Genomic DNA, 49,478 nt, shown 5'->3' on the forward strand with positions numbered 1-49,478 from the left:
TTCCTTCGACGCGCTGCAAATGCGCTTGCATCCGGCCGAGAGCCGAATCCGCAAACTGAGCGTGGAAACCCCTGCCCGGTTCATCGTGTTCGACATTCTGGTCGCGCGGGGCGGCAAGATCTTGCTCGACCATCCGCTGACAGAGCGACGCGCTGTCCTCCAAGACTTCATAGCCGGGGCGGCGCGCGCCGCATTGCGGCTGTCGCCCTGCACCACCGATGCAACAGTCGCCGCGCGTTGGCTGCAAGAAACCAGCCACGGCTCGACTGACGGCGTTGTCGCAAAACCGCGCGCTGAGCCCTACCGACCGGGCGAACGCGCAATGGTCAAGGTGAAACGGCTGCGCACGGCCGACTGCGTGGTCGGCGGGTTCCGCTATCTGACCAACAGCAGCGAGGTCGGCTCACTTCTGCTCGGCCTTTACAATGACCAAGGCGAGCTCGACCATGTCGGCTTCACATCGACGATCGCCAGGGACGACCGGGCCGGGCTCACCAGAAAGCTCGAAAAGCTGCGCGGCGGTCCTGGCTTTACCGGGAAAGCGCCGGGCGGCCCGAGCCGCTGGAGTACGGAGCGCAGCGGCGAGTGGGAGGCGCTGCGGCCGGAACTTGTGGTCGAGGTCCGGTTCGACCATGTCACCGGCAATCGGTTCCGGCATGGAACCAAGCTGTTGCGGTGGCGGCCGGACAAGGCCCCGCGGCAGTGCACGTTCGAACAGATCGATTGATGGAGGCAGAGATGAGCATGCTTTTTCGAGCGGCGAAAATCGCCGAGGAAGCGCACAAGGCGCAGACCGACAAGACCGGGCGGCCGTATATCGAACATTGCAGGCGCGTTGCGGATGCGGTCGAAACGCTCGATCAGAAGATCATCGCGTACCTACACGATGTCCTGGAAAAGGGCGAAGGCTGGACACCGCACCACCTGGAGGAGGCAGGCTTTAGTCCTGCGATTGTTTCGGCCGTCGACGCATTGACGAAACGGGATGGCGAGGACGACGCCGCTTTCGTGCGCAGGGCCGCGTCGAACAGATTGGCATTGCCGGTCAAACGGGCGGACCTCAACGACAATCTATGGCAGGTCCGCCAAACGGGCGGCTCGACCGCCAAATACGAGGAAGGTCTGCGCATTCTCTCCGAAGAATTCGCCACGCGACCCGGCGTTTGAAAGCAAACAGCCCGACCTTCTCGCGTTCTCGTCGAAGACTAACAGCCGTTGCGTCTCTTTGTGATTTGAGCCGGAACAACCCGCACAGTCGCAGGTTAACGAAGGACTTCACCCGCCAGGTGAAGGCCTCAACACAATCCATGGGAGACCAATCATGGCGACTGCCAAGAGAGCGACGAAAGCGGAAACGAAAGGGCTTGAGACACTGTTCCTCGATGGCCTCAAGGACATCTACTACGCCGAAAAGAAAATACTGAAAGCGCTGCCGAAAATGGCCAAGGGCGCCGAGGCCGAAGAGGTGGCGGCCGCGTTCGAAAAGCACCGGACGGAAACCGAGGGCCAGGTCGATCGTCTCGAGCAGATATTCGACCTCCTCGACAAGCCGGCGCGGGGCAAGACATGCCCGGCCATTGACGGCATTCTCGAGGAGGGGGCGGAGATCCTCGAGGATTATGGCGGCGCTCCGGCGCTTGACGCCGGCCTCGTGGGCGCCGCACAGGCCGTGGAGCACTATGAGATCGCCCGCTATGGCACGCTGATCGCCTGGGCCGAGCAGCTCGGCAAGAAGGATATCGTCCAGCTCCTCAACCAGACGTTGGAAGAGGAGGTGGCGACCGACGAAGCCTTGACCGAACTTGGCGAGGGCGGCGTCAATGAGCGTGCGTTGCAGCAAGCCGCGTGATGCCTGATTTTGCCCCGGCGCAAGGCGCCGGGGCAAGCACCGAAAGGCGCAGGATTGGAGGATGAAGATGGCCCCTCGCGACAAACGAGCCGAAACGGACCAGACCGACGCTCCGTCAATCGCGCAACAGGACTGGGATGCCATTAAAGGCGCAAAGATTCTTCCCGACAGCGTGTCGGACGATGATGACGAGCCGTCCGACATCGAGAAGGACGGCGAGTTGCCGGAGGAAGATGACGACAACGCCTACCAGAACAGCGATGAAGCCTTGCCGGATGACGACGAGGAACGCGCGATCGGACGTGACCAGGAAGGGCGGTTCGACGAGGAATGAAGGGCAAGGCCGGCCAGAGCTGTTTGTCTGGCCGCGCCGCCATTTCCGCTGCGGACGGCATTCGCAGCGAGCGGGGCGAGTTCAGCCCGCCACTCCCGGATAATTTTCGGCCTTGAGCAGCTTGGCCAGATGGGCCGCGTTCGACGCGGCCATCTCGATCATCTCGACGACGGCCTCCGGCGTCCCCGGCAGGTCGACATAGTTGATGTCGCCCATCGCCTCACCAACCCAATAGATGCCGCCATTGGCGGGGACCGTGAAACCGACATCGTTCAGCGCCTGGAAACAAGCAGCATGGCAAGCATGTGCGCCATCCTCGTTGCCGACGATCGCAACCAGCGCCACCTTGCCGGCTGCCGGCATCCGGCTTCTGTTGTCGGTCTCGGACAGAAATGCGTCCATGCGTTCGAGAACGCGCTTGGCGACGCTCGACGGCTGGCCGAGCCAAATCGGCAGGCCAAGAATGAAGATATCGGCGTCGATGATCTTCTTGCGTAGTTTTGGCCAGTCGTCATCCTTGCCCATGTCCGACAGCACACCCGGCTTGATGTCATGATCGAGCGCGCGGACGATCTCGCCCTCCACGCCGTGCGGTACCATCGCCGCCAGCAAATCCCCCAGTAACCGGTCGGTCGATGATTTCTCGGTGTCGCCGGAGTTTTTCAAAGTGCAGTTGAGAGCAAAGGCGGTAAGTGACATCGGGCAAATCCCTGCGTTTCCAGCCCCAACGCACGGGATGGCGTGAAGTTGCCGCCGATATGGTCCCGGCTCATACTCGCGCCTATTGCCCGACCAAAGTCAGCCCGAACAGAATTACCAGCCACAGCCCGACAGCCGCGACGACGAGCCTCGGAAGACCTTTGCTTGTCAAATGCATGAACAGCAGCGCGATCACCGCTGTCTTGGCGGCTGCTATCGCGAGGTTGATAGCAGAATTGAACCCACCGAGATCGAGAAAGGACGAACCGACGGTCAGTCCCAGCAGGGTCAGAAGTCCGCCATAAGCAAAGGAAAGTTTTCGAAGTTCGCCCATCGTTCCGTCATCCCCGGTTGATCAGATAGAGGATCGGAAACAGGAAGACCCAGACGATGTCGACGAAATGCCAGTAAAGACCGACGGCTTGGATCCGGCGAGCCCTGCCGGCTGGATTGGCATGAGACCACAACGCAAGCACCCCGGCGATAGCGAGAATGCCCGCAATCAGATGCAGGGCATGCAGGAAGGTCATCGCGAAATAGAGGCCGAAGAAGAATTCTGCGTGAACGGGGTCCGGTCCGGTATAGCTGAACGGCGCGCCGAGAACGGGCGCCAGCCCCTCGCTGAACTCCTTGCTGTATTCGACCGCCTTGACGGCCAGGAAACCAAGTCCGAGCAGAGAGGTCGCCGCCAGCGCCCAGATTGCCGCGCGCCAGCGACCGCCCGCCGAATACATATGCGCCAGCGCCATGGTGAAGCTACTGGTGATCAATATGGCTGTGTTCAACGTGCCAAGCGGCAATGACAGGCGTTTGGACGCCGCAGCGAAGGCGGCGCCATAGTTCATATGCGCGATGAGAAAAACCAGGAAAATGGCACCGAAGAGCATCGCCTCGGAGCCGATGAACACCCACATGGCCAAGGTGTCGGCTGCCTCCTCGCAAGATGCATTGTCGAAGGCGATGCTCTGCGTCTGGCTACTCACTGGCCCACCTCCAGATGCGGGCTGAAGCGTTCATGCTCCAGCCCCTTCATGTCGTAGGCATAAGCCGGCCGCGTCACCACCGGCATCGTCTCGAAATTGTGCGGCGGTGGCGGCGAACTCGTCTGCCACTCCAAGCCGGTCGCCTGCCATGGATTGTCCGGGGCCCGCGCGCCGCGGAACAGCGACCAGTTGAGGTAGAACAGAGGCAAGAGATAGCCGATAGCCAGCACCACGGCGCCCGCCGACGACAGCACGTGCCAGAATTGGAACTCCGGCGGGTAGGTGTGATAGCGCCGCGGCATGCCGAGGAAACCCAGCATGTATTGCGGGAAGAAAGTGAGGTTGAAGCCGAGAAACGTCACTGTCGCCGTGATGCGCCCCCAGGTCTCGGAATACATGCGGCCAGTGAGCTTCGGCCACCAGAAATGCAGGCCGGCCATATAGGCGGTCACCATGCCGCCGACCATGATGTAGTGGAAATGGGCGACGACGAAGTAGGTGTCGTGCACGTGCACATCGATGGCGAGAGCCGCCAGAAACAGGCCGGCCAGGCCGCCGAAAGTGAACAGCGCCAGGAAAAACAGCGCATAGAGCATCGAGGTCTCGAAGCTGATCTCACCCTTGCGCAATGTCAGGCTCCAGTTGAAAACCTTGATCGCGGAAGGGATGGCGACGCAGAAGGACAGGAACGAAAACACCACGCCGGCATAGGCCGATTGCCCGCTGACGAACATATGATGGCCCCAGACCAGGAAGCCGAAGACGGCAATCGCCATCGAGGACAGGGCGACCGCCTTGTAGCCGAACAGCGGCCGGCGGCTGAAGCAGGGCAACACTTCCGACACGACACCCATGCCGGGCAGGATCATGATGTAGACCGCCGGATGCGAGTAGAACCAGAACAGGTGCTGAAACAGCAGCGGATCGCCACCAAGTCTGGGGTTGAAGATGCCGATGCCGAAGACGCGCTCCAGAACGATCAGGATCAGCGACGCGGCAAGGACCGGCGTCGCCAGCACCATCACCAGGGCCGTCGCATACATCGTCCAGACGAAGATCGGCAGCCGGAACCAGGTGAGGCCCGGCGCGCGCAGCGTGTGCACGGTGACGATGAAATTGATGCCGGTCATGATCGTCGAAAACCCGACGATGAAGACGCCAAGGGCGGCGGACGAGACGAACCCGTTGGCATAGAGCGTCGACAGCGGCGTGTAGAAGGTCCAGCCAGTGTCGACGCCGCCGGCAACGACGGAGAAAAGGGCGAAGAAGCTGCCAAAAATGAACACATACCAGCTGGCAAGGTTGAGGCGCGGGAAGGCAAGATCGCGCGCGCCGATCATCAGCGGCAGCAGGAAATTGCCGAGCGTCGCTGGGATCGACGGCACCAGGAAGAACCAGACCATGATGATGCCGTGCAGCGAAAACAACCTGTTGTAGACATCATCGGAGACGAGATCGCCGGCCGGCGTCGCAAGTTCGATGCGGATCAGGACGGCGAAGGCGCCGCCAAGGAAGAAGAAAGCGGTCAGCGAAACGAGGTAGAGCCAGGCCACCCGCTTGTGGTCCGTCGTCAGCAACCAGGCGCGCGGGCCACTGCCTTCGCCCAGATAGCTTGCGGCCGCTGCGGAAACGCTCATCGTACTGCCTCGTTTTTTACCGGCTCCCGAGGTGAAAGCGACTTGAGATAGGCGAGCAGCATCTGCAGTTCCCCTTCGTCGACCAACCCGTCGAAACTCGGCATCACCGGTTCATAGCCGGCGGCGATCTCCTTGTTGGGGACAAGGATGGAATCGCGCAGATAGCGTTCGTCGGCGATCACCGTCTGCTGGTTGGCCAACGCCACGGGCCGGCCGAAAATACCCGCTAGCGAAGGCGCCCTGACCTTGCTCGAATTGCCGTGGCAGCCCGAACAGCCAAGCGCCCGGAACAGCTTTTCGCCGCTCGCTGCCAGCGTTTCCCCCTCGCCTTGGTTCTCCAGCCAGGAGGCATACTGCTCCGGCGCCATCGCGGTCACCCAGCCGCCCATCTCGGAGTGCTGCGTGCCGCAATATTGGGCGCAGAACAGATGGTAACGGCCTGGTTCCGTGGCGATGAACCAGACATGGGTGGTGCGCCCCGGCACGGCGTCCTGCTTGACCCTGAAGGCGGGAACAAAAAACGAGTGGATGACATCCTGCGATGCCAGGGACACCACCACGGCTCTGCCGACCGGCACGTGCAATTCGTTGATCTCGCGCTGGCCGCCAGGATGGCGAAACTCCCACATCCATTGCTTGCCGAGACCGGCGATCTCGATGGCATTCGGCGGCGGATGGTCGCGGCGGACAAACAGGACGGCGCCCCAGCCGAAAAAGATGAAGGCGATGACCAGGCTGGCGACGGTCCAGGTCAATTCCAGTGGCAGGCTGCGCGCTCGCTCCCCGGTACGATCGGCAGGCGAACCGACGCGGTATTTGACGGCATAGCCGACCACGAGAAAGGTGAGCGAGAGACCAAGCGCGATGGCAAAGGCGAGCAACGTATAGAACAGCACATCGACGCTGCCTGCGGCGGACGACGCTTGCTGCGGAAAAAACGGGATGCCGAAGCTCATGCGCGCCTCCCGCGCATCAGCAGCAGGATCGTCATTGCGAGCCCAAGAACCGTCGCGATGCCCGCCACCTTCAGGGCAGCCCAGATCGCCGGCGTGTATTGACCTTTCGACGTGTCGAAGCCGGCACAAAGCAAAAAGACATGGTCGGCGATCGAGCCAAGCTTGCCCGCGGACGCCTCGACCAGTGCCAGTTCGAGATCGCGCGGCGTGAAGGTCAGCGCCGGCAGCACCTGCGCTATGCGGCCCGCCGGCGTCAACGCAATGATGGCGATCGGATGGACGAACTGGTCGATGCCGGCGCGTTTGTCGAAGGCAATGCCGGCTTGCGCGGCAAGAGCCGCGCCGGCGCCGTCAGCACTGGTGAGGAACCGCCACGAAGACAGTCCATCGCCAGCTACAGGCGCGATCGCGGCCTGCACATCGGCGGCGTCGCCGGTTGTTTCGGCAGCATCGATGGAGACGAACAGCGCTCGGTAGCTTGCCGGACTGAGCGATATCTTCTTCAGGTCCGAGGCAACCGCTTGTTGGGTGACGCCGCAAAGATTGGGGCATTTGTCATAGCCGAAGATAAGCAGCGCGGGGCGCCCGCCGAGCGTTTCGCCGAGCGTTCGCTGTTTCCCGGCCACATCGCGAAGCGTCCGGCCAAGATCGAGTTGCGCGCCGATTTGCGGATCGAAGCTCGGGCGCTCGGCCGCGGTGGCCGGCATGGCGATGAGCAGACCCAGCGCGACGAGCCAACCCTTCATGGAACCGCCCCGCCATTGTGCGATGCCGATCCACGGCAGCGATCCGCCTGCGGCGTGCGCGGCACGCCCTCTGCAAGCAATGGGCAATTGCCGCCGCCGGTCGTTGCCGCCTGCTGACCCCAATCGGGCAGGCCATGGCTGACGAGCGCCGACATCGCCTCGTCGATCGGAATGCGGGCAATGCCCGCGGCGCGATCGACCCAGCCAAGTTCCTGCAATTCCCGATCCTCTTGCGCTCGGAAACCGGCGAGGTCGCTTTCCGGCGCCGGCTGCAACGCCGGACTTGCCTGATTGGACAATGTCGCAGCGCCAGGCGACGGCCAAAATGGCGATGTGTCGAAGACGAGCCTGATGGCGATTGCAGCTACGGCCAAAAACAACAGCAGCCCGGCACCAAAGCCGAGCAGCGCGCGCGGCCAGACATCGCGGTTTTCGGGGTGGCGGGCGACCTTAGCCATGTGCAGGCCTCCGCCGCCAGAGAGCGATCACGTCGGGTCGCTTAGCCAAGAAGAACAACAGCGCCAGCCAGAGTCCGCCGGCACCCGCCATCGCTGCCAGATCGCACCAAAGCTCCTGCGCACCGCCATTGAAAAGCGCCGGCCGGATCCGCCAGAAAATATCGATGAAGTGGCCGGCAAGCACGATGCCGGCGAGCCCGAGCAGACCTGCATGGCTGCGCTTTACATCCCGGCTAAGGAAAGCGGCCAGCGGCAGGGCGAACTGACCCGCGATCAGAAGCCAGAGCAGATACTGCCAGCCATGGCTGCTGCGGATGATATACCAGTGGATCTCCTCCGGCAGGTCGCCGCCCCAGATCACCAGCCACTGCATGAAGGCGAGATAGGCCCACATCAGCATGAAACCGAACGCCATGTTGGCGACGTCTTCGCTCAACGCCACGTCCTCCTCGCCGCCAGGCAGGATCTCGATGGCGCGCTTTGCCGCGAGCATGATCATGGCAAGGGCGAAGGCGCCCACGACTTCCGAGGCTGCTTCCAGGAATGCATAGATGGTCGAGGTGAACTCCGGCTCGAGCGACAGCATCCAGTCGATGGCGAAGACCGTAACCGCCACACCGTGGACAATCAGCCCGGCGGCGCAACCTTTGCCCGCATCCCGACGATCGCTGCTTTCGTCCTCCGCTGTCCAGCCGAGTACAAGCCACGCCAACGAAAGCCAGATCGCGGCACAGACCACGAAACGCAGCAGGAAAAACGGGACGTTCAGATAGGCCAGTTTCTCGCGCACCGTTTCGGGCAGCGCTGCCCCATCGGTGCTTGCCCAGGGAAAGACGAGGTCGAGCCGGAACAGCACCGGCAGGAGAAAAAGCAGGCCCAGCGGCAGTGTCACCACCAGCGTGCGCAGCGGCTGGCGGACCGCCTCGCCCCATCGCCCGCCGGTCAGCCCGTGCACCATCAATATGGTCAGCGCGCCAAGCGGCAAGCCGATCAGGAAAAGCGCCGTGGTGAGCCAGGCGGCCAGCATCGCCCGGACATCGACGGCACCTCCTGCCACGCAGGACAGCAATCCTGCTGCCGCGGCGACCAGCGCGAACCCTGTGCAACGATCGACGGCAAACCGCATCATCGCGCCGCCTCCGCCTCGAGCCGGGCGCGCAGGCCTTCGGCAAGCCCGGCAACGGGCGCGTCCCGCGAATACTGCAAGGCCCTGACATAGGCGACGATCGCCCAGCGATCGGCAGGCGCCACACGCGCGGCATAAGAATACATCGCGCCATAGCCGTCCGTGATGACATCGTAGATATGTCTGTCTGACGCCTTGCGCAGGACGTCCTGGTGATAGGAAGGTGGCGCCGGAAAACCGCGCTGGACGATCATGCCGTGGCCGTCGCCGGTGCGGCCATGGCAAGGCGAACAGAAGATGTCGAAACGGTGCCGGCCGCGTTGCAGCAGCGCCATCGTGATCGGATAGGGGAAAGTATCGGGCACCGGCGAGAGATCGGCGTCGCGCGCGACCGTCCCCTTGGCCGGCATTCGCGCCGACATGCCGTCGGCGAATTGGTCACTTTTCGCGAGCGGATTGTAGCGCGGCTGGTTTTCCATATCCTGGCGGCAGCCGGCGATGAACATGGTAGCCAGAAGCAGGGCGAACCGCGCCTTCACGCTTCCACCTCCTCGACGCTTTGCGCGCCCAGCCGCGTCAGTTGGCCTTTGGTCACCCGCTTGCGGAATTTCGGGTCGGCGGCCTCGATGAAGAGGTAGAACTTGCCGCCGCGCGCATAGCTGAAGCTGCCGGCGTTGAACACTGGATGGTAATATCGCGGCAGCCGGTTGGCGCTCAGCATGCCGACAAAACCGGCCAGGGCCGCTCCCAGTATCGCAGCCTCGAAGGCGATGACGGTGAAGGCCGGCCAGGAATGCAACGGCCGGCCGCCGACATTGACGGGATAGTCGATCTCGACCGAGTAGAGGATCAGTGCGTAGACCAAAACCGCGCCCAGAATGCCGCCGCCAAGAACGACCCAGGGCAGGCGCGATTTCGGCATGCCGAGTATTTCGGCCAGCCCGCGCACCGGGAAGGGCGAGAAGGCATCCATGCGCCGGTAGCCACGCGCGCGCATCGTGCGTGCCGCTTCGATCAGCGCTTCGGGATCGGCGAACACCGCGATGATGCCGTGCAGGCTCATGTCGCCTGTCCCTTTTCCTCGGCCAGTTCCTCGACCTCGAAGATGGTGATGGCAGGAAGAATGCGGATGAACAGGAAGACGAGCGCGAAGAAGGTGCCGACCGAACCGAACAGGATGCCGAAATCGAGCCAAGTCAACGACTGCTCGCCCCATGACGATGGCAGGTAGTCACGGCTCGGCCCGGTGACGACGATGATGTAGCGCTCGAGCCACATACCGATGTTAATGACCAGCGCGATCGCGAACAGCAGCGGCATGTTGAGGCGCACGCGCCGGAACCAGAGCAATTGCAGCGCGCCGCAATTGCAGGCCAGCATCACCCAGAACAGCGGCGCATAGGGGCCGAAGGCGCGCTGCCACATCATCGCGCGCTCGTAAGGCTCGCCCGAATACCAGGCGAAGAAGGCTTCCGACGCGTAGCCGTAGATGACGATCATGCCCGCGGCGATCATCAGCTTGCCGGCATTGTCCATGTGCTTGAGCGTGATAAGGTCCTCGACCGAAAAAGCCCAGCGCAGCGGAATGGCGATGGTGAGCACCATGGCGAAACCGGACAGCAAGGCGCCGGCGACGAAATAGGGCGGGAAGATCGTGGAGTGATAGCCGGGCGTGATGGCGAAGGTGAAATCAAGCGCGACGATCGAATGCACCGAAACGACCAGGGGCGTGGCCAATGCCGCCATCAGGAAATAGACCGTCTGATAGCGCGCCCAGTGGAAGGCGGAGCCGCGCCAGCCAAGCGCCAGTATGCCGTAGAAGAGCTGCCCGGCGCGCGACTTCGCCCTGTCGCGCAGCACGGCAAGGTCGGGCAGCAGCCCCATGTACCAGAAGAGCAGAGAGACGATGGCGTAGGTAGAGATTGCCGCGAAATCCCACACCAGCGGACTTCGCCACTGCGGCCAATGCATATGCGTGTTGGGCAAAGGCAGCAGCCAGTAGAAGAACCAAGGCCGTCCCAGATGCAGGATCGGAAAAAGACCGGCCATGGCGACCGCAAACAGCGTCATTGCCTCGGCAAAGCGGTTGATCGAGGCACGCCATGGCTGGCGCAGCAACAGCAGCACGGCCGAAATCAATGTGCCGGCATGACCGATGCCGATCCACCAGACGAAATTCGAGATCATCGTGCCCCAGGCGACAGGGATGTCGATGCCATAGGCGCCGACGCCGACCGAGATCAGGTAGGTGATGGAGTAAAGGAAGACGAGCACCAGGAGAAAGCAGAAGAAGAACGCTGTCCAGAAATGGCGCGGCAGCCGGCCATCCAGCACGATCGCGCCGATGCGCCCGCTGATTTCGGGAAAATCATGACGGCCGCGCAGCACGGCCGTGCTCCTGGCGGCCACCTCAGCCATCGGCCTTCTCGCCCGGCTGAACAAGCTTAGGGTTGCTGTTCCTGATCTTGCCGAGATAGGTGGTGCGCGGTCTGGTGTTGAGCTCTTCGAGCAGCGCATAATTATGCGGCGCGCTCTTCTCCTGGACGACCTTGGAGGCCTTCTTGTTCTGGTCGCCGAAGGTTATGGCTCGTGTCGGGCAGGCCTGCTGGCAGGCCGTCACGACCTCGCCATCGGCAATGTCGCGGTTTTCGATCTGTGCCTGGATGCGCCTGGCGCTGATCCGCTGGACGCAATAGGTGCATTTTTCCATCACGCCGCGCGAGCGCACGCTGACATTCGGATTGTGCACGGCCTGCTCGGGGCCGGCCTCGTCCTTGTCGAAGGATTGATGACCGAGGAAGTTGAAGCGCCGCACCTTGTACGGACAGTTCTGCGAACAATAGCGCGTGCCGATGCACCTGTTGTAGACTTGCGCGTTCAAGCCGTCATGGGTGTGCACGGTCGCGTTGACCGGACAGACCACCTCGCACGGCGCTTTCTCGCAATGCATGCAGGGCACCGGCTGGAAGAACAGATCAGGCGTATCGACCGGGCCGGAATAGTAACGATCGATCCGCAGCCAGTGCATCTCGTGGCCGCGCGCGCATTCGTCAGGACCAACAGTCGCGATGTTGTTCTCGGACTGGCAGGCGGATACGCAGGCCATGCAGCCGATGCAGGCCGACAGGTCGATCGCCATGGCCCAGGCTTCTTCGTCATAGTTCCAGTCGGGGTAGAGCGACTCCGTTGGCGCGCGCGGAACGCCGTCACGGACAAAGCCTGGGTTCTCGCGGAAACCATCGAGCGAAGCGTGCCGGACGATGGCGCGGCCTTCCATCGCCTGGTGGTGCTGCGTGGTGATAAGCTCCGCCTTGCTCTCGCGCGGAATTACCGTGGCGCCGGTGGCGACCCATTCCGCAAAGCTCGTGCGCAACTGAAATGCATCGTAGCCGTGAGCCAGCGCTGCCACCGAACCGACCTTGCGGCCGAAGCCCAGGGAAAGCGTCACCGTGTCATCCGGATGCCCTGGCGTGATCCAGATCGGCGCATCGATGTTCGCCCTACCTCGTGCGATGTTTATGATCCCGCCATTCTTGAGCTTCAGCCGTTCGGCGCTCGAAGGCGAGATCAAGGCGGCATTGCCCCAGACGAGCTTGGTCAGCGGGCGCGGTAGTTCCTGCAGCCATGAGGCATTGGCGTAACGCCCGTCGCGAAGCCATGGATCGGCAACGAAACGGATATCGAAGCCGTTCGCGGTCACCGGGTGGTGCTGCAACCCGCCCAGCTCCGGCGCCATTGTGACCGGCACTGGCTTGGACGCGCTGTCCGGCACAAGGCCGTCGCGCAGGGCCTTGCGCCAGGCGGTGTCGTCGAGGGCTTTCCAGGTCTGGCGGACCAGCGCCAGCGCATCGGCATCGAAGCGGCCACTGAGAGCAGCGAGAATCTCGTGAATGGTCTTGCCGCCGAAAAGCGGCTCGATAAGCGGCTGCACGATCGAGGCGACGCCATCATAGGCACGACTGTCGCTCCAGCTTTCCAGCTCATGCGCGGCCGGCACATGCCAGTGGGCATGAAGTGCCGTTTCGTCCCTGTAAAGGCCGAAGTGGATGAGCAGCTTCAATTCGGAGAACAATTGGTGGACGTCGAGATCGGACGGCGCGGTGTGCAACGGGTTTGCGCCGAGCACCACGACCGTATCGATCGAGTGGTCGGCGATCGCGCTGCGCAGTGCTGCCAGATCGCCGTCGGAGCGAACCTCATCCGGCGACTCGATGAATTCCACCGTGTTGCCGAGGGAGCCAAGCTTTGCATTGGCGGCAAGAGCGCAGGCATGCACGAAGGCGCTTTGATGCGCGCCGGGCACGACCAGCGCTTTGGCGCCCGCCCCCTGCAAATCCTGCGTCAGCGCCGCCATCCATGCAGGATCAACAATAGAAGGCGTCGAATTTGCTTGATCGCCCAGCACAGCATCCAGTGCAGCCGCAACAGCCTCGATTTCGCTCGGCCGCATCGCGAGACGATGGTCGGCGGCCGCGCCTGTAATGGTCGGCGTCGATTCCACCGCATAGAGCCGGCTCATGCTGTCGTTTGGCGCGCGCACCCGCCGCCGCGCGGCGAAATCGCGCGCATAGGCAAGCCGGCCAGGCCCCTCCCCGAGGAAATCCGCGTCGAGGCTGAAGATCGTCTCCGCGCGGTCGAAACGGTAGACGGGCATCAATGCTTTACCGAACAGTGCCATCGATGCCTGCGCGCCAGCAGTCGTTGCAAGTGGATCGTGACGGAAGATCTTCAACCGCGGATATTGTGCCCGCAGGGCTTCGACCTGGACCTTCGCTGTCGGCGATGTCGTTGCTTCCATCAGCAGGGCCGCGCCCAGGCCGCCCGACCCAGCCAGCCTGGAAGCGAGCGCCGCCATATCCCTGAGGAAGTCGCCGTAGGCCGCGGGCTCGCCATCTTTCAGCGGCGTGCGGGAGCGGTCGGGATCAAACAGGGTGAGCACAGCCGCCTGCATGATGGCATCGGTGGCACCGCGCGAGGCTGGGTGGTCGGGATTTCCCTCGACCTTGGTCGGGCGTCCCTCATGGCTTTCCAGGACGGCGCCGATGCCGAAGCCGTCGCTTGAAAGCGTCGTTGCATAATAGCGTGGCTTGCCGGGTACGACATTTTCAGGCTGACGCACATAGGGAACGATGCTCCGCGCCTCGCTGCAGGCGGTAAGCCCGGCAAGCGACAGCGAAGCGCCCATCACTTTCAGCATCGTGCGCCGGTCGATGCGGCTTGGGGGGCGGTCGGCCAATGCCGGGAATTCGGCTTCGACGAAGCGCAGGAATTCAGCTGTGCGGGCAATCTCGTCGAGGCTCCGCCACACGTCATGGCCGTTCGAAAGTTGCTCGCGCAAGGCGGCGATCCCGGCGGTCGGAATTGGCCTGATATCAGCGATGGCAGACATAGCAATCCGTCATCGTTTCGGGGTGGATGTCGAGCAAACTGATCAGTGAGCGCCTGATCTGCGCGATGTCGTCAGGCGGTTTCCAATGCATCAGGAACACGTCCTGCGGTGGCCGCAGATTGGGCTGGGGATTGCGATGGCAATCGAGGCACCAGCCCATGCTCAGCGAATGCGCCCGCGCGGTCAGCGGCATATCGTCGACCTCGCCATGGCATGTCTCGCAGGCGACGCCCTTGGCGATGTGAATCGAATGATTGAAGTAGACGAAGTCGGGAACGCTGTTGACGCGCTGCCATTCGAGCGGATGCCCTGATGCCAGGCTCGCCCGCACCGGCGCCAGCATATCGGCGTTGGTGAACAGCTGCGAATGGCACGTCATGCAGACTTCGGTGGCCGGCAGCCCGGCCGATGACGAGGTCTCGACGCCATTGTGACAGTACCGGCAGTCGAGCCCGAGTTGGCCGACATGATGCTTGTGGCTGAACGGGACGGGTTGAGCCACGGCCTGGCCCACACCGGTCACGAAACCTGAGCGCGGCATGGCGATGCCGATCACGATGGCTAGAAGCAACGCTGCGCATATGGCCCAAATCACGAAGCGGGCGACACCATTGGCGCTCTTGGAAAAGACCTGCGGCATCCCCTCGCCGAATTTGCTGAAACGCCCGTGTGAGCTAACGGCGCGTCGTAGGGATGGTTCCGGCACCACGCCGGCTGTCACAAGTTTTTGACCCCATCAGCCTCCAACAAGTCAAATGGTCGCAACGCAGCGGCGTGCCCGGGAAACGGATGCGCTCGCCCTGTCGCAAGCGACAAAACGCCGGCGACGCGGCCGACGGCCCGATATGTCAAAATTAAATGCGGGCGTCGGTTTCAAGTGATAAGTAACGTCTGGCGGGCGGCTCTCTCGGGAGGAGATGAGTCCGATGGAAGTTAGAGAACTGCTTGAGAGATTGTCGGCCGCTATGTTGCGCCGGCGTGTTGCTGCTTCACCAAAACCTGTCAGGCCGATCCGAAACTCGCTCTCCGATGTCCCGGTAAAGCCACGCCAAGTGCCATCCTACCGCCCACGGCCACCATCCCGACCGGCGAGCAATATGTAGCCAGACGCAGGCGCGATTCAAAGAGGCCACCAACTGGGTAGGAGCCTAGCCGTTGATCCGGCAAGGCCTCTTTTCACCTTCCAGTGGCCTCATTCACCTTCCAGTGACTGGGCAAATCCCAGGGGAACTTTCTCACAATCGTCTGGTTGTTTTCCGAGCACCAGCTGGTGGGAAGGAATTCCAAAATGGACAGGGAAAACCCGAGATCGACGGCCAGAATTTCCGGCCATCCAATTCATCCAATGCTGGTCACGATTCCGATAGCCTGCTTCGTCGGAACCTTTCTCACGGACATAACCTACTGGCGGACGGCAGAGATGATGTGGGCCGACTTCTCGGCCTGGCTTGTCACCGTCGGTGTCATTGTCGGCATTCTGGCGGGCATTGCAGGCCTCGTCGATTTCATCGGCGAGGGCGAGATACGGGCACAACCGGTCGCCTGGCTGCACATGGCCGGCAATCTCGTCGCACTCATCCTGGCGTTCTTCAACATGCTCGTGCACACGCGCGACGCCTGGACCTCGGTCGTGCCAACAGGGCTGATCCTGTCGACACTGGTCGTACTTATCCTGATTGTTACAGGCTGGCTCGGCTGGGCCCTGGTCTATCGCCATCACGTAGGAGTGGCCGATGAGACACTTTGATCGAACCTTCAGATTGACGACGGTGGCGCTTCTGTGCGCCACTGCCTTCGGTGTCGCCGGCTGCAGCGACGACAACACCGACCCGAGCACGCAGATCGGTGCGAACCCGAAACTGCCTGACATAAACCAGTATCTGTTCCCGCCGATGCATCTTGCCTCCGTGGTGGGATGGAAGAACGACGACGAGAAACCAACCGTAGCCCAAGGCTTGCAGATCAAGGCGCTGGCCAAGGGGCTTCAGCACCCGCGCTCGCTTTATGTGCTGCCCAATGGCGACATTCTGGTCGTGGAATCCAAGGCGCCGCCCGCGCCATCGATCAAACGGCCAAAGGATCTGGTGATGGGCTGGATCGAATCGATAACGACCTCGGGCGGCGACAGCGGTCCGAGCAATCGCATCACCTTATTGCGCGACGCCAATGGCGACGGCGTGCCGGAGTATCAGGGCGTATTCCTCGACCATCTGAACTCGCCATTCGGCGTGGCGCTGGTGGGCAACGATCTCTACGTCGCCGACACCGACGCGATCTTGCGTTATCCCTATCAGCCGGGCGACACCAAGATCACAGCGCCGGGGACGGTAGTGACGGAGTTGCCGGGCGGACCGATCGATCACCATTGGACGAAAAGCCTGGTCGCCAGCCACGACGGCTCGCTGCTTTATGTCGGCGTCGGTTCGAACAGCAACATCACCGAAAACGGCATCCAGGCCGAGAAGGATCGCGCCGCGATCTGGGAAGTCGACCGGGCGACGGGACGTTCGCGTATCTTCGCCAGCGGACTGCGCAATCCCAATGGTCTGTCGCTTGAGCCTGAGAGCGGAGCGCTCTGGGCGGTCATCAACGAACGGGACGAACTCGGCCCGAATCTGGTTCCGGATTACCTGACATCGGTGAAGGATGGTGCGTTCTATGGCTGGCCCTACAGCTATTACGGACAACATGTCGACCCGCGCGTCATGCCGCAGCGGCCGGATCTGGTTGCAAAGGCAATTCCGCCCGACTACGCGTTGAGTTCCCATGTCGCGCCGCTTGGACTGGCTTTCTACACCGGGACCAGCCTGCCGCAATCCTATCGCGGGGGCGCCTTCATCGGCGAGCACGGCAGTTGGGACCGCGCTCGCTTCAATGGCTACAAGGTTGTCTTCGTGCCGTTCAGCGGCGGTCACCCAAATGGAGTGGCGCAGGACGTCGTCACGGGTTTTCTGAACGAGAAGGGCGAAGCGAGAGGGCGGCCGGTTGGTGTGGCGATCGACAAGTCCGGCGCACTGCTCATAGCGGACGATGTCGGCAATACGGTGTGGCGCGTGACGTCATCTGGTTCATAACGGCCTCGGTGACCGATGAACGTTTCCTGCATTCGGATGGAACGGATGACCATTCACGGGATTACGAAAAATAAACCCGTGAGGAGGCATGACGATGGATCACACCAATCACGTCCGGCTCACCGCCAGCGAATTGACGCCGACAATTCTCGAAGACGCCGCCATTTACGGTCCCAACGACGAGAAAATCGGTTCCGTCTCGCACGTCCATGGTACCGGCCCGGCAACCGAAGTCGTCATCGATGTCGGCGGCTTTCTGGGCATCGGCGCCAAACCTGTCGCTGTTCCTGCCAGCCAGCTGGACTTCATGCGTGACGAAGACGGAGAAGTGCACGCCGTCACGACATGGACGAAGGATCAGCTCAAGGACATGCCCGAACACCACGACGAAGGAGGCTTGGTCATGGCAGGCTCGCGTAACGCTGCACAAGGCACCACGAATGAGAAATCGCGCTGGGAAGGCCCTCCGGAAAACCGCCCTCGCGGATATCGCCCGGCAAAGGATGACCCCGATATCGATCGCGATGCCAGCGGCGAAAACCTGCAGGATCCCGACAAGCGGGATTTGGGCGACGCGCTGAAAACGAAGGGCGATAAATAGCGAGGACACAACTACGGCACCGTTCCGGCACCATCGGTTAAGTTGAGTTGCTTGAACTTCCGCCTTCGCTCTCCGGAGCCGCGGCCCTTCGCCGGCGCCAGCGTCGGCGCATGCACTTCGTCTCGTAACATTGCTCCCGCATCACTGCCGATCAGCGCCCCGTGCATCGAAATTAAGCGTAACTCCAACCACTACGGCTCCGGATCCGTCACGGACCGTCACTCGCAGTTCGTGATGATCCCCATCCGGTAAGGCATCGCGCGTCATGTCCACAATCGCTTGGATGGCTTCTTTCTTGGCATGATCGAAGTCAGCGCAATCGATGCCGTGCCGGTCTCGCGCCAGGTTGCCATTCTCTTCCACGTCGAAATAGAAAATTGTCATGGTGCCGCGAACGTCGAACATCCCGAAAAGTTCCCGTAAGCCCGAACCGAGCGTGCTCCGTCCTGCGCCGTCTGGGACAAGCATTTGAAGACGCGCAGCTTCGAAGAATGTGGTATCTCTATGTAGTATCTCTAACTGAGGGGCGCCTTGCAGCTCCCGCCCATCCGTTGTGCCCGATCCGCATCAGCGGCCTATGCGTTCGATCGAGGCTAAGATGATGCTTGACCCCCTTTATCTGCAGCTCGGCCAACATGACGACCTTTCCAATGAGGAAAAGACCCTCCTGGCCGGCATCATGTCCACGGGTCGGGACTTCGCCGTCGGCCAGGATATCGTTGCGGCCGGATCCCGCCCCGCCTACAGCACCTTGATATTGGATGGCTTTGCCGCGCGCTATAAAGTGCTGGAGAACGGCGGACGTCAGTTCACTTCATTGCAGGTGACCGGTGACTTTGTCGATCTTCATGCATTTCTCCTAAAAACCATGGACCACGGCATTGTCGCCCTTTCGCCTTGCCGCGTGGCCTTTGCCGACCACAGCAAGCTGAAGATGCTTACCGAACGGGCTCCTCACCTGACGCGCCTTTTGTGGCTGGACACGCTCATTGATGGCGCGATCCATCGCGAGTGGATCGTGGCGATGGGACGACGATCCAAGACTTCGCACCTCGCTCATCTGATCTGCGAGCTCTTCGTGCGGCTGCGCGTGGTCAATCGTACTGAGGGCATGAGCTTCAGCCTGCCTCTCTCGCAAGCCGAGATGGCCGATGTGTTGGGCCTGTCTGTTGTGCACATGAACCGGGTGATCGCTTCCCTAAAGCGGCTAGAAGTCGTCGCCTGGTCAAATCACACGGTGACGATTTCGGACTGGGACCGGCTGGCAGGGATCGCCGAATTCGATCCCACCTATCTGAGCATGAATAACGAGCCAAGATAGCGGTCCGCGTGGCTCAATGGCCTGTTTTCGTGCAGGGGTGCGGCCACCGGTCTGTTCGCCTGAGAACCGCGCCCCAAGGCACTGGCGGCAGCAGGATACCGGAAGAAGGGCGCCTCAATATGCCATGGACGTCCGCAAGTCATTTAGGGTGCGGATTTTTGAGGTTCGAGCCGATCGGCTTCAGTCGGCCCGCCCTGCGCTCCGCGACGGCCTCGGCGAGGGCTCGCGCGGCATTGCGCACCTCTTCTTGCACAGCCTCGTTGGCATCGAGTTCCTGATGGCTGGTCGCGTACGGCTTCCAATAGCCGATATAGCGATCAAGTTCGGCATAGGCTCCCGCCGGCGAAAGTTTCATGAAGCAGAGCCAATCGGACAATGACCGTCGCACATTTTCCACGCCTTCGACATCGCCGTGGACCACGACGGAAAACAGCCGGCCCGCAAGATGGCGCGGGTAGTCCCAGCCGCTCATTTCGACCTTCTTTGCCTCGGTAGCATCCTTGCCGTGCGTGAGCGTTGGGTCGGGGTTGCCTCCGTCCGCACACACAAGCCGGTCCATCATGAGCTTCACGGGTGAGGAAACCTGGTACCAATTCACTGGCGTGATGACCATGACACCGTGCGCGGCGACCCAAAGCGGATAGATGTCGTTCATCCAGTCCTGGGTCTGGCCGAGAGAGTGATTGGGATAGCATGAACAAGGCCAATGGCACAGCGCCGCCGCGGTCGAGAAACATGCCTTGCAGGGGTGAATGTTGCGGCCATATTCTGAAGCGAGACGAGACAAATCCAAAATCTCGGCGTCCAGCCGAGCTTCGTCTTGGATGGTTGACCTTGCGATTTCGGCCAACCGGAAGCTTTTCGACATTTCGCCCGGACAGGTATGCTGACTGCGCGACGATCCGTTGACGATGAGGATGGTCGGCGTTCGCGCCCTGTCCTCATATCTTTCCTGGGCATCGCGAATGGCATCACGCGCGGAAAGCCATTCGACCGACAGGTCGTAATCAGGATCAGCAAATTCCGCGCCTGCCTTGCGGGTGACCGGGCTCTTCCTGGAGTCCCTGTAGGCCTGCCAGGCGACTTCGGCGAGTGCATCGATTGCCGCCTCATGCGGTTGAAACGCCGGATCGAAAAATTGCTCTTTGTACCGGCTTTTGAATTCGGCCTCGTCGAGCCGGGGACTTGGCATGCCCTTGCGGGGGACTGGCGCCTCTACAGGCTCATTGTTCATCACTTCTCCTCGACGCGCCAGGCTTACGCTTGTGGCCAGCCAGCGTCCCGTTACGGCTTTCCGTGGTCTGCTTTGTTCCCGGGGCCAAACATGCGCCCGGGGTGCGTTTCCACTCGCCCACCTATGCCGCCCGCTGGGCGCTGCCGGTCAGATGCGGCCCAGGACCACGAGGATAATTATGATAATCAGCAACAGCCCAAGACCGCCTCCGCCATAATAGCCGGTCCCGTAGAACGGACCGCCTCCCAGGCCGCTGAATCCGCCCAGCAATGCAAGGATCAAGATGATGATAAGGATTGTGCCCAAGCTCATGTGATAGTTCTCCAGTACAGCCCAACCGGCCGCTGAACAGAAACGCGCTTGGGTGCTTCGTGTTCCGGTGTAACGAGGCCGGTGAGCGGAAAGCACGGCTCGGATCGGATTCCTGCAGGCAGCCATCAGGCCAAGAACGCGTTCGAGGCCCCGATGGAAATGAAGAGAACCACGCGGCCGCGATCAAGGCGGTCATTCGCAGGTGACGCTGCAGTGGGCCAAGGTGCGCGCTAGAGCCTATCCTTCGGCCTTGAAATTCTTGGCTTCCTTTTCAACCTTCTTCTTGTCACCGCCGTGCTTGCGAATGAGATCGTCAGCCTGCTTCGGCGATACGTCGGTCGTCTCCGCCAAGCGCATTGCTTCGCTTTTCTTTTCAGATGATTTCTTCTTGGCCGTTGTCATAAAAGGTCTCCTTGTCGATGTGTCTCGTTCGCAACCGGGAATGACTGTGAGCGGCCGCGCAAAGACAGGTTGGACTGAGAACCATAATGCGGATTTTCTGATCGAGCCGCAGGGTCCGGAATGTGCGTCCGGTGCCGCAGGAAAAGCCTACTTGCTCCAACGGCCTTCGTACTTGAACTCCGGCGCAGCCTTTAGCTGGTCCTTGGTGGCGTCCATGGTGGCCGCCCACTTTTTGTCGTTCTCGGAGTAATTGACCTTCACAGCAGCCGGCGAAACGATCACGTAGTGCTCTCCAATGCCGAGGAAGCCGCCCACCGAAACGATGTAGCCGGCAAGCGTGCCATCGGAGATGAGGAGATCCTTGATTTCCCCGACGGTCTCGTTAGCGCCATTTACGATATTAAGCCCGATCAGGTTGTAGCTCAGAATATCGGTAGGCTTTGCGGTGACATACGTTCCAGTCGTCGTAGCGGTCGCCGATTGCGCGAGGTTCGGTGTCGCCAGTGCGGACACTGCAGCCAGAGCGATCAGAATGTTACGCATGAACTTCTCCTGTTGAAGGCCGTCCCCCGTCGGTTGAACGTGGCACTTCAACAACGGTTCCGATCTCAACGATGCATTCTATTCGCCAAGATTTCTTCCAAGAATTTCGCGATCGACCGGCCTGTCAGGTTAGGTGGCGGCGGCGCTGCCGATGGCAGCTGACTACCGCCGCGAGCAGGTCAGCGCAGCCGTCTGTTGGACCGTAGTCGCTCGTCGAAAACCGTCTTTGATGATTCGGGTGGAAACGATTCCCCGCCTGTTGAAGAAACCAGCCGTGATATCCAAGTCGCCAAGCGAGGATTTATAAAATAATATCAATGATTTGTTGGAAATAACCCGATGGTACCGTTGGCTGGGATCGATACGTCATATAACAACTTGTTTTTATTATTCTTTTCGTGCCAACGACGCGAATTTGTATCACAATAGGTATCACAATAGGTATCACATTTTTGGAGGGCTTGGGCGAAGTCGACCGACGTCTTCTCGTTGTTGCTCTTGGCGGGTCCGGAGGACGCATTTGGAGCGTTAATTTTATTTGGTTTTTTCATGGACTATTTTGGGAGATCTTCCCGCATCATTCCCCATGGTTCTGCACGGCATCGTACAGTCAAATCTAGTCGAGATCGCGCCGACAACTTGTCCCCGTGCAGCCAGCAATGATTTGCGCCGGATCAAATTCCGCCTGGATGCCGTATGGTACAAACTAGTCCCTTCGACGAATTGACAGGTCGATGGCGGACTTGGGAAACACTCAAGGCATATCGTGAGCAAGGCCAACCGGACAGGCAAAAGGGAAAGTTGCGAAGGCGGGAGAACGGCGTGAACGGGCAATCAGCCGGCCATCATGAAGACCGCGTCCGGGCGGCAGTCAATTCCGACGCGGCGGCGAAATCGGCATTGGTCGCATCGTGGCAGCGATCATCGAAGAAGCTGCATCGGCTCGATCCGGGCGAGCGCAAATCGCCCAAGCGTCTGACGGATGCCGAGTTCAGAAAAGCCAAGCAGAACGTCGAACCGCTGCAGATGGCGGCGCAGTCCAGCCTCGACAGGCTCTATCTTGCGGTTGGCGGAGTTGGCTGCTGCGTGCTTCTGTCCGACCGCGACGGAGTGGCCATGGATCGCCGTGGCGCTGCCTCCGACGACGAGACCTTCGAGGATTGGGGATTGTGGACGGGCTCGATCTGGAGCGAGGAGAGCGAGGGGACCAATGGCATCGGCACCTGCCTAGCCGAGCGGCGGGCGCTGACAATCCATCGCGATCAGCACTTCTACGCGCGCAACACGTTGCTGAGCTGCACGACAGTGCCGATCTATGATCACGAAGGCAATCTCGCAGGGGCGCTCGACATTTCGTCCTGTCGCGCCGATCTCACCGAGGCATTCACGAACCTGATCTCGATGGCCGTCGCGGACGCCGCGCGGCGCATCGAGGCTGAGAACTTCCGTCGAGCATTCCCGCGGGCTCGCGTGCTTCTCCTTCCGGAAGCGAATAGTGGGCTGGGCGGGTTGATCGCGATCGATTCCGACGATCTCGTGGTGGGAGCGACGCGCTCGGCGCGGATCGCATTGGGCATTTCCCAGGAATCGCTGGCACGAAGCTTGGCCGCAATGGACGTGTTGAGTGGCGCCGAAGGAATGGAAGGCAGCCTCGACCGGGCCGAGCGCGCTGCTCTTCAGAGAGCCCTGGCTCATACCTCGGGCAACATTTCAGCAGCCGCCGAGGCGCTCGGAATTAGCCGCGCGACACTGCATCGCAAGCTGAAGCGCTTCGAATTGAGGCGCGCGCACTGAGCTTGCCGACACAACTGTCTCAGTTCTGCGACACTCGCACGCAAGACCAGGTTTCAGCGGCCTGACAATCAGCCCACACACAAGCATATGTCCTCCACGCGCCGCATCCCGCGGCGTCAGCTTTGGGAGGAAGATGTGAACAAGGTTGAATTCTCGCGCTCGGTCAAGGCGCCCTTCAACAGGCGCTATGGCAATTTTATTGGCGGCAAATGGGTCGAGCCACGCTCCGGCCGCTATTTCGAAAACTTCTCGCCGGTAAATGGTCAGTTGCTATGCGAAGTCGCGCGCTCGGACGCTCAGGACATTGAGGCCGCCCTCGACGCGGCGCACGCGGCCAAGGACGCCTGGGCGCGCACCAGCGTGGCCGAGCGGTCGCTCATCCTCAACCGCATCGCCGACCGCATGGAGAAGAATCTCGATCTGCTGGCGATGGCCGAAACTTGGGATAACGGCAAGCCGATCCGCGAAACCACCGCGGCCGACCTGCCGCTTGCCATTGACCATTTCCGCTATTTCGCCGGCGCCCTGCGCGGCCAGGAAGGCAGCCTTTCCCAGATCGACGACGACACCGTTGCCTACCACTTCCATGAGCCGCTCGGCGTGGTTGGTCAGATCATCCCGTGGAACTTTCCGCTGCTGATGGCATGCTGGAAGCTTGCCCCCGCGCTTGCGGCCGGCAATTGCGTCGTGCTGAAGCCTGCCGAGCAGACGCCAGCCGCCATCTTGCTCTGGGCCGATCTTGTCGGCGACCTGCTGCCGGCGGGCGTGCTCAACATCGTCAACGGCTTCGGCCTCGAGGCCGGCAAGCCGCTCGCGTCCTCGCCGCGTATTGCCAAGATCGCGTTTACCGGCGAGACCACGACGGGCAGGCTTATCATGCAGTATGCCAGCCAGAACCTCATTCCCGTCACGCTCGAACTGGGCGGGAAGTCGCCCAACATCTTCTTCAAGGATGTCGTCGCCGAGGACGACGATTTCTTCGACAAGGCGATCGAGGGCTTCGTCATGTTCGCGCTGAACCAGGGCGAGGTCTGTACCTGCCCGAGCCGCGCCCTCATCCATGAATCGATCTATGACAGGTTCATGGAGCGTGCTCTCAAGCGCGTCGAGGCGATCGTGCAGGGCGATCCGCTCGACCCGGCCACGATGATAGGGGCGCAGGCCTCGTCCGAGCAGTTGGAAAAGATCCTGTCCTACATCGACATCGGCCGCCAGGAAGGCGCCGAGGTGCTGGCAGGCGGCGCGCGCAATGTCCTGCCTGGCGATCTGGCGGGCGGCTATTACGTCAAGCCCACCGTGTTCAAGGGCCACAACAAGATGCGCATCTTCCAGGAGGAGATCTTTGGGCCGGTGGTCTCGGTGACGACCTTCAAGGACGACGATGACGCGCTGTCGATCGCCAACGACACGCTCTACGGCCTCGGCGCCGGCATCTGGACGCGCGACGGCAACCGGGCCTACCGCTTCGGCCGGGCGATCCAGGCGGGCCGCGTCTGGACCAATTGCTACCACGCCTATCCGGCGCACGCTGCGTTCGGTGGCTACAAGCAGTCCGGCATCGGCCGCGAGACGCACAAGATGATGCTCGACCACTATCAGCAGACCAAGAACATGCTGGTCAGCTACAGCCCGAAGAAGCTCGGCTTCTTCTGATAGCCTCCGAGATACACTGAACAGAGGGCGCGGCTTGCCGCGCCCTCTCGCCAAACATCAGGGACGAGATCGTGGACAAGATGTCGCTGGGCAAAGTGTCCGCCACGCCGGAGGCCGAGGCGCTGCTTGCCGAGATCATCGCCGATCACGGCCCGGTGCTGTTTCACCAGTCCGGCGGCTGCCGTGACGGGTCTTCGCCGATGTGCTATCCGCGCGGCGATTTCATCATCGGCGACAATGATGTCAGGCTGGGCGAAATCGGCGACACGCCGGTCTATATCAGCGCCTCACAGTATCAGGCATGGAAGCACACCGATCTCATCATCGACGTCGTGCCCGGTCGCGGCGGAATGTTCTCGCTCGACAACGGGCGGGAGAAGCGGTTCCTGACGCGGTCGATGATTTGTACGGTTGAGCCAGGAGCCAGCTGATCTGCCGGCCTGCGGGTTTTTCCGGAGCGCCGGCCCCCTGAGGCGACATGTGCCTCCTCCCAGCCAAGCAGGCTGCTCCCTGTTTGTTTCAGCGCAACGAGCAGCCCGGAAGGAAGGCGCAAGATGTTCGCTTTCAAACGATCAGCGTGAAGGTCAGCCGAGCCTATCTGGAGCGGATCTTCGCCAAGGCCCGCACCTTGATCGCCATCTGGGCGCCCTGCTGGGCAGGCTTTCTGACACTCCGCTGCAATCGGTGGTGGATGTGGCAAAGGCGGCCGCCCTCCTTCGCGAACACCGAGTGCAAATTTTTTGCGGACACAGGCAGCCCTCGGGGTCACGAGCGGCGCCGTATTCCTTTCAGTGCGCGTTGTTCGTTAGAATGAAACGCAGTAAATGCGGAGACGTAAGCAGGGGGCGGGCAAACAGTCCACCCCCGTTTTTTGTTGGCCGCAGAGGCTAGGTTTAGCCGCCCATCTTTTTCGCCATCGCGCAGAAACCCGCATGCGCCTTGTTAAGCGTAGTATCGCCGCAGTCTTTCAGCACCGCCTTCTGTTCATCGGGTTTCATGGACATCCATGCGGTCTTGAAATCCGCCTCCGACCTCAATGTTTTCATGCCTGCATCTGTAAAGAACGGCGACATCTTGGCCGGGTCGTCGAGAGCGGATGTGTTGTTAGCGGCGAGTGCTGAACCAATCATCATCACAAGCGTCAACGCGCCCATTGGGAGCATCTTTATGTTCATTTGATCCTCCGTACAGGTCCTCCGTACAGGTCCTTCAGAATGACCATCTTGAGAAACGTGCATTTGCGTCTCGGTTCCAGCGCACACCGGTTGAAAAGCTAGTGGCCTGGATGGGACAGGCGGGCTGGAGCCTCCCGAATGCTTCAGGAGATCTGCCGCCTCCTGAGATCAGCGTGTCCGTGAAGGACGACGCAAAGAGGTCGTCGTAAGTTCACCTATAACCGCAGCATCGGCGGCCAAGACGACGCGCTCGGGCTGCCAATTGGCAGGAGAAGCTATCAACGCGCCTGCTCTTGCGGGGCGAACTTGATCCGGCACCCCCTTGGCTGATTACGAGATGCCCAAGCGCTCGCGCAGACGCACCGGCAGTCGGGGCGAGGCTTGCAGTTCGGCACAGCTCATCTCCCATCGCTTCAGATAATCGGCGATCGGGATACCGGTGCGGCCGGGCCAGCGGTTAAGTGCGCCCAGGGCCTCGACACAGTCCGGCGCGCGTTCGTATTCGGAGAGGATGATTACCGCCATTGCTTGCGCGAATGGATTGAGGTTCGGTATCTCGATTTCGCCGCGATGGCCGGCGAACCACGCTGCGGCGTCACCGGTGAGCCCCTGGCTGTCTGCGAGCGCTGTATAGCGGTCGATGATGTCCTGGCGGTACTGGGCGATAGAATCGCCGAAAGCGTTGTCGCCGGCGAAGGGCGGGTTCTGCTTCCAGTCTTTCGCCAGGCGACCCAGGCCGCGCAGCGAAAAGGCCTCCACCATCGCTTCCTCGAGCCATTGGCAGGGCGCCGCCGGCTTGGCGTCCGCCTGCCAGCTGTTGGCAAGCACATGGCCAAGCTCGTGACCGAACTGGTAGGCGAGCTTCGACCAGTCGCGTTCGCCGATGTCGACGATGATCCACGCCATGCTGCTGCCGTCCGGGTGCAGCCAGACGGCCGGCGTGCCGGAACTGTGCTCGTCGACACGCAAGCGCGTCGGCTGGCGGTCGGACAGGAGGCGGACGCCATCGAGGCAGGCGTGGCGCATCCGCTCGGCGACCTGAACGGCAGCGCCCTCCAGCATCCGCCCCCAGTCGCCGGCAAGCTCGATGGGCGCGGTGAGGAGGGGGGCATCAAGATTGGTCGGTGGCGCCATGGCTGCGTAGCTCTCCGTAACGACGTCCCGATGCCTCAACGCGGCAGGAATCAGGCTTGCGGCCACCGAGCGCCCAAAGAGTGTAGCGAAATCTCGTCGTCGCACTTCGATTCCTGGTGTCCGATCGCCCATGTCTAAACTACCATACTAATCCACCAATGGAGAAGGCTCGGCGAGCGGAGAGGATGTCAGGAGTGGGCGAGGCTATCTTTACGCAAATGTACAGCATCGGGCTGCTCAGCCTTGAGAGAGCCAAAGAGAGCCAAACTCGAAGTCTTGGGAACCATCACTATGCTCGGAAAAAGTACGTATGATAAACAAATTGTATCGGCCTGACGACATAAGGATTTGTATGAATCCTAGCAAGAATTGACTTCATCTCTTTGCCGGGATCAATGCCAATACTTTTGAGATAGTCGTAAAACGGCCCTGACTCCGGCTTACATTCGTTCGCATGTCGGATGAGGAAATTGTCGACGACGCCTGCCCTCCAACGCTCTTTCAGGTGATGGCCGCAGTATATATCCCAATCCCCATCCCGAAATTGACAAATCAAATGAATGGAGCATTTCCCGCAGAAAGTCACGTCTGAAGAATGGGGCCATCACCTCGACCCAGTTTGTCGTCCGTAGTATTAGACCTGGATGATGACGCGTAAGCGGGAGGACACAGGAACTATCAGATGTCAGAGACGGTTGGGCGACATCCAATGAGTATTCTTCACAGATTTTGAAGAAATCATCGGGATCAAATAGGACTTCAATGTCATCGTCCAGAAAAAAACTCCCTCATAAATGTTATGCAATTCTGTCGCCTCGAATAGCCGTTTGGCACCATGCATCTTTGAAAGACCGCCACCAAAAATGAGTTCGGCTCCGGTGCGGAAAGCGTCATCTGGGTGCGGGTCTGCGTAGTAGTTTATTCCAACATCGTACGCCCGGTGGGCACTCAGAGGCTCAGAAAACAAGGATGGACGGCGCTTGGACCCGGCGCGTATCAGAATCAAGTACCGCCTCGGTTCACGCGGGACAGTTAGTATCTGAATGTCGTCCGAATTCTGAAACATTGACGATTCCCCGATATCACGGCAGCGGTCTTCGGCCTCGATCTTTGCCGGTGAAGGAACGCGGCGCTGACGATTCAGCGACGAGTTGAAGCATGGTGTATTATGCCGCCTTTATTTCCAATGGGCGACGGTCACGTCGTCTGGAACCACATGGGCGGAGCAGGTTAATGCGATGACGGTAACCAGCCCAGCCGTTCCGATGATCATCCCGACCTATCGGATTTACAACTTTCATCTTCGGCAGCGAGTTCGCCCCGCTCAGAAGCAACTCATCCGCAACATTTCTCGCATAGGCACTGTCGCCGGAGCATCGTCGGAACTTTCTGCCGGCATGCGCTTCATTATTCGTCGAGCAACCTTTTCCTTTGAACACAAAATACTTCTGGCGTCCATTGCAGGGCGCATCACAATCCTGCGACAATATCAACCAACGCTTCAAGCAGTATGTAAGTTGCTATGTAGCTTTCGCTGGGAGCACTTAAACGGGAATTGCATGGTTCCTCATGCGCCGATTTGCGCCATGTCCCACAGACACATCGCCTTCGATGCGTAATGTTCCTCCGGCATGACCAGGAGTGGCAGCGGCAACGAGAATGGCGGTTGCTGTAGGTTGAGAAATCCGAATCCGCCCGTTTCCGGCGCAATGTCCTGCGTTGAGGTCGAATGGCTTGAGGTGAACAGCCAGCGCGCGCCGCACCTCTTGACGTTGCGCAGCGCACGCCAGATATCGGACTCGGTCAGATGCTGCAGACAGTCGCGTGAAAAAATGAGGTCGACATTCGGCAGCGGATCGGACGCCAGATCGAGCACGTGGAATTCGCGATTCGCGTATCGCATGCGATTCGTTTCGATGACTTCCGGAACAATATCGCAACCGATGTAGTGCGTTTTGCCCAAGTCGACGAAGCGCATCCAGTTGAAGTCGCCGCAGGGCGCATCAAGCATGGACTTCACGTCCAGCGCGCGGAAAAGCATCGGCAATACGGTTCGCACGCGATGCGTCGTCGCGTACGCTGAACCGAGTCCGGAGCGCGATTCCGCCGAGCCCCACTCGTTGCTTTGATAAATACGCGCGAAAGCTTCGCGGGAATCATCAGGCGTGCCTTGCGTCATCGAATGCACCTCATCCACGGCCAATCCCGCCGGCGTCAAATAACAGGCGGGCGAACCCACCAGCAGTGCTACCATATCTCGCCGAGAGGCACGACAGGGACGTCGTCGCACTCTAGCACGGTGAAAGTTCGCTTTAGTCCGTCAAACGTGGGGAATTCCTCCTTAGTCTTGAGGCTCACTGCCGATCCGTCGCCAATCGATCTGAAGCTTGGTTGTCGTCCTGAATAACGAGTGGTGGGATACTAAGGAAAGCTTGCATTGAGCCATAGGCCGCACACATCGCGCAATCGATACCTGTGTCATCGAGAACGACGGCAGTTCCAGGAAATGGGATCAGTCTGCTTCGTAGAGGGAGGCATTTCTCAAGAAGTATTCCTGCGCCTCTAGGCGTGATTGTGTAAGCTTGGGTTCCAAATGAGTGCATTACCCTGATAAGGGATCGGGGAAATTTATCGGGCTGGAACAAGGCACCTCTATTAGTATATCGGCGGTCGTAAAATTCAATCTTGGCCTTGGAGAAACCAAAATCCAACCAAAGAAATAATGGGTTGAATACGTGCCCTCACAGTATCATGTCCCAGTCGGGGGGGCTTGAGACATGATACTGGTGGATTCTTCTACGAATCGAAATGACGATCGAACGTCGTCTTCAAAAATCGTGATTGGCTTGTTTTGTGAAATCGAGAGCTTCCATAGGCTGACGTGGGATAGTGCACATCCCAGAGCGCCCGGTGAATACGCGCAGTCGTCAGTGATCAGACCTTCCTTTATAAGAGACCGTTTGAGAACGCTATTGGACGCGCGGGTTCAGTTTGAGATGGCTACCGCCACAAAGCCTGAACGCCCGTCTGCAAAGCGCTGAGGCGCGACTGTAACGACTGCGTCTGGTGCGAATGCCCACTCCTCATCGTCCGGCATCGGGCCTGTCACTCGAAAGGTATCCTGGCTCAGTTTCTCAGCGACGACTGGTCTCCAGACGGTCGTGCCTTCGTTCAGCAGCGGCATATAGATCGTCGTCATCTCTACCATAGCGTTGAGCCCACCTGATGCTGCTGGTCGAAATCGCTTTTACGACCAGACCGCTTGTGATTCAAACTCCTGATGTGGACCCGAACGACGCGTGGCCGGATGGCCAAGATTGAACGAAAGACGAAGCGCTATCCGACGGACCTGACCGATGAGGAATGGTGTCGGATCGAGCCTTTGCTGCCGCCGTGCGGCAAGACCGGGCGCAAGCGGTCGGTTGATCTCCGGGAGATCCTGAATGCAATCCGCTACATGGCCCGCTCGGGCGGCGGTTGGCGCATGCTGCCGAAGGACTTCCCGCCCTGGCAGACCGTCTATTGGTGGTTCCGTTGCTTCGTGCGGCGACTGCTGTTCCGGACCATCCACGACGTGGCGCTGATGATCGATCGTGAACGAACTGGCCGAGAGGCAAGCCCATCTGCCGGGGTCATCGACAGCCAGTCTATCAAAGCTCCGGCGGCCAAGATGCGCGGCTACGATGCCGGCAAAAAAATAGTCGGCCGTAAACGCCACATCGCCGTTGATACCGACGGCCGGTTGCTGATGGTCAATCTGACCACGGCCGATATCTCGGATTCCGCCGGTGCCCAGATGATCCTCGACGCGATCCGCAAACGCTGGCCATGGTTGAAACACTTCTTCGCCGACGGCGGCTACGACCGTACCAAGCTCATGGACAAGGCCGCCTTTCTCGACTTCATCATCGAGATCGTCCGCCGCACCGATAAAGAGCCGGGCTTCAAAGTGCTACCGCGCCGCTGGGTGGTCGAACGAACCTTCGGCTGGATGACAAGATAGCGCCGCCTCGTGCGCGACTACGAGACTCGCCTCGACGTGTCGGAGGCAATGATCCATGTCGCAATGGGCAGCCTCTTGCTCAGACGCATCGCTCACTGAGCGTTTTCAAACGGACTCTCAGACTGTTTTGCCAATACGATACGCCAGAGTATCACGTGATAGCGGTCTTATAGATCGCGACCCTGTCTAGTCCGGTTCGCTATTCGCGATCCGCACCAAATGTTTGAGGTCAAAGACTGCATCGACTACGCTGCGATAGAACCGACGCTCATCCTCGCCCAACTCTCCCCACGGCCTACCCTAGTCGGGATCAAAGCTTTCCATGGTTTCATAAAGATAACGAGCGAGCCGGTCTTTCGCCTCATCTGCCATTAGCCCGGCGTGACTCAAATAGCTGTCAGTCATAGGAACTTTTCCTAAGTTCCTAAGTTCCTAACTTCGCTGATCTCCTTTCCCTTTTGTGCATCTCATCGCCTCATCGGCGGCCTGTCGAGCGAGTCAGTGCACACGAAATCAGCTATGTCAGGCATATAATTAGGAACGTATTCCTGCCTGACACGATAACGTCGCTCTCGTCGAAGTCACCGCGTGGTGGTGGTTTAAGAGCGGCGGTTGAGAGGCTCGCCTCCCCTTTCAAGCGGTCTTATGGAATCTTTCCGCGGATGAGCGACGAACCAATCAGGCTTCCCGACGGCATAACGCCCGCGCCGCGCGAGCGCGCCAGAGTGCTAGGGCACATGTGCGAGCACACGGGGTGCGCGAAGCACGGAGGGTTCGGCTTTGCTCGGCCTCGCCAAGAGCCGCATTGGTTCTGTTTCGAGCACCGGGGCGACGGCGAAAGCTTTATCTAGATGTCGAACAAGTCGCTTGGCCCCCGCCCCGCTGTTGAAGTCTGTGCGGGAAGTGACGGGGAAGGAAGTCGAGTTCATCCAGTGGAATAGGCGCCGGCCGCACCGGCCCGGTGGTACGGCTCATGCAGGGTCCGCGTGGCGCGGTAATGCTCGCAGTGTGGCGATATAAACGGCTTTATGATGCTTTTGTGCAGCGCTTCCGCAGCTACGAGAAAGCGCTCGATTTCAGCTTGGGAAAGCTGTTTGGATGGTTTGGACCTGGCCATTGGCGATCTCCGTATTGAGAGAGGAGTCGCCGCAACAGGAGGATTATATTCCCGAGATCGATAGTGGCCGCAAGCGCTCTATTGCTTGTCCCGGAAATCCAGCAGCTTCGCGTGCCGCAGCTTATCCTCGCCCTTGAGGAACCGCACGCGGCCGACGAGACCGGGTTTCAGCCATTCGGCCTTGTCGTTCTTGAGCCCTATCGGGACAGGTCCACCGACCTTTCCCTGCACGCGGTCCCAGAGGCGCTGGCGCATGTCAGCCTTGAAGGTGACGAAGGCGCCGCCCGCATAAAGGCCCTTGTCGGCCATGAGCACCATCGCAGGTTTGCCGGCCTCGCGCTGCACGCCGATGATGTCCATTTCCTTTTCGGTGTAGCACTTGATCTTTCGCCAGTTCATCGTTGGCCCGCTGCGATAGGTACTGTCCTTGCGCTTCGAGACCATGCCCTCCATCCCCGCTTTGTCGGCCAGGCAATAGACGGCGTCGCCGGTGCCAGGCATCGCTTTGCTGAACTGAATGCGGCCGACGAGCGGGATCATCTCCTGTAGGATCTTGCGACGGTCGTCCACCGGCACGTTGCGCAAATCATGTCCGTTCAGGTGCAGGAGATCGAATGCTACCAAATACAGGTCGCGCGACGGCTTACGCCTGGTCATGGCTGATTGTAGGGCGTGGAGGTCGGACAGGCCTGCCTCGTTGATGGTGATAGCCTCACCATCGATGATGAAGCTTTGAGCCTCGATCGCCTCCGCCTCGTCGGCAAGATGGATATAGCGGCCCGTCCAATCATAGCCGTTCTGGGTGATCAGCCGAATGCCATCTTCATCCTTGATAAGCTGGGTGCGGTAGCCATCGAACTTGAACTCATGCAGCCATTCATCGCCCTCTGGCGGCGTGTCGACCAGTTGGGGTTCCATGGGCTTTATGAACTTCAGACGCATGCACTGACCTGCATAATACGGGTCAATTAGCGCACGCTAAAACAGTTCCGGAACATTTTAGCTATATTGAATTTTTGAAGCTCAATGAAGATCGAAGCCGACGAATGCCGGGCAGCCCTGATACTGATCCGGCGCACCATCGAGGAACACTGCCCGCCTAGCGTCTTACCGAGCGAGGAGCGGTGAACGGGCTCTACGGGCCGACCTTGCTTCATGAAGCGGAGGCCATTGCCGCCGCAATCGTCGCCACGGTTGAGCGGTTGCAATTTCAAACGGGCGATAGGCCGCCAGCGCCGAGCATCAATCAAGCGTAAGTGTCTCCACAATTCCCCGCGAGTAGACGTCCACCCTTGCACACATAAGAACTTTAGGAGATGCTAATCCTTGGCCTTGGGAGGGCTCGGGGATGAAAATAAATACGTTGATGGCACTTGGTGCCATTGCCACGCTATGTGGCTGTCAGACCAGCAATCAATCTGACTATATGCAGATCGGCTACGGGCCAAGCTTCGACGTCGCCCATGCTCAGTGCGAACTGCAAAAGGGTTCGGCCGATCAAGGCTATATTGCCATCGGATCGCCGGGCTTTGTGGCGGGTGCTGGTATAGGCAACGCTCTCGGCAACTTGGCCGCCGAAGATCAGTACATGAAGAACTGTCTCATCCTAAGCGGATGGAAACGCGCGCCTCACGGTCAGGGAACGGCCGCTGCGGCAGCGGTCGCGGCTGGTACTGCGCCGACACCTTATGGGATAGCCCGCGCACCTGGCAGCTGGATCAACACGGCATTGCTGGATTGGTCGGATGCGAACAACAAGTGCGTCGCCGGCGACAAGGCTGCCTGTGCGACCCGCGCAAATCTCGGCGCGAAGCTCAGGGCGGCCGGCATCAACCCGTCACCGGTCTGAGGACGCCGCCAATGCGCCTGCAGATGCCAGCATGCCTTGGCTTAACCTTGGTGTTCAGCGGCTGTGCCGCCGATTATCTCAACAACTACGACAGTGTGACTCTGGCGGCCGGCGAAGCCAACCACGCCAACACCCTCGCTCAGACTGTGGACCCGTTTAATCCAAACAGCCAGAACACACACATCGAGGGCGATGGGCAGCGTTCGGCCGCTGTCGTGGCTCAATATCGCGGTCCGCCGGTGATGGGCGTGGCGGGTGCCACCGTAGGATCTGGCGGCAGCGGTAGTGGATACAGTGGAAACTGCCCAACGCCGGATAAAATTGCCGCCGATGACAAGCGGTGCGGTGGTCGGGCAGCGAGCGAACGGCCAGGAGGAGCATTAGGTCCATGAAGCGTGCGGCATCCGCATTGATCGCTTCTGCCGGTGGGGATCGCCGGTTGCCGAGTCCAAGCTCAAAATCATATCCCCGGTAACCTGGCCGCCCACATCAATTGGTTGACGAAGGCGCCGGCCGCACCGGCCCGGTGGTATTCCACTGGATGAACTCGACTTCCTTCCCCATCACTTCCCGCACAGACTTCAACAGCGCCTCATGAAGGGTCCGCGTAGCGCGGTAATGCTCGCAGTGTGGCGATATAAACGGCTTTATGATGCTTTTGTGCAGCGCCTCCGCCGCCACGAGAAAGCGCTCGATTTCAGCCTGTGAAAGCTGTTTGGATGGTTTGGACCTGGCCATTGGCGATCTCCGTTTTTGAGAGGGGGGTCGCCGCAACAGGAGGATTATATTCCTCGTCTCGACGTGGTTGGCAAGTCCTTACGCGATCACACCATGTCCAAAGGAGGTATTTTAGCCATTCTGAATATGCGGCGGCCCTGGTGGCGGGCCGCCGGGCCGGCGCCCAATCAGGCAATTTCCCAACGGAAGGGCGCCGGTCACTCTGTCGCTGCCATCCGGTCAACTCTGGAAATTGCCGGCGTCGAGTTCATCCCGGAGAATGGCGGTGGCGCTGGTGTGAGGCTTCGGAAATAGGCCGCCCCAGAAGGGCGGCCATACAGCCAAACTCGAATTGGAGATCGTAAATCGCGGTGACGCTAGCGGGCTATCTTAGCATGTCAGATCAATCCCTCTCCCAAAGGAGTATTTGCGTTGCAGCTAATATAAGAACATTGTCAGACTGTTAGGACAACATTTTACCTATGAACTACTCAAAGCTCTATCACCTGAATGGCCTCGCTCGCGCTATCGGCTGGAGAAAGTCACTCTCAGTCCTACTCCGCCGGGCACTGGGAATCGGGGCACCGATGAAAGTTCGCTGCCGTAGTCATGAATTGTTGATCAGGCCTACCGACAGCGACTTATTTGTAATCTCCCAGGTTTTTGGCCATGGGGAATATGAGATCGGAGAGGCAGGCCAGAGCGCACTTAACCGGCTCGCGTTGGATTGGAGAAAAAAGGGATTCATACCCGTTGTCGTTGATGCGGGCGCTAATGTTGGCTACTCGTCGATTTTCCTTAGAAACCAGCACCCGGATGCCATAGTGATGGCTATTGAACCGGACCCCCAAGCGTTTGAAACGTTAGTATCAAATTGCGCGGGTCTGGAGCAAATCATACCTATTTACGGGGCGCTCTGGAGCCACGACGGGGAGGTCGAGCTTGTCAACAGCAACAGCCCTTCATGGGCACGGGCCGTATCAGACGGACAAGGTGTTCCTTCTATCACCCTAGATAGCCTTCTTGCCAAATTGCCCAAAACAAAATTGTTAGTGCTAAAAATGGATATCGAAGGTGCAGAATTAGAGGCAATGCGTGAGTGCGGGAAGGTCCTCAAGGATGTGCCGTGCATTATAGTTGAACCGCACGACTTTATGTTTCCCGGCCGAGGCTGCCTCACTTTCGTATACTCGTCATTTGGCGGAAGGAGTATCGACAGTCTTGTGAACGGCGAGAACCTGATATTCATAGCGTCAGCGCTGCTAGCGCCAAAAGCAGCCAAGCGAAACACCACCAAGGCCGCGCGCTTCAATTCCTGATAGACGCCAAGATGTGCGTCACTGCCTTCAGAACCCGGCCTGCAATCACAGCAAGATCCTTCCGCTCGAAAAGCTACGCGACCGGTTTGGACCAGACATGCACCGCCACTATCCCCTGCAAATCAAGGGTTCGAAGCCTGCAACGTCGTCACTCCCCGCCCTGACCCCCGGCTTCCTCCGGCCACAGCGTGAAGAAGCGAAAGCTGCTGACACCCACATGGCAACCAGACGACTGGGAACTGCCGGTCTCTCGGGGATGGTTCCCTGGAGTAGTTCGGCTGCTTTGCCTGCCACTCATCAGAAACAGGGTGCACTCCACCGTCTCTCCGTTTGCCTTGACGAGTGCGAGAGTGCCAGCGGGAACCGTGGTGTCCCATTGGAAGGCCGTCTTGAGCAGTTCCCGCCTGTGGGGCGGTGTCAAGGTTGTCCAATTGGTTCGCCCTTGGTCTCAAACACAATCACCTAGATAGATTCGCCTTCGGTAAAATCGCGAAAATGAAATCGGGATAGACCCTCGCGCTAGGCGGGCCGCGTCCCTATTCCGCCTTAACTACCCCTTCCCGATGAAGCCTACTCCTCCCCCCGCCCTGCAAATCCGGACCCGCCACCCGGTGCCGCCCCGTCCTCAGCGCCGACATCATTGAGTTCGTTGACAGTGTTTGCCGCACGTGCCTCAGATGAAGCCCCTTGGCAACTTCAATCGCTTTGCGACAACATGGAAGCCAGCCACCTACCAGACGTCACCGTCGGGTAATTTGTCGCCACGCCAAGGCTGATGGCTGCTGAGCCAACGCTTGCTCATACCAATTCATACCCAGCCGTGACGAAGAGCATTGCCCATGCGGGGTTGGACGGCGTCCAAGGCGGACATGAGGCCCGTGGGGCAGGCAAAAGGTCCAGGCCGCAGGTGCGTGTTGTCGCCGCTGCGCTCACCGCAATAGGGTCGGCCCGCCAGCGTCTAGACCGTCCTGCCTGGGTAGATGTGCCAACCACCCCACACACTATAGCAGTCCACCAAAGGCAGACATGTGGCTGTCGGTAAATGTCAGCGATAATTGGCGGCTTTTTGTTCGAGATAATTGTCCGGGGCCAATGACGAGGCAGTCGTGCGCTGCATCACAACCTCCCAGGAAACCTGCTAGACCCGATCGAGCTCCATCATTCTTTTCTTCGGTCGACCGGCATCTGCAAGTTGGCTGGTAGCTACGCCTTTTGACCGAATGACAGAGAGGTGGATGGCGATTTGTATGCGACCTGCACCTATATTGGCCGACTTGCCCCTCCCCGGCAGCCAGCGCGATATTTATCCGTTTTTGCAAGCGAGGACGCGCGCCATGTTGCAGCTAGACATCCCTAGAATACAAGAACGGCGGTCAAAAGTAGCAGACCTTGCTGTTGTCGTTCCAACCTTCAAGGAAGCTGACAATGTTGCCCCGTTGGTCGACAAGCTGGCTTCAGCGCTCGAGGGGATTCAATGGGAAGTCGTGTTTGTCGATGATGATTCTCCGGACGAAACTTCCAAAGTCTTGACGGAAATGGCACGCACCGACCCGCGTATCCGTTTCATCCGCAGGATGGGACGACGTGGTTTGTCCTCTGCTGTCGTCGAGGGGATTCTCAGTACCTCAACGCCCTTCATCGCGGTGATCGATGCAGACATGCAGCACGACGAGCGGATTTTGCCGCAGATGTTCGAGCTTCTCAGCGAAGACAAAGCAGATCTCGTCGTTGGATCGAGATATGTCTCCGACGGCGGCGTCGGATCGTGGAATCTGACAAGGCAACGAATTAGCAAGTTCGCCACGCTCCTGTCTCAACTTGTCATGAAGACCGAACTGGCGGATCCGATGAGTGGCTTCTTCATGGTCAGCAGGCAGGCTTTCGAAGGATCGGTTCGTCGGCTCTCGATCCAAGGATATAAGATTCTGCTCGATATCGTTGCGTCCTCGTCTCCCGGTTTACGTGTGGTAGAACTGCCTTATGTGTTTCGCCCAAGGGAGCATGGTGAAAGCAAACTCGACACGCTTGTTTCCCTAGAGTTCGGTACCTTGTTGCTAGACAAGCTCGTAGGACGCTGGGTTCCGGTCAGGCTGATATTGTTTGGTGCTATCGGTTCGCTGGGTGTGGTCTTGCACATGAGCGTACTGGGTTCCCTCTTGCATTTCGGTAAGTTCGCGTTCTTGCCCGCGCAAATAGCAGCCACATTCGTTGCGATGACTGCTAATTTCTTTCTAAACAACATCCTGACATATCGAGACAAACGCGCGAAGGGATTCTGGTCAATCGCGCGTGGATTGTTATCGTTCTACGCGGTTTGCAGCGTTGGAGCCCTAGCCAACGTTGGCGTTGCAAACGCGTTTTTTGCGTCGAATTATGCCTGGTGGGCTTCGGCACTCGCGGGTGTAATCGTCGGCGTAGGCTGGAACTATGGAGCGAGTTCCCTCTTCACATGGCGCAATCGTTGAGTATCGCTGGAGAAACTTCAAGAAGCGACACCAAATCGTGATCCCGATTGGGCCAATATAGCGAGGGTAGCGTGTCTGTGGTGAAACCAGTGCGAACCCTGATCCTGACGCTGTGCACAATCTCATTGGGCTATCTTGCCCTGGCTGCAACGCGTGGTGACCTGCGCGCTCAGGTTGAAAGTCATCATGTGGTCCAGAAAGATCGCCGGGTTGAACTTAAAACAGATTTGCAGTTCGGACCGCCCAAATTTCCAATCAGCGTTGCGACAGATAACCGGCACTTGGTAGATGCCACCGGTACGCCTTTCCTTTTGGTCGGTGATGCCGCTTGGTCGCTGATCGCACAACTAAAGCGCGAAGACGTCGAAATCTACTTGCAGGATCGCCGAGCACGGGGTTTCAACGCCATACTGGTTAATCTTATCGAACATCGTTTCGCCAGCAACGCCCCGGCGAACGCTTACCACGCGGCGCCGTTTCTTGCCCCAGGCGCGTTCGACAAGCCAAACGAAGCGTATTTCGCACATGCTGACTGGGTTATCGAACGTGCATCGGAGTTAGGCTTCGTGGTGCTTTTAGCCCCTTGCTACACAGGAGCCGGCGGCGGCAGTGAAGGCTGGTACCAAGAGATGGTGGCGAGCGGAGCCGAAAAGCTACGGGCGTATGGCCGCTTTGTCGGGGAGCGCTATAGCCGCTTTAACAATATCATCTGGGTGGAGAATGGCGACTCCAACCCATCGAACAGGGACCTGGTCCGTGCGGTCGCGAATGGCATCTATGAGAGCGATCCGAACGCACTCCAGACGGCGCATAACGCCACTGGAACCGCAGGCGCGGACTTATGGGAAGGTGAGGCGTGGTTCAAACTCAACAATGTCTACACGTATGGCCCGGTTTTTCCTGATGCACGGACGCAATACCTTAGAACCCCTACAATGCCGTTTGTCTTGCTTGAAAGCCAATACGAAAATGGCCCGGACATTACGCCACAACGTTTGCGCCGGCAGGCGTACCAAGCCCTGTTGACGGGAGCGACAGGTCAAATTTTTGGAAATTCCCCAATCTGGTATTTTGATGGGACGGGCGAGTATTCAGCGCCTGCCGGCTGGAAGAAGGCTCTGGATAGCCCTGGCGCACGTAGCATGACGCGTCTGCGCGAACTCTTTACGGGCTTACATTTGCAGGACCTGGTACCGGACGTCGATGATCAGCTCCTAGTAGGCGGGGTTAAGAGCGGACACGAGCGTGCCGTTGCTGCCACATCATCTGATCACCGCACAACGATCGTCTATTTTCCGGAAGATCGTCAAATAACCTTGAGAATGGCAGAACTCGCCGGCACCCAAGTGCGGGCCGTATGGTGGGATCCGGTTGATAGTTTGGCGTTCGAAGCAAGCGAGTCACCCTTTCGCGCCGGAGTGAATGCTACATTCCGGCCATCAGCGAAGAATGGTGGTGGTGATGGTGACTGGATTCTGATCCTCAGCGAGGAAGAATGACGATGACAAGTACCAAGTCGGTAAACATCTCTCAAGTTGATAGATATCTAGTAGTCGCTGACAGGCTGCATCCTACGTGCTTCATCCTGGGGATGGTTTTCATCGTGGTGCTTGGAGTCAGCGTTTTCTTGATCTCCCCCACCGTTATCATGGCGCCTTGGGATATTTTCATTTTGCTTGACGGTGGATGGCGTATCCTGAGCGGTCAAGTTCCCCATCACGATTTCTATACCCCCGTCGGACCGCTGGTCTATTGGCTTTCGGCCCTGGGAATGTACGTTGCAGGGCCCTCACTGAAGGGCATAGCGTGTGGAATTTTGATCTTCTTCGCGTTCATCGCCCCCTGGGCGATGGCTGTTTATTTTAGGAAACTGCCAACGTTCTACGCTCTCGTCCTGACGCTATTTACAGCCCTTCTGATCGTTGCCACGCGACCGTTGGGCTATCTTCCATCGACGACCACTTACGCCATGATCTACAATAGATATGCGTGGGTGCTGCTCTCGATTCTCGTCGTGCAGTTATTCCTTCAGGATCAAAAACGCGAAACCAACATTGCAATTTTTGATGCGTCGTCCGCAGGATTACTGCTTGGACTTCTATTCATTTGCAAAATCAGCTTTCTACCGATCGGCGTCACCGCGCTGGCGATTGCGTGTTTGCTGAGACCAGATATCCGCAAAGCTTCTTGGTTGACAATCGTGGGCTTTGGCGCCGTATGCTTTGTAGCCACTCTGGCGGGCCATTTATCGTTGCAAGAATATTGGAGCGACCTTTCATTCGCAGCCAAGGCGCAATCATTGGGTCTGCGTTTCGTGTGGTTTAAGAATTCGCTAATTTCCAATGCCCTGTCAGTCCTGTTGCTCGTGCTGTGCTGGTTCGCGTTGATCGCGGTGGGGTACTGGCGCAAAACTGTAACTCTGGCAGACGCTATCAAGTCCAGCTTGGTTTTCTGGTTCCTGTTAGCGTCGGCTATGTTGATCACGATTGGCAATGCCAGCGAAGGCAGCGACGTTCCCCTGTTTCTAGTTGCGGGCATCATCTTGCTCGTTGAGACGCGGCGCACCCAAACGGTCCAGTCTGAACGCAGCTCCACAATTTGGAGCACAACGACTTACCGCGTTTCAGCCGTCGCTATCATCACCCTATTCCTTGGAGGAACTTCCGGAAGGGATTTTCTCAGTATCGTCCAGACGCATTCCCTAACTGCAATGCGTGATGACGCAGTTTTTTCGAAAAAATTTGATGCTTCCCGCTTGCAGGACTTCACAATCCCAGCCACTTCAGAGTGGCAAACCGCATATTCTCGCGCGGGAGATGTTCCAGATCGCATCAATGAAGGGCTTGGGTTGCTGCGCCGTCACGTTTCTGCCAAGAGCCACATCGTGACCCTTGCATTGACCGATCCGTTTTCATTTGCGTTGGACATTGCCCCCTCCAGGGGAGACCCGCTCTGGTGGGATCTTGGCATTTCATTCAAACGATCGCACTATCCATCTTCAGAACGTGTCTTCATGGAAGCAGATTATGTCATTTACCCGCTGACCAATTCACAAGAGGGGTGCTGCCAACAAACAGTTGTCGCGCTGCTGGACATATACGGTGGGTTCCTGAAGGAACATTTCATACAAACTGATCGATCAGCACATTGGGTGCTGCTACGACGTCGTGACCTGATGTAGTCGACGTTCTGTTTCGAATACCCCCATCAGGAAAGCTCCTTCTATGTCGGGTTTCTGATCAATGAGTCATCCTGTTAAGGGCAGGAACATTTCAGCCTTAAAAATCGGACTATACTGACCTTTTTGCTGGGTGCCTCTGGTGCTGGATGCCTCTGGTCGCCGGCTTGGACGTTACGCGGCAGACGCCAGCCTCGCATTACATCGCGCAGGACATGGGCGCGGAGGCTGCGACAGTGGCGGTGGCAGGCTATGTGTAACGGTGACCTGCCGCAGATCGATGGTGTCTGGGGCGAAGGCGGGCGTGATCTCCGCACAAGACGCGCAAGCTGCGTTGGCGCACATGACCGTGGCTTCCGAGGCCGGCATCGATACGCCGGAGAAGGCGCAGGCCTTCCTCGATGGCGTTCTGCTCGGAAAGGACCTCAAGTTCAGACCAGAGCGCGGCATCGGTGGCTAGGCTCGCACGCTAGACTGGCGAATTCGGCGAATTTGGAGCACGAAAAAGGAAGAGGAGCCGCCAATCCTTTGTTTTGCCAAACTCTATAAATCGGTAGCTGAATCCTGAGATCAAAAGCAACGTTAACAAGTAAGTCACGGTCCTCGAAGGCGGTAATGCCTGGTCGGATAGTCGATATGAAAGCCGTGGACTTGAAGGATACCGTGCCACACATAAATGCTAAAACACATCACGCCCAGTAGCCGAAGGGGACGAAACGAGAGAGCACGAGCTCCCCAAGATTTGGAGAAAACCGCAGCTGTAACCAACGCGGCCATTCCAATTTCGGCGGTCGTGGTAAATCCCCCAGCGAGAAACACTGGCACCAGCCCGATTTTCCACCTGTAGAATAGATATCCTGAGGCGAGGACCAGAATGGCTCCTGCTGACGCCAGCGCCTGAGAGTGTCGCAGTCGTGGTTGAGCCGAGCATAGGCGCGCAACACACATACCGACCATGAATTCGTCTAAGCGCGCAACAGGGCTAGCGGAAATCCAATTGAGGTATTGTCCATCGGATACCATGGTACCCGACTGCCCGTATGCCAGTGCATGCGATCACCGCGATTGCGGTTGCAATGAATAGGCCTCGTCCCCTGGCGAGGGCGATCAACGGGAAGGCCGCGCTAAAGATAATCTCAACCCTAGAGACCAAAGGACCCAGTTTGAGGCCGGCATAAAGGTTCTGGGATGAAAGTTGAGAGACCGCTTAGAGTCCGTTTGAAAACGCTCAGTGAGCGATGCGTCTGAGCAAGAGGCTGCCCATTGCGACATGGATCATTGCCTCCGACACGTCGAGGCGAGTCTCGTAGTCGCGCACGAGGCGGCGCTATCTTGTCATCCAGCCGAAGGTTCGTTCGACCACCCAGCGGCGCGGTAGCACTTTGAAGCCCGGCTCTTTATCGGTGCGGCGGACGATCTCGATGATGAAGTCGAGAAAGGCGGCCTTGTCCATGAGCTTGGTACGGTCGTAGCCGCCGTCGGCGAAGAAGTGTTTCAACCATGGCCAGCGTTTGCGGATCGCGTCGAGGATCATCTGGGCACCGGCGGAATCCGAGATATCGGCCGTGGTCAGATTGACCATCAGCAACCGGCCGTCGGTATCAACGGCGATGTGGCGTTTACGGCCGACTATTTTTTTGCCGGCATCGTAGCCGCGCATCTTGGCCGCCGGAGCTTTGATAGACTGGCTGTCGATGACCCCGGCAGATGGGCTTGCCTCTCGGCCAGTTCGTTCACGGCCAGGATACCTTTCGAGTGACAGGCCCGATGCCGGACGATGAGGAGTGGGCATTCGCACCAGACGCAGTCGTTACAGTCGCGCCTCAGCGCTTTGCAGACGGGCGTTCAGGCTTTGTGGCGGTAGCCATCTCAAACTGAACCCGCGCGTCCAATAGCGTTCTCAAACGGTCTCTAAGCGCCGCCCTGTTGAGGGACGCGCCGTCAAAAGCCGATACACGAACGGTATTGTGCATCAGATGCCAGTTATTCTCTTGATATCTGCTCCAGCGCTCGACGCTGCGGTCGAGGTTTATCACGTGAATTTCGGCGAACCGGTCGGCTGGACAGGTCGAGCTGGCATCGGCCCAGAGGAAGGCGGCATGGGACTAACCAAAACGTTGGTATCGCCCGCATTGTGCAAAAACTCCCGTGCGCGCTCGATCCCGTCGCTCACATGATATTCGTGGTCGCCGAACGTGATGTAGCCATAGACCTGCCGGTTATCCAGATACTGAACGACGCCGGCTTTCCTGGCGCTATCGGCAAAAATGACGTACTCATACCGCGATGTGCTGTCCTCGTAGGTAAGTTCGCTCAAAACGTCGGCGCGGATCAGATAGGTGCAGTGCACGAGCGGCATCTCGATAACGCCGCGCACGTGGCGGTTGAGCACCCAGCCATATTGATCGCACTGCATATAGTAGCCGTTGGCGTCGATCTCGGCGTGGTAGTTCGAATAGTATTGCCCGGGAGAGATGGAGCGAAGCAGGGGAGCGACAATCGGCACGTCGAGCGCGACAAGCTCGCGTAGCGTGGCCGGACGCACGAAATTGTCGACGTCGACAACGAAATAGAAATCGCAGTTGTGCTCGAGAGTTTTCCGCAAACTTATGTTGCGGATTCGGCCAAGCACCCTGAAGCGCGTTTCGTTCCATTCGTGTTCGCCAAACTGCTCGACCCGATCGGCCACGTCTGAGGCGTCGAACTCAACCGCCGCGTAGAGGTGGCGCACACGCTCCACCCATTCGCGGAGAATGTGCTCGGTCCTGTCGGTGTTATTGTTTGTCCTAATGTACAGAACGATCGACGCCTTCGGGTAGTCGAGCGCCTCGATGCATTCCAAATAAAGCGGCAGTGCCGGCTCTTTCTGCTTTGCCAGGATTGTCACTAGGATACGCGGCGTGCCCGCCATTCGCGACCGCAACGAACGCTGCCGGACAAGCTTGTGCTGGTCGATCAAGCTCTCTGTCCCGAACGATCCAAGTTTCGGAGACTCATTGATCTGGAGCTTATCGGTGGCGAAACGCGCGTTGCCTACCACTCGCTTCAGCATGTGCGCTGGCAATTTGTCGGAGGCCAGCAACTTTAGGCAGGCGTCGAGCGATTCCCGGTAGGCGCCTGTCCAATAGGCATTGATCGAAAACTCGTCGAGCAGCCCGTAGTCGTAGACCCAGGGCTGAACGAAAAGTCCGGCAGGCTCAGTGAGGCTCAAGCCGCGACGCGCATACTCCTGCCCTTCTGCGTTCCGGCCCTGGATTCGACAGTAACGGCTCGCCGCATGCAGGGCTTCCGCCCGGGTGGATACTGTCTCGGTCGCACGCTCGTAGACGGCGACGACCTCTTCGAATGGCCGGCCCAGGGTAGCCATAAGGTTGCCGGCCTCAAGCAGGCTGACGTAGACCTCCTCGCTCCAAAAACCCAGGTCGGCGCGCCTTAGGTAGTGCTCCAATGCTTTCTCATGTTCACCGGAGTCCCGATAGCTCTGCGCCAGATAAAACGTGTAACGCGATATCAGGAACGGGTCGGTTTCGGTTGCAAGCGCATTCTCCAGAACCGCCGCATCGTCCTGGTACTTTCGTGGGTTTTGACTGCGCGCTCCTTTACGTCCCGATGCTACACTGAATCCCTTGGCAGTCTGGCGTGTGGTGTGGCCGGGAGGGGCCTCGAGATATTCATGCAGCACACCCTTGAAGGAGAAGGCCATTCGGTTCCGGCAGATCTGAGGGCGATAATACGAAATGCCGTCTCCGGACAACTCAACGTCATATAAATCCTGTCCCAACTGAGACTTGAATGCGATCGGATCGAAGTCGGGGCCGCTGATCAGGACATCGTCCGCGTCGATAATCATTGCATAATCAACAGTCTCGACCTCACGCAATCTTTCGAGCGCGAAGGTACGGTTGTACGCGAAGTCCCGCCACGGCTCGTCAATGACAGCGCCTTGGACATTGTGATCGGCGAGGAAGCCGCGTATCAGGTCTTGCGTGCCGTCCTCGGAACCCGTATCGACGACGAGCACATAGTCGACAAGGGGTAGCACGCTGGCGAGACATTGCAGGATGACCTTCGCCTCGTTCTTGACGATCATGCACAGGCCGATGGTGCTCATGCTATTCCTTCAGCTGAGCAGCGGTCGTTCCGCTTCTGCTCGAAATTGTGGAATGGGAATTCGTGCAGTTCGCCCGGCAGGTTGCGGGCAGCGAAGAACGATCGGATGAAATCCTGGGTCCCGTCGGTCGAGCCGGTATCGCCGATGACCCAGCAGTCGATATGGTCGGCGACCGCTCCGAGGCAGCGCTGCAGGTTCGCCGTCTCGTTCTTGACGATCATGTTGAGGCAGACGCGCTTGCGGCTTGTCATCTGTGAATCGTCGGCTCCGTGCGGCGGTCCGTGACGCCCCTCGATTAGTTCACCCCTATTTGCCAGGTGTCGTCAAGATCGAGAAACATTGATCCGAGGTCCTAAGTGGCGTCCCGTCAGAGGAGTGCCACGCTCGACCTTGATCGCATTTGCGACACTGCTAGAGATGGAAAGGAGACGTTAAGTCCAGGCTTCTCAAGAACAATTTTCAGCAATTGCCGTCAAAGAACGGCCGGCGCCCGCCCCTTGATCAATTATCGGCAAGCTTATAGTTTACAAATCCCTAATTTTCGGTTTTACTAATGTACAGCTTTGAGGGCACTCGCGCAGTTTGGCGGGTGGGTTGGCGTTCTTGAGAGGGTTTCTAGGAGTTCTGGAGTAGCTAGGCCACTTCGCGGCTGAAGCAGGTGCGTTCGCAAAGCGTCCGCTGCCGCGTATACGTTTGTCCTTCTGCTGGAGGCGGACGGGTTCCTCCGGAAATCCCTCTCGAGTTTTTCGCTGAGACATCGGCGTGAACATGACGGGAGTGAAGTCGTGAGTCGGGTAAAATCGCGTGCGCATCGCAGGAAACGTGAAGCCTTAGCTTCGCCACCCCCCACCCATTCGCGGCTGGACATCGGAACCTATCTAGAGATCGGTTATCGGGCTGCCGCTTGCCAGACGAACAATCGACAAACCAGCGCGGCGCCATTGGAACACGTGGCGCACAAAGGCGCCCGGCGTCTGCCCACCCACCCACCAGATGCCCACCCACTCGCAAGACCGGCCGCCTCGCGCTCCGTCGGGCGCTTCTATAAGGCCGAACACGAAAGGCGCGGCGCAGTCGCCGCTACCGAGGAGGATAGTATGAGTTACGCAGCAGGATTTGCGGTTGTGGAAGTCGCCGTCAGAGGTGTCTTGCCCATCGGCGATGCGACCGAGAATGTAACCTATTTTATTCTGGACACCGCCAAGAGCGCGATCGTTGGCCAGGTCGTCCTTCCCAAAGCCGTTAAGCGAAGCCTTGCCGTAGCGCTGACCGTCAAGGTGCCAAGCACGGCCGGCTCATTTGCGATTGGGACGTTTGACGATGGTGGCAGTTTCAAGGTCGCCAGCTTCCTGCGGGTAGAAAGTCCCTCTGTCGATGGCGCAGGGGCCGCCGTCGGGCCGTCCGGAAGATGACCGCCTAGCCTTCATGTCGTGTGCCATGCCCCCGGCCAAGCCGGAGGGCGCTTTTCGTTGATGAAGTTCAAGCCAACAGGAGCCAGTCATGGCCCGTGCCTCTGAAATTCTCTTTGTTGATCCTTCGATCTCCGACCTCGCGACTGTTATCGGCAACCTGAGGCCCCAAGTCCGGGCCGTCGTGCTCGACGGCCGCCGCCCGGCGGAGCGGCAGATCGCCGCCGCCCTTGCATCGCACAGAGGGCTCGACGCGGTCCACATCATGGCCCATGGTGCTCCAGGCCGTGTCAACTTCGCCGCGGGAGAATGGTCGGTCGAGACCGTGGGGGCAGCGGCTGACGATTTCGCCGCAATCGGCAGGGCACTTGCCGCGGACGGCGAGGTGAGGCTGTGGAGCTGCGAGACGGCATCAGGGGGCGCGGGCGAAGCCTTCATTGATGCGTTGGAAAAGGCCGTCGGCGCGGACATCCGCGCATCGAGATCGCTGGTTGGCGCAGCCAAGCTAGGTGGCTCTTGGGAACTGTCTGCACACGCGAGTGCTCCCACGTCTCTACCGCCGCTGACCTCAGTTGGGGTGGCGAGTTACGCCGGGGCGCTTGCGTCAGGGGATCTGACGCTTACAGGAACCATAATTGCCGGTAACAGCAACAGTATTAACACGTTTTATTTAATAGATACAATAACTAACACTGTCGTTGGAAGTTTCTCGCTCCCCTCTTCTGCCAACAGTGTAGCGCCAAATTTCTCTGTAACTATAACAATACCAGATACAACTGACACTTATTCCATCTACGAAAGCGGATTCAACCTATACGCTACCCTTACCCCACTTGTACCGGGTAGTTCCTATACCTTTGCTCCTGTATCTGGCAGTCAAAATAATGGCCATGATGGCGATACGTTTAGCGGGGGCATTCTCACTCTCGCAAGTCAGGGGCAAGTAGGCCCGACGGGCCCGACAGGCGCGACCGGTGCCACAGGCGCGACCGGATCGACTGGTGCGACCGGCCCGACTGGCGCCACGGGTTCGACTGGTGCTACCGGCTCGACAGGCGCGACTGGTGCTACCGGAGCCACGGGTTCGACCGGCGCCACGGGTTCAACCGGTGCAACAGGCTCGACTGGCGCGACTGGCTCTACCGGAGCAACCGGCGCTACGGGTGCGACCGGCGATACGGGTGCAACCGGTTCGACTGGGACAACCGGTGCCACAGGCACGACCGGTGATACCGGAGCTACGGGTTCGACCGGCGATACGGGCGCCACAGGTGCAACCGGCGCCACAGGTGCAACAGGCGATACAGGAGCCACAGGTGCGACCGGCGATACCGGAGCAACCGGCTCGACCGGGTCGACTGGAGCAACCGGTGCCACAGGGTCTACCGGTGCAACCGGCTCCACAGGTGCCACTGGTTCTACCGGGGCAACAGGCTCGACTGGAGCGACCGGCTCGACTGGGGCCACGGGCTCAACTGGTGCAACAGGTTCGACCGGAGCCACGGGTTCGACCGGCGCAACAGGCTCGACAGGTGCGACCGGCTCGACTGGGGCCACGGGCTCAACTGGTGCAACAGGTTCGACCGGAGCCACGGGTTCGACCGGCGCAACAGGCTCGACAGGTGCGACCGGATCAACCGGTGCAACCGGGTCAACTGGTGCCACAGGGTCTACCGGTGCGACCGGCTCCACAGGTGCCACTGGTTCTACCGGGGCAACGGGTGCCACCGGCTCGACCGGCGCGACTGGCTCGACCGGTGCCACAGGCTCGACCGGCGCAACAGGCTCGACAGGTGCGACCGGATCAACCGGTGCAACCGGCTCGACCGGGTCAACTGGAGCAACTGGTGCCACAGGGTCTACCGGTGCAACCGGCTCCACAGGTGCCAC

At 59.3% G+C, this 49,478-nt stretch carries 47 protein-coding genes and 4 pseudogenes (1 of these 51 only partly in view); 23 read left to right on the forward strand and 28 right to left on the reverse strand.

What is annotated here, in order from left to right; translation table 11 throughout:
• The 4 genes from FJ548_RS01465 to FJ548_RS01480 form a co-directional block, all read left to right on the forward strand.
• Nucleotides 1–727 carry the 3' portion of an ATP-dependent DNA ligase gene (locus tag FJ548_RS01465; protein WP_140776477.1) on the forward strand. It extends 287 nt beyond the left edge of the window, so the window shows 727 of its 1,014 coding nt (coding positions 288–1,014); the start codon falls outside the window, past its left edge; it ends in the stop codon at nucleotides 725–727.
• Nucleotides 728–738: 11 nt separating this feature from the next.
• Nucleotides 739–1,167: an HD domain-containing protein gene (locus FJ548_RS01470; RefSeq protein WP_140610429.1), complete on the forward strand. Its 429-nt coding sequence runs from the start codon at nucleotides 739–741 to the stop codon at nucleotides 1,165–1,167.
• A gap of 154 nt (nucleotides 1,168–1,321) precedes the next feature.
• Entirely contained in the window at nucleotides 1,322–1,849 is a 528-nt protein-coding gene (locus tag FJ548_RS01475; protein ID WP_140693710.1) for a ferritin-like domain-containing protein, read from the forward strand.
• A gap of 67 nt (nucleotides 1,850–1,916) precedes the next feature.
• On the forward strand, nucleotides 1,917–2,183 hold the full coding sequence (locus FJ548_RS01480) for a hypothetical protein (protein ID WP_226890365.1): 267 nt from the start codon (nucleotides 1,917–1,919) through the stop codon (nucleotides 2,181–2,183).
• 81 nt (nucleotides 2,184–2,264) lie between these two features.
• Here the strand turns inward: FJ548_RS01480 and FJ548_RS01485 are convergent, their stop codons facing one another.
• The 13 genes from FJ548_RS01485 to FJ548_RS01545 form a co-directional block, all read right to left on the reverse strand.
• Entirely contained in the window at nucleotides 2,265–2,882 is a 618-nt protein-coding gene (locus tag FJ548_RS01485; RefSeq protein ID WP_140776399.1) for an NAD(P)H-dependent oxidoreductase, read from the reverse strand.
• A gap of 82 nt (nucleotides 2,883–2,964) precedes the next feature.
• Nucleotides 2,965–3,216: a cytochrome C oxidase subunit IV family protein gene (locus FJ548_RS01490; protein WP_140610373.1), complete on the reverse strand. Its 252-nt coding sequence runs from the start codon at nucleotides 3,214–3,216 to the stop codon at nucleotides 2,965–2,967.
• Nucleotides 3,217–3,223: 7 nt separating this feature from the next.
• Complete coding sequence (locus FJ548_RS01495) at nucleotides 3,224–3,865, reverse strand: cytochrome c oxidase subunit 3 (RefSeq protein WP_140776401.1); 642 nt, start codon at nucleotides 3,863–3,865, stop codon at nucleotides 3,224–3,226.
• Entirely contained in the window at nucleotides 3,862–5,502 is a 1,641-nt protein-coding gene (gene ctaD, locus FJ548_RS01500) for a cytochrome c oxidase subunit I (protein WP_140776403.1), read from the reverse strand. The genes FJ548_RS01495 and ctaD overlap by 4 nt, the downstream gene beginning before the upstream one ends.
• On the reverse strand, nucleotides 5,499–6,458 hold the full coding sequence (gene coxB / locus FJ548_RS01505) for a cytochrome c oxidase subunit II (RefSeq protein ID WP_140776405.1): 960 nt from the start codon (nucleotides 6,456–6,458) through the stop codon (nucleotides 5,499–5,501). Before coxB ends, ctaD begins: the two co-directional genes overlap by 4 nt.
• Nucleotides 6,455–7,204, reverse strand: a complete 750-nt coding sequence (locus FJ548_RS01510; protein ID WP_140776407.1) for an SCO family protein — start codon at nucleotides 7,202–7,204, stop codon at nucleotides 6,455–6,457. The genes coxB and FJ548_RS01510 overlap by 4 nt, the downstream gene beginning before the upstream one ends.
• Nucleotides 7,201–7,662, reverse strand: coding sequence for a hypothetical protein (locus FJ548_RS01515; protein ID WP_140764134.1), 462 nt, complete (start codon nucleotides 7,660–7,662; stop codon nucleotides 7,201–7,203). The genes FJ548_RS01510 and FJ548_RS01515 overlap by 4 nt, the downstream gene beginning before the upstream one ends.
• On the reverse strand, nucleotides 7,655–8,791 hold the full coding sequence (locus tag FJ548_RS01520) for a hypothetical protein (protein ID WP_140776409.1): 1,137 nt from the start codon (nucleotides 8,789–8,791) through the stop codon (nucleotides 7,655–7,657). The genes FJ548_RS01515 and FJ548_RS01520 overlap by 8 nt, the downstream gene beginning before the upstream one ends.
• A complete protein-coding gene (locus FJ548_RS01525; RefSeq protein ID WP_246678528.1) occupies nucleotides 8,788–9,327 on the reverse strand; it encodes a cytochrome c in 540 nt (179 codons plus the stop codon). Before FJ548_RS01525 ends, FJ548_RS01520 begins: the two co-directional genes overlap by 4 nt.
• A complete protein-coding gene (locus FJ548_RS01530; protein ID WP_140776411.1) occupies nucleotides 9,324–9,851 on the reverse strand; it encodes a DUF3341 domain-containing protein in 528 nt (175 codons plus the stop codon). Before FJ548_RS01530 ends, FJ548_RS01525 begins: the two co-directional genes overlap by 4 nt.
• Nucleotides 9,848–11,206 carry an NrfD/PsrC family molybdoenzyme membrane anchor subunit gene (nrfD, locus tag FJ548_RS01535; protein WP_140610365.1) on the reverse strand — a complete coding sequence of 453 codons (1,359 nt, stop codon included), beginning with the start codon at nucleotides 11,204–11,206 and terminating at the stop codon, nucleotides 9,848–9,850. The genes FJ548_RS01530 and nrfD overlap by 4 nt, the downstream gene beginning before the upstream one ends.
• Entirely contained in the window at nucleotides 11,199–14,177 is a 2,979-nt protein-coding gene (locus FJ548_RS01540) for a TAT-variant-translocated molybdopterin oxidoreductase (RefSeq protein ID WP_140776413.1), read from the reverse strand. Before FJ548_RS01540 ends, nrfD begins: the two co-directional genes overlap by 8 nt.
• The gene (locus tag FJ548_RS01545) at nucleotides 14,161–14,817 is read right to left on the reverse strand and encodes a cytochrome c3 family protein (protein WP_140776415.1); all 657 of its coding nucleotides are present in this window, start codon (nucleotides 14,815–14,817) and stop codon (nucleotides 14,161–14,163) included. The genes FJ548_RS01540 and FJ548_RS01545 overlap by 17 nt, the downstream gene beginning before the upstream one ends.
• Nucleotides 14,818–15,465: 648 nt before the next feature.
• Between FJ548_RS01545 and FJ548_RS01550 the strand changes: the two genes are divergently transcribed.
• The 4 genes and pseudogenes from FJ548_RS01550 to FJ548_RS01565 all read left to right on the forward strand — a co-directional run bounded on the left by FJ548_RS01550 (nucleotide 15,466) and on the right by FJ548_RS01565 (nucleotide 17,852).
• The gene (locus FJ548_RS01550) at nucleotides 15,466–15,924 is read left to right on the forward strand and encodes a DUF2231 domain-containing protein (RefSeq protein ID WP_140610362.1); all 459 of its coding nucleotides are present in this window, start codon (nucleotides 15,466–15,468) and stop codon (nucleotides 15,922–15,924) included.
• The gene (locus tag FJ548_RS01555; protein WP_140776417.1) at nucleotides 15,911–17,251 is read left to right on the forward strand and encodes a sorbosone dehydrogenase family protein; all 1,341 of its coding nucleotides are present in this window, start codon (nucleotides 15,911–15,913) and stop codon (nucleotides 17,249–17,251) included. The genes FJ548_RS01550 and FJ548_RS01555 overlap by 14 nt, the downstream gene beginning before the upstream one ends.
• Nucleotides 17,252–17,345: 94 nt before the next feature.
• Nucleotides 17,346–17,639, forward strand: a pseudogene (locus FJ548_RS01560) (PRC-barrel domain-containing protein); the annotation flags it as partial.
• Between the two features lie 15 nt (nucleotides 17,640–17,654).
• Nucleotides 17,655–17,852 (forward strand): hypothetical protein, encoded by a 198-nt coding sequence (locus tag FJ548_RS01565; protein WP_140764277.1) that lies wholly within the window; start codon nucleotides 17,655–17,657, stop codon nucleotides 17,850–17,852.
• Between the two features lie 141 nt (nucleotides 17,853–17,993).
• On the opposite strand, the gene FJ548_RS01570 is transcribed toward FJ548_RS01565, so the two are convergent.
• Nucleotides 17,994–18,257, reverse strand: a complete 264-nt coding sequence (locus FJ548_RS01570; protein ID WP_140764145.1) for a hypothetical protein — start codon at nucleotides 18,255–18,257, stop codon at nucleotides 17,994–17,996.
• A gap of 196 nt (nucleotides 18,258–18,453) precedes the next feature.
• On the opposite strand from FJ548_RS01570, the gene FJ548_RS01575 reads away from it, so the two are divergent.
• Nucleotides 18,454–19,173, forward strand: a complete 720-nt coding sequence (locus FJ548_RS01575; RefSeq protein ID WP_140610425.1) for a Crp/Fnr family transcriptional regulator — start codon at nucleotides 18,454–18,456, stop codon at nucleotides 19,171–19,173.
• Nucleotides 19,174–19,312: 139 nt separating this feature from the next.
• Here the strand turns inward: FJ548_RS01575 and FJ548_RS01580 are convergent, their stop codons facing one another.
• The 4 genes from FJ548_RS01580 to FJ548_RS01590 all read right to left on the reverse strand — a co-directional run bounded on the left by FJ548_RS01580 (nucleotide 19,313) and on the right by FJ548_RS01590 (nucleotide 21,664).
• On the reverse strand, nucleotides 19,313–20,407 hold the full coding sequence (locus FJ548_RS01580) for a flavodoxin family protein (RefSeq protein WP_181168677.1): 1,095 nt from the start codon (nucleotides 20,405–20,407) through the stop codon (nucleotides 19,313–19,315).
• A 147-nt stretch (nucleotides 20,408–20,554) separates the two neighbouring features.
• A complete protein-coding gene (locus FJ548_RS01585) occupies nucleotides 20,555–20,719 on the reverse strand; it encodes a DUF3309 family protein (RefSeq protein ID WP_140610360.1) in 165 nt (54 codons plus the stop codon).
• A gap of 237 nt (nucleotides 20,720–20,956) precedes the next feature.
• Nucleotides 20,957–21,121: a hypothetical protein gene (locus tag FJ548_RS29730; RefSeq protein WP_181165629.1), complete on the reverse strand. Its 165-nt coding sequence runs from the start codon at nucleotides 21,119–21,121 to the stop codon at nucleotides 20,957–20,959.
• A 147-nt stretch (nucleotides 21,122–21,268) separates the two neighbouring features.
• Nucleotides 21,269–21,664 (reverse strand): PRC-barrel domain-containing protein, encoded by a 396-nt coding sequence (locus tag FJ548_RS01590; protein ID WP_140764148.1) that lies wholly within the window; start codon nucleotides 21,662–21,664, stop codon nucleotides 21,269–21,271.
• Nucleotides 21,665–22,486: 822 nt separating this feature from the next.
• Between FJ548_RS01590 and FJ548_RS01595 the strand changes: the two genes are divergently transcribed.
• The 3 genes from FJ548_RS01595 to FJ548_RS01605 all read left to right on the forward strand — a co-directional run bounded on the left by FJ548_RS01595 (nucleotide 22,487) and on the right by FJ548_RS01605 (nucleotide 25,542).
• Nucleotides 22,487–23,458 carry a helix-turn-helix domain-containing protein gene (locus FJ548_RS01595; RefSeq protein WP_140776419.1) on the forward strand — a complete coding sequence of 324 codons (972 nt, stop codon included), beginning with the start codon at nucleotides 22,487–22,489 and terminating at the stop codon, nucleotides 23,456–23,458.
• Between the two features lie 135 nt (nucleotides 23,459–23,593).
• Nucleotides 23,594–25,111, forward strand: a complete 1,518-nt coding sequence (gene adh / locus FJ548_RS01600) for an aldehyde dehydrogenase (RefSeq protein ID WP_140776421.1) — start codon at nucleotides 23,594–23,596, stop codon at nucleotides 25,109–25,111.
• Between the two features lie 80 nt (nucleotides 25,112–25,191).
• The gene (locus tag FJ548_RS01605) at nucleotides 25,192–25,542 is read left to right on the forward strand and encodes a DUF779 domain-containing protein (protein ID WP_140776483.1); all 351 of its coding nucleotides are present in this window, start codon (nucleotides 25,192–25,194) and stop codon (nucleotides 25,540–25,542) included.
• Between the two features lie 462 nt (nucleotides 25,543–26,004).
• Here FJ548_RS01605 and FJ548_RS01610 read toward each other — a convergent pair whose 3' ends face one another.
• From FJ548_RS01610 to FJ548_RS30800, 4 genes are all read right to left on the reverse strand, one after another.
• On the reverse strand, nucleotides 26,005–26,286 hold the full coding sequence (locus FJ548_RS01610; protein WP_140613556.1) for a hypothetical protein: 282 nt from the start codon (nucleotides 26,284–26,286) through the stop codon (nucleotides 26,005–26,007).
• A gap of 330 nt (nucleotides 26,287–26,616) precedes the next feature.
• Nucleotides 26,617–27,552, reverse strand: coding sequence for a hypothetical protein (locus FJ548_RS01615; protein ID WP_246678529.1), 936 nt, complete (start codon nucleotides 27,550–27,552; stop codon nucleotides 26,617–26,619).
• Nucleotides 27,553–28,987: 1,435 nt separating this feature from the next.
• Nucleotides 28,988–29,674, reverse strand: a complete 687-nt coding sequence (locus tag FJ548_RS01620; protein ID WP_140776424.1) for a class I SAM-dependent methyltransferase — start codon at nucleotides 29,672–29,674, stop codon at nucleotides 28,988–28,990.
• A gap of 495 nt (nucleotides 29,675–30,169) precedes the next feature.
• A complete protein-coding gene (locus tag FJ548_RS30800; protein ID WP_348640850.1) occupies nucleotides 30,170–30,370 on the reverse strand; it encodes a glycosyltransferase family 25 protein in 201 nt (66 codons plus the stop codon).
• 330 nt (nucleotides 30,371–30,700) lie between these two features.
• Here FJ548_RS30800 and FJ548_RS01630 point away from each other — a divergent pair.
• Nucleotides 30,701–31,522: pseudogene (locus FJ548_RS01630) on the forward strand (IS5 family transposase).
• 826 nt (nucleotides 31,523–32,348) lie between these two features.
• On the opposite strand, the gene FJ548_RS01640 reads toward FJ548_RS01630, so the two are convergent.
• Nucleotides 32,349–32,540 (reverse strand): hypothetical protein, encoded by a 192-nt coding sequence (locus tag FJ548_RS01640; RefSeq protein ID WP_140776428.1) that lies wholly within the window; start codon nucleotides 32,538–32,540, stop codon nucleotides 32,349–32,351.
• A gap of 78 nt (nucleotides 32,541–32,618) precedes the next feature.
• Complete coding sequence (locus FJ548_RS01645; RefSeq protein ID WP_140776430.1) at nucleotides 32,619–33,482, reverse strand: ATP-dependent DNA ligase; 864 nt, start codon at nucleotides 33,480–33,482, stop codon at nucleotides 32,619–32,621.
• Between the two features lie 406 nt (nucleotides 33,483–33,888).
• Here FJ548_RS01645 and FJ548_RS01655 point away from each other — a divergent pair, with 406 nt between their 5' ends.
• Both FJ548_RS01655 and FJ548_RS01660 read left to right on the forward strand, forming a co-directional pair.
• Nucleotides 33,889–34,389: a hypothetical protein gene (locus FJ548_RS01655; RefSeq protein WP_140776432.1), complete on the forward strand. Its 501-nt coding sequence runs from the start codon at nucleotides 33,889–33,891 to the stop codon at nucleotides 34,387–34,389.
• A gap of 11 nt (nucleotides 34,390–34,400) precedes the next feature.
• On the forward strand, nucleotides 34,401–34,781 hold the full coding sequence (locus tag FJ548_RS01660; RefSeq protein ID WP_140776433.1) for a hypothetical protein: 381 nt from the start codon (nucleotides 34,401–34,403) through the stop codon (nucleotides 34,779–34,781).
• A gap of 97 nt (nucleotides 34,782–34,878) precedes the next feature.
• Here FJ548_RS01660 and FJ548_RS01665 read toward each other — a convergent pair whose 3' ends face one another.
• Complete coding sequence (locus tag FJ548_RS01665) at nucleotides 34,879–35,127, reverse strand: hypothetical protein (RefSeq protein WP_140776435.1); 249 nt, start codon at nucleotides 35,125–35,127, stop codon at nucleotides 34,879–34,881.
• A gap of 210 nt (nucleotides 35,128–35,337) precedes the next feature.
• Here FJ548_RS01665 and FJ548_RS30240 point away from each other — a divergent pair.
• The 6 genes and pseudogenes from FJ548_RS30240 to FJ548_RS29735 form a co-directional block, all read left to right on the forward strand.
• Nucleotides 35,338–35,421 (forward strand): annotated as a pseudogene (locus FJ548_RS30240) (transcriptional regulator); the annotation flags it as partial.
• 167 nt (nucleotides 35,422–35,588) lie between these two features.
• Entirely contained in the window at nucleotides 35,589–36,425 is an 837-nt protein-coding gene (locus FJ548_RS01675) for an FkbM family methyltransferase (protein ID WP_140776437.1), read from the forward strand.
• A 1,235-nt stretch (nucleotides 36,426–37,660) separates the two neighbouring features.
• Nucleotides 37,661–38,890 (forward strand): glycosyltransferase family 2 protein, encoded by a 1,230-nt coding sequence (locus FJ548_RS01680; RefSeq protein ID WP_348640849.1) that lies wholly within the window; start codon nucleotides 37,661–37,663, stop codon nucleotides 38,888–38,890.
• Between the two features lie 89 nt (nucleotides 38,891–38,979).
• Nucleotides 38,980–40,389 carry a DUF4038 domain-containing protein gene (locus tag FJ548_RS01685; protein WP_181168678.1) on the forward strand — a complete coding sequence of 470 codons (1,410 nt, stop codon included), beginning with the start codon at nucleotides 38,980–38,982 and terminating at the stop codon, nucleotides 40,387–40,389.
• 2 nt (nucleotides 40,390–40,391) lie between these two features.
• Nucleotides 40,392–42,071: a hypothetical protein gene (locus FJ548_RS01690; RefSeq protein ID WP_140776441.1), complete on the forward strand. Its 1,680-nt coding sequence runs from the start codon at nucleotides 40,392–40,394 to the stop codon at nucleotides 42,069–42,071.
• A 301-nt stretch (nucleotides 42,072–42,372) separates the two neighbouring features.
• Complete coding sequence (locus FJ548_RS29735; protein ID WP_181168679.1) at nucleotides 42,373–42,528, forward strand: hypothetical protein; 156 nt, start codon at nucleotides 42,373–42,375, stop codon at nucleotides 42,526–42,528.
• A 768-nt stretch (nucleotides 42,529–43,296) separates the two neighbouring features.
• On the opposite strand, the pseudogene FJ548_RS01695 reads toward FJ548_RS29735, so the two are convergent.
• The 3 genes and pseudogenes from FJ548_RS01695 to FJ548_RS01705 all read right to left on the reverse strand — a co-directional run.
• Nucleotides 43,297–43,806, reverse strand: a pseudogene (locus tag FJ548_RS01695) (IS5 family transposase); the annotation flags it as partial.
• A gap of 294 nt (nucleotides 43,807–44,100) precedes the next feature.
• Entirely contained in the window at nucleotides 44,101–46,179 is a 2,079-nt protein-coding gene (locus FJ548_RS01700) for a glycosyltransferase family 2 protein (RefSeq protein ID WP_246678530.1), read from the reverse strand.
• Nucleotides 46,176–46,430 (reverse strand): hypothetical protein, encoded by a 255-nt coding sequence (locus tag FJ548_RS01705; RefSeq protein WP_210241979.1) that lies wholly within the window; start codon nucleotides 46,428–46,430, stop codon nucleotides 46,176–46,178. The genes FJ548_RS01700 and FJ548_RS01705 overlap by 4 nt, the downstream gene beginning before the upstream one ends.
• An 846-nt stretch (nucleotides 46,431–47,276) precedes the next feature.
• On the opposite strand from FJ548_RS01705, the gene FJ548_RS01710 reads away from it, so the two are divergent.
• Nucleotides 47,277–47,591 (forward strand): hypothetical protein, encoded by a 315-nt coding sequence (locus FJ548_RS01710; protein ID WP_140613592.1) that lies wholly within the window; start codon nucleotides 47,277–47,279, stop codon nucleotides 47,589–47,591.
• A gap of 88 nt (nucleotides 47,592–47,679) precedes the next feature.
• Nucleotides 47,680–49,478 (forward strand): DUF4347 domain-containing protein (locus FJ548_RS01715; RefSeq protein WP_140776443.1); only part of this gene is annotated, 1,799 nt, incomplete at its 3' end.

Source organism: Mesorhizobium sp. B2-4-17 (genome assembly GCF_006441275.1).
Lineage (GTDB): Bacteria > Pseudomonadota > Alphaproteobacteria > Rhizobiales > Rhizobiaceae > Mesorhizobium.

What these genes read in the sequence shown, in the direction of transcription:
- FJ548_RS01480 (WP_226890365.1), top strand. Translation starts at nt 1,917, where the DNA reads ATGGCCCCTCGCGACAAACGAGCCGAAACGGACCAGACCGACGCTCCG.
- FJ548_RS01705 (WP_210241979.1), bottom strand. Translation starts at nt 46,430, where the DNA reads ATGACAAGCCGCAAGCGCGTCTGCCTCAACATGATCGTCAAGAACGAG.
- FJ548_RS01485 (WP_140776399.1), bottom strand. Translation starts at nt 2,882, where the DNA reads ATGTCACTTACCGCCTTTGCTCTCAACTGCACTTTGAAAAACTCCGGC.
- FJ548_RS01520 (WP_140776409.1), bottom strand. Translation starts at nt 8,791, where the DNA reads ATGATGCGGTTTGCCGTCGATCGTTGCACAGGGTTCGCGCTGGTCGCC.
- FJ548_RS01605 (WP_140776483.1), top strand. Translation starts at nt 25,192, where the DNA reads ATGTCGCTGGGCAAAGTGTCCGCCACGCCGGAGGCCGAGGCGCTGCTT.
- coxB (WP_140776405.1), bottom strand. Translation starts at nt 6,458, where the DNA reads ATGAGCTTCGGCATCCCGTTTTTTCCGCAGCAAGCGTCGTCCGCCGCA.
- FJ548_RS01555 (WP_140776417.1), top strand. Translation starts at nt 15,911, where the DNA reads ATGAGACACTTTGATCGAACCTTCAGATTGACGACGGTGGCGCTTCTG.
- FJ548_RS01515 (WP_140764134.1), bottom strand. Translation starts at nt 7,662, where the DNA reads ATGGCTAAGGTCGCCCGCCACCCCGAAAACCGCGATGTCTGGCCGCGC.
- FJ548_RS01675 (WP_140776437.1), top strand. Translation starts at nt 35,589, where the DNA reads ATGAACTACTCAAAGCTCTATCACCTGAATGGCCTCGCTCGCGCTATC.
- FJ548_RS01475 (WP_140693710.1), top strand. Translation starts at nt 1,322, where the DNA reads ATGGCGACTGCCAAGAGAGCGACGAAAGCGGAAACGAAAGGGCTTGAG.
- FJ548_RS01575 (WP_140610425.1), top strand. Translation starts at nt 18,454, where the DNA reads ATGCTTGACCCCCTTTATCTGCAGCTCGGCCAACATGACGACCTTTCC.
- FJ548_RS01550 (WP_140610362.1), top strand. Translation starts at nt 15,466, where the DNA reads ATGGACAGGGAAAACCCGAGATCGACGGCCAGAATTTCCGGCCATCCA.
- FJ548_RS29730 (WP_181165629.1), bottom strand. Translation starts at nt 21,121, where the DNA reads ATGACAACGGCCAAGAAGAAATCATCTGAAAAGAAAAGCGAAGCAATG.
- FJ548_RS01680 (WP_348640849.1), top strand. Translation starts at nt 37,661, where the DNA reads ATGGCGATTTGTATGCGACCTGCACCTATATTGGCCGACTTGCCCCTC.
- FJ548_RS01610 (WP_140613556.1), bottom strand. Translation starts at nt 26,286, where the DNA reads ATGAACATAAAGATGCTCCCAATGGGCGCGTTGACGCTTGTGATGATG.
- FJ548_RS01615 (WP_246678529.1), bottom strand. Translation starts at nt 27,552, where the DNA reads ATGGGCGATCGGACACCAGGAATCGAAGTGCGACGACGAGATTTCGCT.
- FJ548_RS01665 (WP_140776435.1), bottom strand. Translation starts at nt 35,127, where the DNA reads ATGGCCAGGTCCAAACCATCCAAACAGCTTTCACAGGCTGAAATCGAG.
- FJ548_RS01640 (WP_140776428.1), bottom strand. Translation starts at nt 32,540, where the DNA reads ATGGCCAGGTCCAAACCATCCAAACAGCTTTCCCAAGCTGAAATCGAG.
- FJ548_RS01660 (WP_140776433.1), top strand. Translation starts at nt 34,401, where the DNA reads ATGCGCCTGCAGATGCCAGCATGCCTTGGCTTAACCTTGGTGTTCAGC.
- FJ548_RS01490 (WP_140610373.1), bottom strand. Translation starts at nt 3,216, where the DNA reads ATGGGCGAACTTCGAAAACTTTCCTTTGCTTATGGCGGACTTCTGACC.
- FJ548_RS01570 (WP_140764145.1), bottom strand. Translation starts at nt 18,257, where the DNA reads ATGTTCGACGTTCGCGGCACCATGACAATTTTCTATTTCGACGTGGAA.
- FJ548_RS01710 (WP_140613592.1), top strand. Translation starts at nt 47,277, where the DNA reads ATGAGTTACGCAGCAGGATTTGCGGTTGTGGAAGTCGCCGTCAGAGGT.
- nrfD (WP_140610365.1), bottom strand. Translation starts at nt 11,206, where the DNA reads ATGGCTGAGGTGGCCGCCAGGAGCACGGCCGTGCTGCGCGGCCGTCAT.
- FJ548_RS01530 (WP_140776411.1), bottom strand. Translation starts at nt 9,851, where the DNA reads ATGAGCCTGCACGGCATCATCGCGGTGTTCGCCGATCCCGAAGCGCTG.
- FJ548_RS01565 (WP_140764277.1), top strand. Translation starts at nt 17,655, where the DNA reads ATGGCAGGCTCGCGTAACGCTGCACAAGGCACCACGAATGAGAAATCG.
- FJ548_RS01655 (WP_140776432.1), top strand. Translation starts at nt 33,889, where the DNA reads ATGAAAATAAATACGTTGATGGCACTTGGTGCCATTGCCACGCTATGT.
- FJ548_RS01700 (WP_246678530.1), bottom strand. Translation starts at nt 46,179, where the DNA reads ATGAGCACCATCGGCCTGTGCATGATCGTCAAGAACGAGGCGAAGGTC.
- FJ548_RS01470 (WP_140610429.1), top strand. Translation starts at nt 739, where the DNA reads ATGAGCATGCTTTTTCGAGCGGCGAAAATCGCCGAGGAAGCGCACAAG.
- FJ548_RS01645 (WP_140776430.1), bottom strand. Translation starts at nt 33,482, where the DNA reads ATGCGTCTGAAGTTCATAAAGCCCATGGAACCCCAACTGGTCGACACG.
- FJ548_RS01540 (WP_140776413.1), bottom strand. Translation starts at nt 14,177, where the DNA reads ATGTCTGCCATCGCTGATATCAGGCCAATTCCGACCGCCGGGATCGCC.
- FJ548_RS01545 (WP_140776415.1), bottom strand. Translation starts at nt 14,817, where the DNA reads ATGCCGCAGGTCTTTTCCAAGAGCGCCAATGGTGTCGCCCGCTTCGTG.
- FJ548_RS01585 (WP_140610360.1), bottom strand. Translation starts at nt 20,719, where the DNA reads ATGAGCTTGGGCACAATCCTTATCATCATCTTGATCCTTGCATTGCTG.
- FJ548_RS01690 (WP_140776441.1), top strand. Translation starts at nt 40,392, where the DNA reads ATGACAAGTACCAAGTCGGTAAACATCTCTCAAGTTGATAGATATCTA.
- FJ548_RS01580 (WP_181168677.1), bottom strand. Translation starts at nt 20,407, where the DNA reads ATGAACAATGAGCCTGTAGAGGCGCCAGTCCCCCGCAAGGGCATGCCA.
- FJ548_RS01590 (WP_140764148.1), bottom strand. Translation starts at nt 21,664, where the DNA reads ATGCGTAACATTCTGATCGCTCTGGCTGCAGTGTCCGCACTGGCGACA.
- FJ548_RS01510 (WP_140776407.1), bottom strand. Translation starts at nt 7,204, where the DNA reads ATGAAGGGTTGGCTCGTCGCGCTGGGTCTGCTCATCGCCATGCCGGCC.
- ctaD (WP_140776403.1), bottom strand. Translation starts at nt 5,502, where the DNA reads ATGAGCGTTTCCGCAGCGGCCGCAAGCTATCTGGGCGAAGGCAGTGGC.
- FJ548_RS01620 (WP_140776424.1), bottom strand. Translation starts at nt 29,674, where the DNA reads ATGGTAGCACTGCTGGTGGGTTCGCCCGCCTGTTATTTGACGCCGGCG.